A 57523-nucleotide genomic window follows, 5' to 3' on the forward strand; every position below is an offset into this window, starting at 1 on the left:
GCGATCTCCACCTCTGGCCAGTAGGCGATGACCAGACGCGCGGGCTCCGAAAGGATGCTCCACACCACGCTGTCCCAGACGGCGTGCTCGGCGGTTTTCGCCGATTCGTGTATGCGCCCCTTGCGGATCGTGTCCGAGATCAGGATCACTATGGATCGTGGGCGATCGAGCAAGTGCCACTGCTCGTCTCGCCAGACGTACGAGAGTCGCGCGGTATGCGCCCGATCGTGCGGGACAAAAGCGCCCACATTGGCCACCTTCGTATGCGCTAAGTAATTAACGTATACGACAATGGCCAAGGAGTATGGTGCATGTCAACCAGAACCGAAAAACGATCACACAGAGTGAGGGAGCCCCTGTGGTGGGCCACGCCTACGAGCACATCGCTGAAGAGCTGCGTGGCGCGATTCTCACCGGCACGTACCGGCCCGGTGACCGGCTGCCCCGGCATGAAGATCTCGCCGCGCGGTTCGAGGTCTCCGCCATAGTGATCCGTCAGGCGATCGGCCGGCTCAAGGCCCAAGGGCTCGTGGAGACGGCAGGGCGTGGCGGGACCGTCGTACGCGACCGGCCGACGGTACGGCGGATCACGATGGGACGCTACCTCGCCGATGCCGGGCGGCAACATCCCGACCGGCCCCGGACGAGCTTCACGCACGATGCCCGGATCACCTGGAGCCAGTACCGGCTGGACAAGGCGTTCAGGTGGATCAGCGCCGATGAACGGCTGGCCGGGCTCTTCGGTGTCAGGGTCGGTGAACGCGCGCTTGAGCGCCGGTTCGTGTTCTATGCCGATGGGGTGCCGGGGCAGATGTCACGTTCGTGCCTGCTGGCGGCCGACGTGGAGGGTACGCCGGTCGCGGACCCGCACAATGAGCCATGGCCGGGCGGGAACATCGGCCAGCTCCGTACTCTCGGCATCCACATCGACCGGATCACCGAGGAGACCGGCACTCGCATGCCGACACCGGAGGAGGCGAGCACGCTCGGCATCGGCACGGGTGTGCCCGTTTTCGTGATCACCAGGTTGATGTACTCGGGTGATCGGGTCGTTGAGGTCGCCGACCCGATCGTCATTCCAGGGGATCGAGCGGTCCGGTTCGATGAGCTTCGGCTGGATCGCTGACCTGTCAGCGGTTCTCCAGGGCCGGGCGGGGCTTTCGGCGGAGGTCGATGCAAGGCGGATCGGCGGATCAGGGGCATGGTCTCCTGGACCGCCATTTCGGTTGCCAACCTGTCTGACCGGGCTTGCGGGAAGTGTGTTCGGTGGCGCCGGCGTCGGGCGGAGCCCGACGTGAGGAAGAACGGTCCGAGCGTCAGCGAGGGCCATTGTGCGCCGCCGGAGGCGGGGGCGGTGTTCTGGGGCTGGCCGAGCGCCGCCGGCCGCTGAGGCGCTATTGCTCTGGCTCGTCCTCATTTTCGGGGAGCGGGCGGACGGTGGCCGTGTACTCGATATAGCCCTTGCTGTCGCAGTAGGTGCAGCTTTCCACCACGACAGCGGTCTGGATCGTGCCCTTCAACGCCACCGCCCGTGGTACCTCGCGTGTGCCTGAACCGCCGCACATGCCGCAGAAGTGGCGTTGCGTGATCTCCCTCACGGCGTTACCCCCGCTCCCTCGCCCCTTCGTCCCGATCGATTATCGCTCGTCGATTTCGATCAGGGCACGGGGCGGGACGAGCTGTGCAGGGGTTCGTCTGCGGGTATGGGCATCGGCGACCTCCGCCTGACACGGTACCGCTCCCAGGGTGCGGGCGAGGGGTGAACCCTGATGAGGCTGGCCCTACCCCCGAGGGGAAAACGGCAGGTCACAGGCGCTTTGCGGCATGTGCCCCGGTATGGCTGTCCCTATCTTCCCCGGAATGCCTTAAGGGGGCGGTCAGGGCCGGTTCTGGGGCGATCTCCGATACCCCGGTACGTTCCTTCCCGCCAGCCTTGTGAGTCATGGGGATTGAAGTACAAATCCGGACGAAGGGACTGGTCGTCGCCGGGTTCGCGGCGGTGGTCACGGGGGCCGTCGCGATGCTCGGGCTGCATGTGACCGCCGGGCTGGACCCGATGCACGGGTTGATCAGTGAGTACGCCTTCGCGCCCGCCGGCTGGTTGCTGGGCGTGTCGCTCACCTGCTTCGCGGCGGGGGCCGCGTTGTTCGCGATGGCGATGGTCCGGGCCGCCGGGTCCAGGCGGGTGGCGTTGCTGGTCGCGGCATGGGGGGCCTGCATGATGCTGGTGGGAGCCTTCCCCACCGACCGGCCGGGGGTGCCGCTGTCGATGTCGGGGGGCATCCACAGGTACGCCGCGCTGGTGGCGTTCGTGGCCATGCCGCTGGCGGGGCTGATTCTGGCCCGGCTGGTGACCAGGGACCGCTGGGCGACGGCCATGCGGGTGCTCTGCGGGGTCGCGCTGGTCTGCCTGGTCGCCGTGGTCGTGCCGTACGCGCTGCGGTTCGTGGGCATTCCGGTGAGCAACGATGACATTCCGGCGGGCCTGACGCAGCGGCTGGTCGTGGTGACCGAGCTGGGCGTGCTGGTACTGCTCGGCCGTAGCCTGCTGCTGCGCTGCCGGGACAAGGCCGCCGCGGTACGGCGGGGCGCGATGGGGGAGCGGGCCGCCGACAAGGCTCCGGCCCTCGCCGCTTGAGACCGACGCATGGCTAATGGGACAGGTGTCCCAGTGTCCGGGCGCTCAGCTCTTCGCAGAGGGCCCAGACCCGGTCGCGTACCCGCTCGTCGAGCACGCTGGACGGCCACGGCCTGCGCCGGCCGTCCTGCCCGAAGTACGCGCCGGTGACTCCCTCAAGGGCCGGGTCCGTGGCCATCCGGATGCCGGAGCGTGCGGGCTTGGTGAGGTCCGCCATGAAGATCGGGGCGAGCAGCTTCACCAGCGGGGCGATCGGGCGGTAGACGTACGGGAAGCTCCGTACCGTCATCGCCCGGTTCATCGGCGTGGACCCGTGCCCGGGGTAGACCACGTTGACCGTCACCCCGGTGCCGCCCACCAGCTCCGCGAACCGATGGCTCATCGCCATCTGGATGGTCTTGGTGTGGTTGTAGTGGCTGAACGTCCAGCCCAGCAGCCGCCGTTCCGCTTGCAGGTTGGCCAGGTCGATCGGCCCGCCGGGGATGCCGCCGGTGACGTTGACCACCCGGGCGGGCGCGCCCGCGCGCAGCAGTGGCAGCAGCAGGTGGGTGAGCGTGAAGGGGGCGAGTACGTGGGCGGCGAACATCGTCTCGACGCCGTCAGGCGTGAGTTCGCGCCGCGCGCCCGCCGTACCGGCGTTGTTGATCAGTACGTGCAGGGCGTCGTGCCGCTCGCCGACCCGCTCGGCGAGGTCGCGCAGGTCGGCGAGCCGGGTCACGTCGGCGGTGAACGCCTCCACCCGGTCGTTGCCGGTGTCGCGGGTGATCCGGGCGGCTGCGTCCAGGGCGCGGCCCTGGTCGCGGCCGACCAGCAGCACCCGCGCGCCCAGCCGGGCGAGGCCCCGGGCCGTCTCGCCGCCGATCCCGCCGGTGCTGCCGGTGATGAGTACGGTCTTCTCGCTGAGATCCATGCTCTGAATGTGACATCGAGTGCCACACATGTCAACCGGTGTAGGGTGACGGACGTGACAGGACTACGCGAGCGGACCAAGGCGGCGGTGCGGGCCGAGGTGACCGAGGCGGCGATGCGGCTGTTCGCCGAACGCGGGTACGACGAGACCACGGTCGACGACATCGCCCGCGCGGCCGGCATGTCCAAACGCAGCTTCTTCCGCTACTTCCCGGTCAAAGAGGACGTCGTCCTCGGCCGCGTGGATCTCATGGGGGAGCGGATCGCGGCCGAGATCGCCGCCCGGCCCGAGGGCGAGGACGTGTGGGACACCCTGCACGCCGTGCTGCGCGGCTGGGAGCGGCGGATCGACGCCGAACGGCAGGCGCTCGACGGCCTGCGGCTGATCGAGGCCACCCCGGCGCTGCGCGCCCGGTTCATGCAGAAACGCGAGGAGACCCGCGCGCTGATCACGCGTGCGCTGCTGGCCCGGCCGGGCCACGGTCTCGACACGTTCACCGTGGACCTGGTCACGGCGGCGGCGGGCGCGGCCCTCGACGGCGTGTCCCGCGCCTGGGCCGACGCGGACGGCCAGGCCGACCGCCTGGCCCTGGTCGACCGCGCGTTCGCCCTCCTCCGGCCCGCCTGCCTGCCCCCGCCCGACTGACCTGCATACCGCCGCCCGGTGTTCACCCGGCGTTCAACGGGGGAAGGCAGGCTTGCGGTTCTCGACAGGGATGGAGGGCGGGTGAACGGAGAACTCGCGCGGCGGCTCGGCACCGGTGACGCCGTCGTCGTGGGGCTCGCGGCGATGATCGGCGCGGGTGTGTTCAGCGCCTTCGCGCCCGCCGCCGGCGCGGCCGGTTCGTGGCTCCCGCTGTCGCTCGCCATCGCCGCCCTGGCCGCCTACTGCAACGCGGTCTCCTCCGCCCGGCTCGCCGCGCGCTACCCCGAGTCCGGCGGCACCTACGTCTACGGGCGGCGGCGGCTCGGCGACCTGTGGGGCTACCTGGCCGGATGGGGGTTCATCACCGGCAAGACGGCCTCGTGCGCCGCCATGGCGCTGACGTTCGGCATCTACCTCGCGCCCGAGTACGGCCGGTGGGCGGCGGTCGCCGCCGTGGTGGGGCTCACCGCGCTCAACCTGTTCGGTGTGCACAAGTCCGCCCTGGCCGCCCGGATCATCGTGGCCGCCGTGCTGCTGGTGCTCGCCTCCGTCGTGGTGGTGGGCGCGAGCGGGGCGGTCGCGCTGCCGGTCTTCCAGGACACGCCCTCCTGGGGCGTCCTCCAGGGGGCCGGGCTGCTGTTCTTCGCCTTCGCCGGGTATGCCCGGATCGCCACGCTCGGCGAGGAGGTACGCGACCCGGCGACCACCATCCCCCGGGCCATCCCGATCGCCCTCGGCGTCACGCTCGTCGTCTACGCGGCCGTGGCGGGGACCGCGCTCGCCGTACTCGGACCCGCGGGGCTCGCGGCCTCGCCCGCGCCGCTCGCCGACGCCGCCACGGCGGCCGGGGCCGGGTGGCTCGCGCCGGTCGTCCGCGTGGGCGCGGCGGTGTCGGCGCTGGGGGCACTGCTCGCGCTGATCCTCGGCGTGTCACGGACCGTGCTCGCGATGGCCCGCGACCGGCACCTGCCGGTGGGCCTGGCGGCGGTCGAACCGGTCAGGCAGGTGCCGCGCCGGGCCGAACTCGCGGTCGGCGTGGCCGTGATCGCCCTGGTGCTGGTGGCCGACCTGCGCGAGGCGATCGGGTTCTCGTCGTTCGGGGTGCTGGTCTACTACGCCATCGCCAACGCCTCGGCCCTCACGCTGTCGCGCGAGGAGGGCGCGCCGCCCAAGGTCGTCCCGGCGGCGGGGGTGGTGCTGTGCCTGGTACTGGCGTTCACGCTCCCGCTCACATCGGTGGTCGCGGGAGTCGCGCTCTTCTGCGTGGGCGCCGCGCTCTGGGCGGTACGGCGACACCGCCCCGGCCGGTAGCCGAGGCTTGCCAGGCCCGCCCCGGGGCAGGCGTTCGCCATGGTGAACTTCCTGAAACTCCTGCTCGCCCGCCGTATGATCCGCACTCCGCTCGGCCTGGCCGTCCTCGCGGCAGGCTGCTCGGCCGTCGCCGCAGGCAGCGCCGCCGGCAGCAGGCCGATCCTTCCCGTAGGCCGCAGAACACCCCGGAACACCCCACCGTCCTCTGGTAGGCAGGCCCGCGCCGACACACGTCCTTATGCGCCCTTAACCTCCATACCTCTAAAGTACTAGGTACCTAGATAAATGGAGGTAGGGTGATCGAGTTCCATCTGGACGCCCGGTCCGGGGTCTCGCCGTACCTGCAACTGGTCCATCAGGTACGGCACGCGCTGCGGCTCGGCCTGCTGCGTGAGGGGGACCGGCTCCCCACCGTCAAGGACGTGGTGGCGCGGCTGGCGATCAATCCCAACACCGTGCTCAAGGCCTACCGCGAACTCGAACACGAGGGACTGGTGGCCGCCCGGCCCGGGGTCGGGACGTTCGTGACGCGCACGCTGGCCAACGCCTCGCTGGCCGCGCACGAGCCGCTGCGCCGCGAGCTGCGCCGCTGGCTGGCCAAGGCGCGGCTGGCGGGCCTCGACGACGAGAGCATCGAGGCGCTGTTCTCGACCACCTTCCGGAGCGCGGCGGAGGAGGACATAGCGTGACGCCGATATTGCAGAGCCAGGAACTCGGCAAGAAGTACGGCAGGCGATGGGCGCTGCGCGACTGCACCCTTGAGATCCCCGCCGGGCGGGTGGTCGGGCTGGTGGGCCCCAACGGGGCGGGCAAGAGCACGTTCCTCAAGCTGGCGGCGGGTCAGCTCGCGCCGACCTCGGGCGGCATCACCGTGCTCGGCGGCCGTCCGGCGGACGGCCCGGCGCAACTGGCCAAGATCGGGTTCGTCGCCCAGGACACCCCGGTCTACCCGAGGCTGACCGTCGCCGACCACCTGCGACTCGGGGCCGGGCTCAACCCGGGCTGGGACGCCGGCCTCGCCAGGCAGCGGATCGAACGGCTCGGACTGGACCCCGCGCAGCGCGCGGGCGGCCTGTCCGGCGGGCAGCGCGCCCAGCTCGCCCTCACCATGGGCCTGGCCAAACGCCCCCGGCTGCTGCTCCTGGACGAGCCGGTCGCCTCCCTCGACCCGCTCGCCCGCCGCGAGTTCCTCCAGGGCCTGATGGAGGCCGTCGTGGAGTACGAACTCAGCGTCGTGCTCTCCTCCCACCTGCTGTCGGACCTGGAACGCGCCTGCGACCACCTGATCCTGCTGACCGGCTCGCGCGTGCGGGTGGCGGGCGAGGTCGAGCGGCTGCTCGCGACCCACCACCGGCTCAGCGGCCCGCGCCGCGACCCCGGCCGCCTGCCCGCCGACCAGCACGTCATCACCGCCCGCCACGCCGACCGGCAGAGCACCGTCATCGTCCGGGCCGACGGCCCGATCCTCGATCCGAACTGGTCGGTCAGCCGCCTCACCTTGGAGGATCTCGTCCTGGCCTACATGGACCGGCAGACAGATCAGCACACGGACGAGCCCGCCCGCGCGATCACCCTGGAGGGCCGGCGATGATCTGGCTCACCTGGCGGCAGTTGCGCGGCGGAGCCGCGATGGTGTCCGGGGCGCTCGTCGTACTGGCCGCCGCCCTGGCGCTGACCGGCCCGGGGCTGGCCGCAGCCTACGCCGAAGGCATCACCGGCTGCCTGCGCGACGGCGACTGCACGCGCTTCTTCGACCGGTTCTTCGACGAGTACCAGACCCCGTTCCTGGGCGTCACGGTGATCGTGCTGGTCCTGCCCGCGGTGGTGGGGCTCTTCTGGGGAGCGCCGCTGATCACCCACGAGCTGGAGGCCGGCACCCACCTGCTGGTGTGGAACCAGACCATCACCCGCACCCGCTGGCTGGCCGTCAAACTGGGGATCACCGGCCTGGCCGCGATGGCCGCCGCCGGGATCGCCAGCCTGGCGGTGACATGGTGGTCCGGCCCGCTGGACAGGTCCGCCGAGCCGGGGTTCACGATGATGGACCCGCTGGTGTTCGGCGCGCGCGGGATCGCGCCCGTGGGGTACGCGGCGTTCGCCTTCATCCTGGGCGTGACCGTGGGCATCCTGGTCCGCCGCACACTGCCCGCGATGGCCCTCACGCTGCTCGTCTTCGCGGCGGTCCAGGTCGCCATGCCGTCCCTGGTCCGGCCGCACCTGATGCCTCCGGTCCGCTCGGTCGTCGAACTCGGCCCGGTCAACATCGACCAGTTCCTCGTCCCCGACGACGGCTCGCCCAGGCTGCTCCTGGAATCGGCCGTTCCCGGGCAGACCGGGGCCTGGGTCCTGTCCAGCCGCCTGCTCGACCCCGCCGGGCGGCCGATCGACGACGGCACCGGTGAGGCCACCCTGCCGATCTCGGTGGCGTCGGGGGCGTGCGCCCGCCAGGAGGGGGCCGGGAACCCGAAGGGGCACATGGAGGCGTGCGTCGGCGAGATCAACCGGCTGGGTTACCGGCAGGCGGCGACCTACCACCCGTTCGAGCGGTTCTGGGCCTTCCAGTGGATCGAGACCGGCGTGTACGCGCTGCTCACGCTCGCCCTGACGGGTCTTTGCCTCCGCTGGGTCCGCAGGCGGCTGTCATGAGCGGCAAAGGCGTCGCGGCCGGGCTCGCGCTGCTGTTCCTGCTGACCGCCTGCACCGGGCAGACGCCGCCGCGCGCCGAGGCCGTCCGGGCGACCGAGGCGGGCACGTCCGCCTGCGCGCACCCGCCGCGGGGCACCGATCCGGGGCCGCAGACGCCGGTCACGATCGACGTCGTCGAACAGGCGTACTTCTGCATCCTCGCCTACCACTACAGCGGGGCCACCCTGGACGCCCGGTCGCTGCTGCTCGCCGGATTCGCCGCCTTCACCCAGGAACTCAACCGCGCCGGGCACGACCTGCCCGAGGCCACCATGCCCGCGCTGGGCGGTGACCGATCGGCCGACTGGGCGGCGTTCGAGGCGGCCTACCGGCGGGTCACCGAGCGGCTGCCGGACGACGGCGAACTGCGCGAGAAGCTGGCCGCCGCCACCCTGCGGGCGGTCGTGGCGGCCCTCGGCGACAACCATGCCCGGTGGGCGCCGGGCCGCCGTCCTCCGCCCGGCTACTACGACGGCGACCAGTACGGCCTGGGCCTTCGGGCCAGCCTCCGTGCCCAGGTCGGCGAGAACCCGGGTGTCGCGCTGCCCCCGCTGTTCGTGACCGCCGTGCTGGGCGGGGCGGCCGAGAAAGCGGGGCTACGGCCGGGCGACGTCATCGAGTCGATCGACGGGTCGGCCCCCTTCATCGGCGGCCAGGTCACCTCCGCCGCCATCGCCGCGCTCTATCCGCAGTACCCGCAGGCCGACCCGGTCCGCCTCCAGGTGCGGCGCGGAGGTTCCAGCCGGACGGTGACGCTGAAGCCCGGCCTGTTCCAGCCCGACCCCGACGCCGTGCGGCCGGTGACCGCCAAGATCCTGCACGACGACGTCGCCTACGTGCGGCTGGGCGGTTTCGGGCCCGACGCCGCCGACCGGGTGCTCAAGGAGATCGCCCGGCTGCGCGCCGGACGTACGCTGACCGGCCTCGTGCTGGACCTGCGCGGCAACGGCGGCGGCAGCCCCGATGAGGTCAACCGGCTGCTGGGCGGGTTCGCGCACGGCAAGGTCACCGCCTACCTGTGCCGGGTGGACGGCAGGTGCGACACCATGCGGACCGATGACACCGTCCCGCTGGTCGGCCTGCCGCTGGTCGTGCTCATCGACCGCGCCTGCGCCTCGGCGTGCGAGCACTTCGGCTCCGTCGTGAAGGACCTGCGCCTCGGCACACTGGTCGGCACCCGTACGGCGGGCGCGATGCCCGGCCCCGCCCAGCCGTACCTGCTCGGCAACAACACCGTCCTGACCCTCCCGAGCCGGCGCCACCTGGCGCCCGGCCGCGAGGTGATCGACCGGATCGGCGTCGCGCCGCACCACCATGTGCCGCCGGCCGCGAAGGACGCCGCCGCCGGCCGCGACGCCGCGCTGGCCAAGGCGCTGACCCTGTTGCGCGGCTGACCACCCTGAAGCATCACCGAAAGGCGGACCGTTCGATGAGTCATGCCGTCAGATCGAGGCGGATGCCGCGCGGCGTGCTAGCCGTGGGAGTCATGGTGCTCGCGGCGGCCTGTGCCGCGCCCGCCCCGCCCCGGACCGTCGCCGCGACCTCCAGCCCGTCGCCCACCGGCCCTCCCGTGCTGCCCGCACCGGCGGGCCCGCACCGGGTGGGCAGCACAACACTCCACCTGAAGGACGCCTCCCGCCCCGACCCCTGGGTGCCCGAGGTCAAGGTGAGGGAGCTGATGGTCACCCTGTGGTACCCGACCCAGGCGCGCACGGGGAAACGGGCCCCCTACATGAGCGCGCGGGAGTCGGAGCTGACGCTGAAGGGCAAGCGGATCACCGGCGTGCCGTACGACCTGCTGAGCGGGACCCGCACCAACGCGTTCGCCGGGGCGGAGCCGGCCGGGCGGGCGCTGCCGCTGGTCGTGCTCTCCCCGGGGTTCACCATGCCGCGCGGCACGCTCACCGCCCTGGCCGAGGGGCTGGCCGCCGCCGGGTACGTCGTGGCGGGCATCGACCACACCCACGAGAACTACGCGACGACCTTCCCGGACGGGCGGGTCGCCGAGTGCGTCGCGTGCGACAGCGACACCGACCCCGGGTTCGGTACGAAGGTGGTCGGGGTCCGGGCGGCCGACGTCTCCTTCGTGCTGGACCGGCTGACCGGGCCGGGCGCGCGGTGGCAGGGTCTGATCGACCGGACGAAGATCGCGATGGTCGGCCAGTCGATCGGCGGGGCGAGCGCGGTGGCGGCCATGCTGGCGGACCGCCGGGTACGCGCGGGCGTGGACATGGACGGCACGACGTACGCGCGGATCCCGAAGAAGGACGGCCTGGCCCGGCCGCTGCTGTTCCTGGGGTCGGCGGGGCACCGGCCCGGCGGCCGGGACGGCTCCTGGGAGCGGGACTGGAAGCTGCTGACCGGCTGGAAGCGCTGGCTGGTGCTGCCCGGCGCGGATCACCAGTCGTTCACCGACGTGCCGCTGTTCGGGGACGCCCTCGGCGTCGGCGCTCCCGGCGGAACGCCCGCCGCCCGCTCGGTGGAGATCACCCGCACGTACGTCCGGGCCTTCCTCGACCGGCACCTGCGCGGCGAGCCGCAGCCGCTGCTGGACGAACCGTCGCCACGGTACCCCGAGGTCGAGCACTGCGCCCTGAAGGGGTGCGCCTAGCCGTTGTCCTCCCGCCCGGCGGGCACGAGGTCATGATCTCCAAGAAAGGCGGTCACCGAGGTCTAGGCCGGCTGGGCGGTGACGCGTTGCTGGATGCGGTCCAGGACGTGGTGCGTGGCGCGGACGGAGCCCTCCTGCCAGCCGTTGATGTGGCTCATGTGCTCGCCCGCGAACCAGTAGGGGCCGTCCGGCGGCAACAGCACCGGGTAGACCTCCTGGCGGGTGCCGGGGTGTTCGTCCCATTCGGCCCACGCCCCGCCCTGGAAGGGCATGTTCGCCCACGCCACCGACACCGGACGCCCGACCAGGCCGCCGTAGCCGGGGAACAGGTGCTCGCCGTCGGCCACCGCCGCGGCGGCGCGCCGGGCGGGCGTCATCGCGGTGAAGGACCGCCCGATGTCGGTGGTCCAGATGTAGGCCCCGACCACGATGCCGGTGCGCCCGTGGAGACCGGTGCTCGGGTACCACACCTGCGTGATGTCGCGGTCGGTGAAGGAGATGCCGCCGTAGATCCGGTGGTCCTCCTCCCACCAGCGCCGCGCAGCCTGGAACGCGATCTTGACGCCGGGCAGGTAGACCCGCGCGCCCTCCCGCACGGCCTGCTTGACCTTGGCGGAGAAGTCGTTGTCGATGGCCTCGACGACCGGCAGGGCGGCCGTCACGATCACGTGGTCGGCCTCCCAGGTCCGCACCTGCCGGGTGGTGCGGTCGCGCCAGGTGACCCGCGCGCCCGAGGCGGTCCGCCGCAGCTTGGTGACCTGCGCGCCGAGCGTGATGAACCGCCGGGTCCGCCGGTAGAAGGCGCGGGTGACGGCGTCCATGCCGCCGGTCGGCTCCATGACGGTGGCCTGCTGGTCGTAGTCCTCGGCGAACAGGCCGTACCAGGACGTGATGGTGCCCTTGGCGATCTCGGCGAGGGTGAGCGGTTCGAGGATGCGGCCGGGGGTGGGGCCGCCCGGCGGTTCGGCGAAGCCGGCGTCCCGTGAGCCGCGGTAGCGGTAGTTCTCGTCGAGCGTGCCGAAGGACCGCAGGAACTCGCGGACCCGCGCGAGGTCGTCCTCGGAAAGGCCGTGGTCGAGGTCGCGGGACAGGGCGTGCGCGGCCAGCTCGGCGACCGCGCCGCGGGCGTCGGTGACCACCCGGCGGCCGGGCACGGGCCGCCCGCCGAAGGCCGCGGTGTCGTGCAGGTAGGCGGCGCGGTTGTCGTTGACGATCACCTGGAGCGGTACGCCCAGGTCGCGGCAGTAGCCGAGGATCGCGGCGTGGTGGTGCGGGATGCGGGCGGCGCCGGCGTTGAAGTACAGCGTGGGGTCGTCGTCCCAGGTGACGCGCTGGGTGGAGTCGTTCTCCACGACGGTGTCGCCGCCGCGATAGGTCCTGATCCGGCCGCCGGGCCGGTCTTGCGCCTCGAAGACCCGCACCTCGTACTCCGCGGCCGACAGCTCCAGCGCGGCGACCATTCCGGAGACGCCCGCGCCGATCACCGCGACCTTCGTGCCCCGCCCGCCGCCGCGCCGGGCGAGTGGGGGCGGTCCGGAGTACGGCTCGGGCACGGGTAACAGCCCCATGGCCGACAACGTGCCATAGGCGGCCCCGACGCCGCCCGCGCGGCCGACCAGGTTGACGAACGTACGGCGGGACGGCCGGCCCGATGGGTGGCGGTTCACCTGACCTCCAGGTGGAAAAGTCGGCATTTCATGACAATTCCTGATTTCATGCGCGGCGGCATACGACAAGGCCGGACGGTGTCATCGTTACGCACAGGAGATCGGGTAATGGCGCGTTCTGCTCAATGGCCGAGTAAATCGGTTGCCGTCGCGGGCCCCGGGTCGTTAGTAGTCGGTGCATGGCAGATGTGCGGGTGTCCGACGGGGTGGTCACGCTGTCGCCGTTGTGTCTCGATGACCTGGAGGCGCACCTGGCGGGGGAGGACGAGGAACTGGTGCGGTGGCTCAACGGGGGGCCGGGCACGCGGGAGGGCACCGAGGCGTACATCCGCGAGTGCACGCGCAACTGGGCGGCCGGCGGGCCGTTGCTCGCCTTCGGCGTTCGCCTGGAGGCCGAAGGCGCGCTGGCGGGCACGATCGACCTGCGGTTCGAGGTGAAGGCGCGCGGCCGGGTGAGCCTCGCCTACGGGCTCTACCCGGCCTTCCGGGGGCGCGGCATCGCGACCCGTTCGGTTCACCTGGCCTGTGGCTACGCCGCCGCACGCGGCGCCGGACTGGCGGAGATCAAGGTCGAGCCGGCCAACACCGCGTCCGTCGCGGTCGCCAGGCGGTCCGGCTTCACCTTCACCGGGCGCACCAAGGACGAGGACGGCACCGAACTCGACCGGTACGCCCGCGACCTGTGAGCCCCGGATCGGTCAGGCGACCCGCACGTCCGAGGCCGGAGCCGTACGCCCGGCGACCGTCGCCATCGCGGCCATCCCCAGCACCGCCACCGCCGCGAAGAACCAGAACCCCCACGGGTAGGCGACACCCGCCGTCACCAGCATGCCGGTGACGAACGGCCCGAGGATGGAACCGAGCCGCCCCACCGCCGAGGTGAGCCCGAGCGCGGTGCCCCTGGCCGCCGCGGGGAAGTAGTGCGCCACATAGCCGAAGATGAGCACCTGGGCGGAGAACACGAACACCCCGGTCAGCAGCACCAGCACGTTGAGCAGCAGTTCGCTGTCCACGCGCAGGCTCAGCGCGGCCAGCAGCAGCGCGGCGGCGGCGAACCAGATCACCGCGACGCGCTTGATGCCGAACCGGTCGGCGACCGCCCCGGCGACCAGCAGCCCGGCGATGGCCCCCACGTTGAGCACCAGCAGCAGCGCGATCGAGGTGGCCAGCGGGTAACCGGCGGTGGCCATGAGCTGCGGCAGCCAGGTGTTGAGCCCGTAGACCAGCAGCAGCCCCATGAACGAGCCCGCCCACACGGTGAGGATGGTCCGCCGGAACCGCGGGCCGAGCAGGTCGCGCGGCCGTACCCGGTCCCGCTCCGGGGCCTGCCGGGCGGCCAGGAAGGCGGCCGACTCCGGCAGCCGCAGCCACATGACCGGCACCGCCAGCAGGCCGACGATCCCGCCGCCGTAGAAGAGCACCCGCCAGTCGCCGGCCACCGCCAGCGCCAGCAGCGAGGTGAGCACCGCGCCGACGTGGTAGCCGGTCATGGTGACGGTGTTGGCGCTGGCCCGGCGCCGCTCCGGCAGGCTCTCCGACATCATGGTCAGCGCGACCGGCATGCACGCGCCCAGGCCCAGCCCGGCGGCGAACCGCAGCACGCCGAAGACGGCGACGTTCGGCGACAGCGGGATGGCCAGGGTGAACAGCGAGAACAGCAGCACCGACCAGATCAGCATGCCGCGCCGGCCGAACCGGTCGGTGAGCGGGCCGATGCAGGCCGCGCCGATGCCCACGCCGACCAGCGACACGGTGGCCACCGCGGTCGCCCCGGCCGGGGTGAAGCCCAGCTCGTGAGTGCGCAGCAGCGTGGGGATCGCCGCGCCGAGCGCGACCAGGTCATAGCCTTCGATCAGGACGGTCAGCCAGCACAGGGCCGCGGTCCAGGCCGGGCGTTGGGGGGATGTGGTCAAGGCCGTACTCCTTCGGGCTCGCGGGGCCGTGGGGGGTGCTCGGGCGACCTACGGCCCTGTGGTCGCCCGGGGCTCGTCACTCCGGTGTGGTGAGGTGGGTGTCGACCTGGATCAGCCGGGGGCCGTCGGCCGGCCGCTTGAGCCGGGCGCGCAGGTCGGGGAGGTCGGCGGCGGTGGTGGCCGGCACGCCGTACCCCTCGGCGATGCGGGTGAAGTCCAGGCCGGGGATGTCGGTGCCCGGCACGTCGGGGGTGCCCAGCAGGTCACCGAACCACCGCAGCGCGCCGTAGCTGCCGTTGCGCAGGATCACGAACGTGACCGGCACCCCGTAGTGGGCGGCGGTCCACAGCGCGGTGATGCCGTAGTTCGCCGAGCCGTCGCCGATCACGGCGACCACCGGCCGTTGCGGGCGGCCCATCGCCATGCCCACCGCGGCGGGCAGGCCGAAACCGAGCCCGCCGGCCGCGGGGAAGAAGTAGGAACTCTCCTCGCGCAGGTCCGCCTGCCGCCACCAGGCGGCGTTGGTGGAGGTGGACTCCACCACGTACGTGGTGCCGGGGGCCTGCGTCTCGCGCAGCGCGGCGAACACCTGCTCGGGGTGCAGGTTCTCGGGCGCGGTCGCGGGCTCCTCGTTGGGCACGAACCGCGGTCCCTGCCCGGCAGGCCGCCCGGCGACCCGGCCGAGCAGCGCCTCGATCACCGTGCCGGGGTCGGCGACCAGCGAGCGTCCCATCGGGGCGCGGGCGGCGGCCTCGGCGTCGTCGGTGACCTGCACGAGGGTCGCGCCCTCCGGCAGGTACGGCCCCGGGACGTTCTGGTGGTAGCGGAAGACCGGGGCGCCCAGCACCAGGACCAGGTCGTGCCCGGCGAGCCGGTCCGACAGCGCGCCGATCCCGGCCGGGAGCACGCCGCGGAACAGCCGGTGCCGGTTGGGGAACGGCAGGCGGAACGGCGAGGGCGCCACCCACACCGGCAGCTCCAGGTGCTCGGCCAGGGCGACGGCGCGGGTGAACAGACCGGCGGTGTCGATGTCGCCGCCGAGCACCAGGACCGGGTTCGCGGCCTCGGCGACCTCGGCGGCGAGGGCGGCCAGGTCGGCTTCGGCGGGGGTGAGCGCCCGCCGTACGTCGCGGTCGAGGGTGACCAGCGCGTTGCCGCCGAGTTCGGCGTCCCAGTCGTCGTAGGGGACCGACAGGTAGGTGGGTCGGCGGCGCAGCTCGGCCTCGAACACCGCCTGCGCCAGCGACCTCGGCACGTCGGCGGCGCAGGCGGGCTCGCCCGCCCAGCCCACCAGCGGGCGCATGAGCTGGGTGGCCTCGACGTTGGCGAGTATCGCCTCCGGGCCGATCGCCTGCCGTACCTGCTGGCCGGCGGTCAGCACCAGCGGCGAGCGGGAGTACACGGCGTTGGTGAGCGCGCCCATCGCGTTGCCCGACCCGGCGGCGGCGTGCAGGTTGACCAGTACCGGGCGGCCGGTGGCCTGGGCGTATCCGTCGGCCATGCCCACCACCGCGCCCTCGTGCAGCCCAAGTATGTATCTGAACGAACCGGGCAGCTCGGCCAGGAACGGAAGCTCGTTGGAGCCGGGGTTGCCGAAGATCGTGGTCATCCCACGGCGTTCCAGGAACTCGTGGACGATCCGGCGGGCGGTTGGCATCGGACGAAACCCTCCTCGGAGCTGTGACACAGGGCACCTTGTGACACAGACACTAGGAAAGCGGTGGGGTCGTGTTCCAATAGATGTTCCGGCGAGGTGTTATAGACAGGATCGATAATGCGTGATTTCGACCTCAACCTCGTTCGCACGTTCGTGCTGCTGTACGAGACCCGCAGCGTCACCGCGACCGCCGAGTCGATGCACGTCACCCAGCCGACGATCAGCTACGGCCTGCAGAAGCTGCGCAGGAGGTTCGGCGACGAGCTGTTCCGCAGGAGCAGCGGCGGGCTCGTGCCGACCACCACCGCAAGGCAGCTCTATGAGCCGCTGCACGCCGCGCTTTCCGGCATCGAGGCGGCGGTCAGCGGGGCCCGCACGTTCGACCCGGCCGCGCACACCACGTTCACGCTGTGCCTGTCCGACCTGGGGGAGGTCTCCCTGCTGCCCAGGCTCATGGCGGCGCTGCCGCGCCGGGCGCCGGGGGTCACCCTGCGGGTCCGGCCGCTCGACGTGGTGAACGCGCCCGACCAGGTCGGCCGGGGCGAGATCGACGCGTTCATCGCCTCGCCGCTGATCGGCTCCCGGCGGGTGACCCGCATTCCGCTGTTCACCGAGGACTACGTGGGCATGGTCTGCGCCGGCCATCCGCGGCTGCGCGGCGATCGGGTCTCGGCGGCCGAGCTGGCGGCCGAACGGCACGTCACGGTCTTCGGGCCGACCGGGCACGAGGGGCCGCGCCGGGCCCTGACCGAGCAGGGGCTGCTGCACCGGGTGGCGCTGGAGGTGACCAGGTTCGCCGCCCTGCCGTACCTGGTACGGCAGAGCGACCTGGTGGCGATGGTCCCGCGCAACGTGGCCGGGGTGTTCGCGGCCGAACATCGGGTGCGGCTGCTGGAGCTGCCCCTGGAGATCGAGCCGGTGCACGTGTCGGTGTACGCCCGCCACTCCCACGCGCGCAGCCCCGCCCAGCACTGGCTGGTCGCCTTCATGCGCGACGTCCTGGGCGACGGGTCCGCCGTCACGGACAGGTGAGGTCGCGGCCCGGCAGCGGCCAGCCCGCCAGGGTCGGCGTAGTCCAGCGGCACCCGGACCTTCCCGCACCGCGCCCCGGCCTCCCGCAACTCCTTGTGCGCGGGCGGGCACGCTCCCCACCGCACGCTCTGCCGCCCATGGCTCGACAGCAGATCCTGGCCAGAGGCCGCGACCGCCGGCGTACCCCCCGCCAGCAGCACGAGCCCCACCCCGATCGCCGAGACGATTCGCATCTTCTCCCCCTGCTTCGACGACGACCCAGCCGAGGCTAGAAGCGAAGGACCCCCCCGATCATCGGCCGGACGGCCGGTATCCCCCGGCCATCCGGCCGAGTCAGCGGGGGATCTCGGAACCGTCGCGACGACGCTTGACCGTGACACGCATGCGAACGTGCGGCCGCTCGCGAACGGTGAGGGCGGGGCGGGACGCCAGGACGGCCGCGCCCGCGGCCAGTGCCAGGCAGGTCGCGGCCACGCCGGCGATCAGGCCCCACGGCACGACCAGCGGGACGTGCCTGCTGATCAGCTCGCCGTAGCCGGAGCGGAGGCCGAGCAGCGCCGGGATGGCGACCACCAGGCCGAGGCCGGTGCCCAAGATCACCGCCAGTGCCGACTCGGCGGCCACCGTGCCGAGCACCTGCCGGCCCGTGGCCCCCGAAAGGCGCAGCACCCGCAGGTCCCGCAGCCGGCCGCCCGCCGCCATCATCAGCGTGTTGGCCACGGCCACCGCCGCGTACGCCGTGGACACCACCACCAGCAGCAGCGTGAACGTCCACACCAGCCGGTCCTCGTCGGCGTCCGCCTGCGCGGCGTACGCGTCGAGGTCCGCCGGTCGCGCGCCCATGCCGGGCGGCACGGGCGTCGCCCGCGCGACGTACGCCACGTCCGCCAGCGCGGCCTTGTCGTGCGCCCTGACCGTGTCACGCGCCAGCAGCACGTCGGCCCCGACGCCCTCGGCCACCCCCTCGACCCGCAGCGTGCCCGGCGTGCCGTCCTCGAACGCCACCCGCAGCGCCGCACCGGCCCGCAGGCCGCGCTCCTTCGCCAGCCACGGCGAGACGAACACCCGATCGCCGCCCAGCGCCGCCAGCGAACCCGACACCGCCCGCACCTCACCGGCCCGCTCCAGCAGCGCGGGCGTCGCCCCGATCGCGCTCAGCGCCTCGCCGTTCGCCTCGTACAGCGCGCTGAACAGCGAGGACTCCCCGCCAGAGGCCGCCGCCGCCGCGTCCGACAGGCCGGGCACGCCGTCCGGCATGATCACCGTTTCGGTCCTGATCGTGGTGGTCCGCGCCGCGGCGAACGACGCCGCCGTGGTCTGCACCATGCCGGTGATCAGCACCGTGAATCCGACCGTGACCAGCACCGGCGTGGCCGTGGACGCGGTACGCCGGATCGCGGTCAACGCGCTCTCGCGCACCAGCATCCCCAGTGCGCCGCGCCCCCGGTTCATCGGCCAGGTCAGCGCCCTGGCCACGAACGGCACCACGGCCGGGGCGAGCAGCGCCACACCGACGATCATCGCCATCGCCGCGTACAGGCCGCTGGTCACCAGCCCCTCCGGCCCCGCCACCGCCGCGCCGAACGCCGCCGCGACGCCCAGGGCGCAGAACCCGGCACCGGCGATCCACCGGCCGCGCGGCATCGGGCGGTCGTCCACCGCGGCCTCGCGCAGCGCTTCCAGCGGGCGCACCCGCGCCGCCCGCCGCGCCGCCGACCACACCCCGAGCAGCGCCACCAGCACACCGACCGCGAACGCCCCCGCCAGCGGCGGCGCGGACACGCGCACCTCGAACCCGACCGGCTCGAACCCGGCGGTGACCAGCAGCTCGCCCAACACCGGCGCGAGTACCGCGCCGAGCGCCACCCCGCACGCCGCCGCCACGCCGCCGACCACCAGCGCCTCGCCGTACACCATCAGGCGCACCTGCCGGGGCGTCGCGCCCACCGCGCGCAGCAGCCCGAACTCACGCCGCCGCTGCGCCACCCCGAACGCGAACGTCGAGGCCACCACGAAGACCGACACGAACGCCGACAGCGCGGCCATCCCGGTGAGCACCTGCATGCCGATCCAGCGGGTCCGCTCGTCGTCGCGGGATTCGAGCGCGCCGCGCGCCTCGCCCGTGTACGCCCGCCCCTGCCCGCCCGCCGCCGCCCGCACGGCCGAGGCGACCGCCCCGACGTCCGCGCCGGGCTCGGTGACCACCCCGATCACCCGCACGCCCTCGGCCAGCGCCGCCGCGTCGGCGTCGTTCAGGTACACGCCCGGCCCGTCCACCGTGCCCGACACCCGGAAGTTCTCCGGCCCGCGCACGGTGAGCACGGTGGCCTCGGTACCGGCCGCCACGCCGAGCGCGCGGCTCACCGCGACCTCCCCGCGCCCCGGCGCCGCGCCGGACACCAGCCGGTAGGCGCCCAGCGCCGCCGTGGACCAGGCGTGCCCGTCCCGCGCCGAAGCCGGCCGGCCGCCGATCACCGGCTGCGCGTAGAACGACCGGTCCGGTACGGCCCGCGCCACCCCCGGCAGCGCCCCCAGCCGCTCGCGCAGCTCCTCCACCGCCGCGGGCGACCACGGACGGTCCGGAGTGAAGTTCCCGTCCGGCCGGTCGATCATCGGGACGGACACCAGCACCTGCGCCGCCGCCAGCCGGCCCGGCACCTCCGGGCCCGCGGACAACAGCGCCAGCCCCGTCATCGACACCATCGCCACCCCGAGAAAGAGCGCGACGAACCCGCCCGTGAAAGCCGTCCACCCTTCCCGCACGGACGCCACGCTCAGCGTCTTCAGCACGAGGCCACCGCCTCAAGGTTCGCCATCCGCGCCGCCACCGTCTCGGCCGTGACACCGGTGGTGAACTCGTCCACCACCCGCCCGTCGGCCAGGAAGAGCACCCGGTCGGCGTAGGAGGCGGTCACCGGGTCGTGCGTCACCATGATCACCGTCTGCGCCTGGTTGTCCACCAGGTCGCGCAGCATGCCCAGCACCTGCCTGGAGGTCTTGGTGTCCAACTGCCCGGTCGGCTCGTCGGCGAACAGCACCGCCGGCCTGGTGATCAACGCCCGGGCGATCGCCACCCGCTGCTGCTCCCCGCCGGAAAGCCCGCTCGGCCGGTGCCCGGCCCGTTCGGCCAGCCCGACCTCGGCCAGCGCGGCCCGCGCCTCCGCCGGGGCGATCGGCCGCCCGGCCAGCTTCAGCGGCAGCGCCACGTTCTGCTCGGCGGTCAGCGCCGACACCAGGTTGAACGCCTGGAACACGAACCCCACCCGCTCACGCCGCAGCAGCGTCAGCCCGGTCTCGTCGAGTTCCCCCAGATCGGTCCCGTCGATGACGACCTTCCCCTCGGTGGGGCGGTCCAGGCCCGCCGCGCAGTGCAGCAACGTGGACTTGCCCGACCCCGACGGCCCCATAACCGCCGTCAGCGTGCCCGGGTGGAAGGACGCGGTCACGCCGTCGAGCGCTCGCACGGTCCGGCCGGCGGTGCCGTACAGCCTGCGTACCGACCACAGCCGGACGGTCTCTTTGACGACCTCTTTGACATCCATGCGGCCAAGCCAACCGGCCACGGCGCGGCGGCACATTGGCGCTGGAACGAGGATCGGGGCTATACCCAGCACTACTGCCGCACCCGGCACGGTCGGCTACCGTCGAGTGCGTGCCACCCCGTACCGCCCTTTCCGCGCTGACCGGCAGGCCGTCGGCCTTCCTGCGGTCGTCGTGGCCGTGGCGGTCGCTGGCCTACCTGCTGGTCAGCGGGGTCTTCGCGGTCGTGGTGATCGGCGTGATCATGATCGCGTACCGGTTCGGCGTCCCGCTCGCCTGCGGCGCGGCGGTGCTGGCCGTGGCCCTGCTCGGCCTCCCGGCGGCCCGGCTGGAACGGCGGCGGCTGCGGCTGGTCGATCTCGCCCCCGCCGCCGACCCGCGCCGGGAGCCGCCCCGGCGCGGCCCGCGCGCCTGGTTCGCCACCCGGCTGCGCGACCCGGCGACCTGGCGCGATCTCGGCTTCACCCTGCTGGCGCTGCTCGCGCTGTGGTGGATCGACCTCGGCTTCGTCGGGCTCGCCACGTGGGTGCCGCTGCTGCTGATGTCCGCGCCGCTCCAGCCGAGCGGCGAGGCCCCCACGAGTTACCTGGTGGCCCTCGGCGGGCTGCTGATGATCCCGCTGTCGGCGTACCCGATCGCCGCGTGGGCGGGCGCGCGGGCGCTGATGACCCGCGCGGTCCTCGCCCCCGGCGACGCCGAGGTCATCCGCTCCCGCGCCCGGCTCGTGGACGCCTTCGAGGCCGAACGCCGCAGGATCGAACGCGACCTGCACGACGGCGCCCAGCAACGACTGGTCGCGCTCAGCATGCGGCTCGGCCTGGCCCGGCTGGACCTGCCGCCGGGCTCACCGGCCGAGGCCCAGGTCGCCGAGGCCCACGAGGAGGCCAAACGCGCCCTCGCCGAGCTGCGCGAACTGATCCGCGGCGTCCACCCCAAGGTCCTCACCGACCGCGGGCTGCGCGCCGCCGTACTCGACGTGGCCGGACGCTCGCCCGTACCCGTGGACGTCGATGTGGACCTTCCCGGCCGGCTGCCGCCCCTGGCGGAGGTCACCGCCTACTACGTCGTCTCCGAGGCCATGGCCAACCTCGCCAAGCACAGCGGGGCCCGGCGCGGCCTGATCCACGGCCGGCTGCACGACGGCACCCTGACCATGGAGATCTGCGACGACGGCGTGGGCGGGGCCGACCCCGAGGCCGGGTCCGGCCTCGCCGGGCTGGCCGACCGCGTCGCGGTGGCCGACGGCGTCATGACCCTGTCCAGCCCGCGCGGCGGGCCGACCTCACTGCGGGTGGAGATTCCGTGCCCGGGCTGCGAATAGTTCTCGCCGAAGACGCCGTACTGCTGCGCGAGGGCCTGGTCGGGCTGCTCGACCGGTTCGGCCACCGGGTCGTCGCCTCGGTCGGCGACGCCGAAGCGCTGATCACCGCCGTACGCGAACACGAACCCGACATCGTGGTGGCCGACGTCCGCATGCCGCCCGGCTACTCCGACGAGGGCCTGCGCGCCGCCCTCGCGCTGCGCGCCGAACGGCCCGGCCTCGCCGTGCTCGTGCTCAGCCAGTACGTCGAGCAGACCTACGCCGCCGAACTCCTCGACGGCGGCGGCAGCGGCGGCATCGGCTACCTGCTGAAAGACCGCATCGGCGACGTCTCGGAGTTCGCCGGGGCGGTCGAACGGGTCGCCGCCGGCCACACCGTCGTCGACCCCGAGGTGGTCAGGCAACTGCTCGGCCGCCGCCGCGACCCGCTGGCCCGGCTCACCCCCCGCGAACGCGAAGTGCTCGGCCTGGTCGCCGAAGGACGCTCCAACGCCGCCATCGCCCGCACCCTCGTGGTCACCGAGGCGGCCGTCTCCAAGCACATCGCGGGCATCCTGGCCAAACTCGACCTGCCCCCGGCCGCGGACGACCACCGCCGGGTGCTCGCCGTGCTCGCGTACCTGCGCGGTTAGTCGGCGAACCCGCGGTAGACCGGGCGCAGGATGTCCAGCAGCGGGATGTGCCGTACCCGCACCTGCGGCGGCTCCAGCGCGCGCAGCAGGATGTCGGGCGCCGCCGTCGCGGCCGGGCGGGGGCGCAGCCGGCCCAGCGGCACCGCCGGGGAGTAGAAGTCGCCCAATCGCTCGGCCAGCGGCTCGTCCGGCACGTGCAGCGGATCGGCGGCCTCCTCCTCGGCTTGCCCGCGCAGCGCGCCCAGCAGGTCATCGCGCGCCCGGCCGCGCCAGGCCAGCACCAGGAACGGATCGTCGTCGAACGCCTCGGCCAGCAGGTACAGCACCGCCGACAGGTGCTTGCACGGAATCCCCCAGTCCGGGCAGGAACACTCCATCTCCAGCTCGTTCGGGAACAGCGGCAGGTCGAGGGAGTCGAAGACCTCCTCGATCTCCACCGGCATCTCCCCGGCCAGCAGCTTGGCCCGGTACAGCGCCTGCCCGGCGAGGGCCCGCTCGACGTCGGCCCACATCGCCTCGTCGTACGCCTCGATCTCCACCACCACGTCGTACGGCTCCGGCCGCGACCCCTGCACGCTCGCCCGCACCTCGCCCGGCAGCAGGTCCAGCGAGATCACCTGGCCCTTGCGGGCATAGGACCGGCCACGGGTCAGCCGCCCCGGATCGCAGATGTCCTCCAGAATGTCGATGAACCGGCGCGACCACCACTGCGCGCCGATCGACCCGCGCTTGCTGCGCGCCCGGATGCCGCCGTCCACCCGGATCGGCGCGGTCGCCTCGTACCACCCGTCGGTCCCCATCGGCACCTCAGCTCACCGCCTCGGGACCCAGCGCGAACAGCTCGCGCAACTGATCGGTGGACAGCTCCGAGATCCACTCCTCGCCGGTGCCCACCACCCGCTCGGCCAGCGCCTTCTTCCGCTCGATCATCTCGTCGATCCGCTCCTCCAGGGTGCCCGCGCACACGAACTTGCGCACCTGGACGTTCTTCGTCTGCCCGATCCGGAAGGCCCGGTCGGTGGCCTGGTCCTCCACCGCCGGATTCCACCAGCGGTCCACATGGATCACATGACTGGCCGCCGTGAGGTTCAGGCCGGTGCCCGCCGCCTTCAGCGACAGCAGGAACAGCATCGGCTCCTCGTCGGTCTGGAACCGCTCCACCAGCTCGTCGCGCTTCTTCTTGGGCAGCCCGCCGTGCAGCCACAGCACCGGGCGGTCCAGGTGCGCCGCGAGGTACGGCTGGAGCAGCGACCCCCACTCGGCGTACTGGGTGAACACCAGCGCCTTGTCACCCTCCTCGACGATCTCCGCCGCCAGCTCCTCCAGCCGGGCCAGCTTCCCCGACCGCCCGGCCAGCCGCGAGCCGTCCTTCAGCAGGTGCGCCGGATGGTTGCAGACCTGCTTGAGCCGGGTCATCGTGGCCAGCACGTTGCCGCGCCGCTCGATGCCCTCGCTCTGGTCGATCTTCGCGATCATGTCGCCGAGCACCGCCTGGTACAGGCTGGCCTGCTCGGGCGTCAGCGTGCACCACACCTTCATCTCCTGCTTGTCCGGCAGGTCGGTGATGATCGTCCGGTCGGTCTTCAGCCGCCTGAGCACGAACGGGGACGTCGCCCGCTTCAGCGCCCTGGCCGCGTCCTCGTCGTTGCGCGCCTCGATCGGCTCCTGATAGCGCTGCTTGAACCGCCGCGCCGGGCCGAGCAGCCCGGGGTTGCAGAACTCCATGATCGACCACAACTCCGCCAGGTGGTTCTCCACCGGCGTGCCGGTCAGCGCCAGCCGCGTCCTGGCCGGCAGCGAACGCACGGCCTGCGCCTGCCGCGCCGCGCTGTTCTTGATCGCCTGCGCCTCGTCACAGACCACCCGCCCCCACGCGAAGGCCCGCAACGCCTCAAGGTCCCGCCACGCCGTCCCGTACGTCGTGATCACCAAATCCGCCCCCGCCACCGCCTCATCCAGCTCCTCCGCCCGCTTCCTGCTCCCCCCGTGATGCACGTACACCCGCAACGACGGCGCGAACCGCCCCGCCTCCTTGTGCCAGTTCGTCACCACCGACATCGGACAAACCAACAACGTCGGCGCCACCGGCTCTGCTGGATGTCCGTTTCGCTCGTTAAGCAACAAAGACAACGTTTGGGCAGTTTTACCCAGGCCCATGTCGTCCGCGAGGATGCCGCCGAGGCCGAGGGTGGAGAGGAAGGAGAGCCAGGACAGGCCGCGTTCCTGGTAGGGGCGGAGGGTGCCGTGGAAGGTGGGTGGGGTGGGGACGGGGGTGAGGCGGCGGTCGGGTTCGCCGGACAGGAGGTCGCCGAGCATGCCGTCGGCGTCGACCTCAAGGAGGGGGAGTCCTTCGTCTTCGCCCTCGACCACCTCGTTGAGCACGTCGGAGACGGTCATCTCGCCGCTGCGGCGGCGTTCGACGACCTTGAGGGCGGCCTTGAGCTGCTGGTCGTCCAGCTCCACCCATTGGCCGCGGATGCGGACGAGAGGGACCTTCAGCCGGGCCAGCTCGGTCAGTTCCTCCTCGCTGATGGTGTGGTCGCCGACGGCGAGGTCGATCTTGAAGTCGACCAGTTCCTTGAGGCCGAAGCCCTGGGCGGCGGCGGCCTTGGGGCCGGTGCGGGAGCGGGTGGTGAGCTTCAGGCCCAGGCCCTTGCGGCCGGCCCAGGCGGGCAGTTGCACGCCGTAGCCGGCGGCCTGGAGGAGCGGGGCGGCGTGGCGCAGGAAGGTGAAGGCCCAGGCGGTGTCGACGATCATGCCGGTCGGGCGGGGGGAGCGCAGCGCGGAGTACAGCTCCGGGCACAGGCGTACGGCGCGGCCGAGACCGGCGAGCAGTGTCTCGTCGGGGCGTCTGGGCAGGCCGGGGAGGCGTTCGCCGTCCCAGACCCGCTCGGCGGGGATGTACAGGCTCGGGTCGTCGGTGGACTGCAGGGCGAACTCGATCTCCCAGGACTCCTCCTCGCCCACCGGCTCCATGAGCCGGAAGCAGACCCGGACCGGGCCCTCCAGCTCGCGGGCGGCCTCGAACCAGGCGCGCAGCTCGCCGTCCAGCTCTGCGGCGGCGGCCGGAGCCGCGCCGGGGAGGGCCGCGTCGTCGCCGGTCAGGGCGTGCAGCCAGCGGTCGGGCAGGGCGCTCCTGCGGCCCGGCCGCGTCCCGGCGAGCAGCCGGTCGGGCAGCAGGGTGCGGGTCGCCGCGTCGGCGAGCCCGCCGAGCGCCTCGCGCAGCACCCGCGCCGCCGTGCCGTCGCCCTCCGCGGTGGCGGCGCGGCAGACGGGGGGCATGGCGCGGGCCAGATCGCGGAAGGCGGTGGCGTCGCGGCCGGTGAGGACCGGACGCCAGCGGCCCGCGCGCTCGCCGTCCTCGGTCACGAGCTGGGGCAGCACCCGGCCTCGGCGTACCAGGTCGCGGGCGGTCTCGGCGAGTACGGCCAGGTAGCGCAGGGACGGGCCGGGGCCCCAGTCGGGGGAGTCGTCGGCCGGGGCGTCGGCGGCGTCGGCCAGGTGGCCGAGCAGTGGCAGCGCGGTGGCGGGGGTGAGCAGCAGCGCGGGGACCCGCCAGGCGGTCAGCCGGGGCCGGCGGGCGGCGCTGGTCAGGCCGGACTCCGGTGAGGGGATCGGGCCTTTGGCGGTACCGGGCAGGGCGATCTCCAGCTCGGCCTGCTCCGCGCCCGTCGCGTGGCCGCCGAGCGCCGCGAAGAGGGCGCCGGCGTCGGCGGCGAACGGATGCCACCGCACCCGCCCCCGCCCGCTTCCTCTGGGACCCGCGGCGGTGGCACCGGCGGTGCTCGCGGTGGGGGTGGGCTGGGGGGCGGTGTCTTCTGCCCAGAGGGCGACCCGGCCGCCGGACCAGACTCCGTGCACCACCAGCAACGCGACCACTCCCACTCGCCCCACGACCCTGGGCCGGAACGGCCCGCAGGGGTCAGGGGCCGGCGGGCTCCGGCCTTTGCACCTTATCTTCAGGCGCGGCGCCGCAGGCACAGCTCACGGTGTCCCAAATCTGGGCGAACGCCTCTCCGGAGATCTCCGTCATGCCGAACTCCCACAGCTCCAGCGCCTGGTCGGTGAGGAACCCGTGGGCGTCGTCGAGGTGCCGCCACCAGTATTTGTGGACCCGGCGGTGCGGGTCGATCTCGATCTGCTTGACCGCCCACTGCTCGCCCGCCTCCTCCACGGTCTCGAACAGCCAGATGCCGCCCTCCTCGTCGTGGCCGTGCCAGTAGCGGCGCGGCTCGGCCGAGGTGTCCAGCCCTTTGATCATCGGGCCACGTTGGTCTCCAAGCACGCGCCAAGCGTGTCATGTGCCTCCGACGGTTTCCGCCGGAACCGGCCCGGGACGGCCGAAGCGGATGGCGTGCACCCGGTCGGCGTCCGGGCGGGAGAGGACGGTGACCCCGTCGGCGTGCGCGACCCTGCCGGTGCGGGCCTGGCGTACCAGGACCCGCCAGCGGCGGCAGTGCCGCACGAAGGTGGCCGCCGTGACGACCCGCCCCCGGGTGTGCTGGCCGGCCCAGGCCACGCGCGGCTCGACGTCCAGCATGACCAGGTGCATCTGGGCGCCGTAGCGGTGGGCGAACCAGGCGAAGCCGTACAGGATGTGCGGCCAGGTGCCGCGGCTGTGCGCGACCACGGACCGCCCGCCGCTGACGGCCTTGGCGATGCGCCACACGTGCGTGGCGTGGACGAAGGGGGTCTGCACGCGCGCCGGCAGTGGGCTCAGGTAGCGGGACCACCAGTTGCGGGCCTGGTAGGTGTCGATGACCAGGACGCCGTCGCCCGCGACGGGCCGGGTCTCGTCGCCGCGGATGCCGTACAGGCGGCGCAGCAGTGTGCTCTTGCCCGCGCCGGGCAGGCCCGTGAGCATGACCAGCGAGCCGGCTGGATAGCGAAGCTCACCGGTGGAGGCGTGGGCGGCCGGTTCGGCGGCCATGCGGCACCTCACTGGGTCGGGGCGGCTGTTGGGGGCGTTGTGCCGCCGGGATGGACATGAGGCGTGCGACCCAGGGTAGGCGACTCCGGCATGAGCCATGAGAAAAAGCCCTCCTCGGCGGATCGGGGACGGGATGACGACCGCATACCGGACAACGAGCGGGAGCCGGCGAACGTGCCGCTGGCCGACCGCCGCCGCGACCCGGAACTGCACGACGTACCCGACTTCGGCGAGGAGATGACGCCGTCCGCCACGGACCCGGCCGGCCAGCCGCGGCGCGACCCGCACAAGAAGCGGGTCCATGGGGAGAGCGAGGGGTACGAGCCGCCCACCCGTGGGTGATGCCCGCCAACACCGAACGGGTCGGGATGATCAGCGTTCGGGTGTCCATATCAGCACGTCGGGTGGCTTGTGGGGATTGGTCGTGCCTGGGTGAGGGCCGACCTCTTTACGCGTCTTGATAGGTTGCCTACGGTGTGCCGGGAAGTCTGGTCGGCGTTCTCCCGTCACGACTCCGACCGAAGACGAAGGTGACACGGTGCGACCGAGTGAACTCGACTCATGACGCTGATCGCCTGGCTGGCGGTCGCGGTGTTCCTGGGGGCTTACGCGTTCATCGCGACGGAGAAGATCCACCGGGTCGCCGCCGCCCTGGGCGGGGCGGGGATCATGCTCCTGGTCCACGCCACCGACGCGCACGCGGCCTTCTTCGACGAGCGCACGGCGATCGACTGGAACGTCATCTTCCTGCTGCTGGGCATGATGGTGATCGTCGGCGTGCTGAAGCAGACCGGCGTGTTCGAGTATCTGGCGATCTGGGCGGCCAAGCGGGCCAGGGGCCGGCCGTTCCGGCTGATGGCCCTGTTGGTGATCATCACCGCGGTGGCCTCGGGGTTGCTGGACAACGTCACCACGGTGCTGCTGGTCGCCCCGGTGACGTTCCTGGTTTGCGAGCGGCTGGCGCTGCCCTCCACGCCGTACCTGATCGCCGAGGCGATGGCCTCCAACATCGGCGGGACGGCCACGCTGGTCGGCGACCCGCCGAACATCATCATCGCCAGCCGGGGCGGGCTGAGCTTCAACGACTTCGTCGTCCATCTGGCGCCGCTGATCGTCGTGCTGCTCGTGGTGTTCGTCGGGCTGTGCCGGGTGCTGTTCCGGCGGGCGTTCCGGTACGACCCGGAGCGGGCCGCGCAGATCATGGCGCTGAACGAACGCGAGGCGATCGCCGACCGGCGGCTGTTGTGGCAGAGCCTGGTGGTGCTGGCCGTGGTCCTGCTGGCCTTCGTGCTGCACCCGGTGCTGCACTACGAGCCCTCCGTGGTGGCGATCCTGGGGGCCGGGATCCTGGTGGCGGCCACGAAGGTGACCACCGAGCAGGCCCTCGCCGACGTGGAGTGGCCCACGCTGGTGTTCTTCGCCGGGCTGTTCGTGATGGTGGGCGCACTGGTCCACACCGGGGTGATCGGCCTGGTCTCGCGGGCCGCGGCGGACGCGACCCAGGGGCATCTGGGGCCGGCCACGATGGTGCTGCTGTGGGCGTCGGCGGGGCTGTCGGCCTTCGTGGACAACATCCCGTACGTGGCGACCATGAGCCCGATCGTGGCCGACCTGGCCCAGGCCGCCGGTCCGGACGGCCAGGTGCTGTGGTGGGCGCTCGCCCTGGGTGCGGACCTCGGCGGCAACGCCACGGCGGTCGGGGCAGCCGCCAACGTGGTGATCCTCGGTATCGCGGCCCGCAACCGGGTGCCGATCAGTTTCTGGGAGTTCACCCGCTACGGGATCGTCGTGACGTTCGTGATGATCGCCCTCAGTACGCCGTATCTGTGGCTCCGCTACTTGATGTGAGGAAGACGTGAAACGGGAAGGCAGATGCCCAGAGCGGTGAAGCGGACGTGGGGTACCGCTCTCCTCGACCGGTTCCAGCGCCCCGCGCAGGTGGTGGTGACCGGATTCGGCGTGGTGATCCTGATCGGCACGGCGCTGCTCGCCAGCCCGGCGGCCACCACGTCCGGCGCCCCCGCCGGACTGCTGACGGCGCTGTTCACCGCCACCTCGGCGGTGTGCGTGACCGGGCTGGTCGCGGTGGACACCGAGACGCACTGGTCGATGTTCGGCGAGGTGGTGATCGCCGGGCTGATCCAGGTGGGCGGGCTCGGGATCATGACGCTCGCGACGCTGTTCACCGTGCTGGTGTCCGGCAGGCTCGGCCTGCGCGCCCGGCTGTCGGCGCAGGTGGAGACCAAGACGCCGAGCATGGCCGACCTGCGCGCGCTGGTGCGCAGGGTCGTGCTGTTCAGCCTGATGTGCGAGATCGTGATCGCGGCCGTGCTCACCACGCGGTTCATGGCCGGGTACGGCCAGCCGTTCGGCCGGGCCCTGTACCTCGGCTGGTTCCACGCGATCTCGGCGTTCAACAACGCCGGTTTCGCGCTGTGGCCGGACAACCTGATGCGGTTCGTGAGCGATCCGTGGATCACGCTCACCATCGCCGCCGCCGTGGTCGCCGGCGGGCTGGGCTTCCCGGTGATGTTCGAGCTGTACCGCTCGTGGCGGCGGCCCTCCCGGTGGAGCGTGCTCACCAAGATCACTATCGTGGTGACGGCCGGGCTGCTGCTGATCGGCACGCTGATCTTCCTGGTGACCGAGTGGCGCAACCCGCGTACGTTCGGCCCGCTCGACGACGCCGACAAGCTGCTGGCCGCCTTCTTCGCCGCCGTGATGCCGCGCTCGGGCGGGTTCAACACGGTGGACATCTCCCAGATGAACCCGTCGAGCTGGCTGGCCACCGACGTGCTGATGTTCATCGGCGGCGGCAGCGGCGGCACCGCGGGCGGCATCAAGGTCACCACGCTCGGCGTGCTCGCCCTGGTGGTGTGGGCCGAATTGCGCGGCGAGAGCCGGGTCAACGTCGGGCACCGGCGGCTGCCGGAGTCGCTGCAACGGCAGGCCGTGGCGATCACGCTGATGGGCGTCTCCCTCGTGGCGGTCTCCACCTACATCCTGCTCGTGCTGACCCCGCACTCCCTGGACGAGGTGCTCTTCGAGGTGATCTCGGCCTTCGCCACGAACGGGCTGTCCACCGGCATCACGGCCCACGCCACGCCGGCCGGCCACATCCTGCTGGTCCTGCTGATGTTCATCGGCAGGGTCGGCCCCCTGACCCTGGGTTCCGCCCTCGCCCTGCGGGAGCGCACCCGCCGTTATGAGCTACCCGAGGAGCGGATCATCGTTGGCTGACACGAGGAACGACCCGGTCGTGGTGATCGGGCTCGGCCGGTTCGGCAGCTCGCTCGCCCTTGAACTGACCAGGCGCGGCACGGAGGTGCTCGCCGTGGACAGCCGCCAGAAGATCGTGCAGAGCCTGTCCGGCCAGATCACCCAGCTCGCCGTGGCCGACTCCACCGACCCGGAGGCGCTGCGCCAGCTCGGCGTCCCCGACTTCTACCGGGCGGTGGTCGGCATCGGCGGCGACATCGAGGCCAGCATTCTCACCGCGTCGCTGCTGGTGGAGATGGAGATCGACGACATCTGGGCCAAGGCGGTCAACCGCCAGCACGGCCGCATCCTGGACCGGATCGGGGTCCACCACGTCGTGCTGCCCGAGCACGACATGGGGGAGCGGGTCGCGCACCTGGTCTCCGGGCGGATGCTGGACTACCTGGCGGTGGACGAGAACTTCGCGCTGATCAAGACCCGGCCGCCGGGCGACTACGTGGGGGTGCCGCTGGGCGAGTCGGGGCTGCGCCGGAAGCACGGGGTGACGGTGGTGGCGGTCAAGCGGCGCGGCGAGGAGTTCACCTACGCCACGGCGAGCACGGTGCTGTCGTTCGGCGACATCATCGTGGTGTCCGGCCGTACCGAGGAGGTCGAGCGCTTCTCCGAGCTGCCCTGACCCTGCCCGCGCCGGGCCGTCATCCGTGCCGCTCGCCGGCTGGGGCGCCGGCCTCGTCGAGCGCCGCCCGCAGCGCGGCGGGTTCGGCCGGACCGGCGGCCAGGCGGGCGATCACCGCGTCCACCTCGCGCAGGCCCGCGCGGTCGAGCAGGGTCTTGTCGTTGGTGATCCACTCGCCGCGCGCCGCCAGTACGGCGTGCCCGGCCCGGCACGCCGCGACCGCGATGGCCCCCGCGACCTCGGTGCGCTGCCCGCGCGGCGCGTTGTTGGCCGCCGCATAGGTCAGGCCCAGCCTGGCGGTCTCCCACCAGCGCTCCCGCGCGGTACGGCGCAAGGCGTCGGGGTAGCCGTCCGGCCGGGGCGGCGTGCCGGAAAGGACGCGGTTGATCGCCAGCTCGGCCACCACCAGGTAACTCGGGATGCCCGCGAGGTGGAACATCAGCGGCTCGATGTGGAACCGCCCCGCCCTGGCCTCGGCGAGCTGGTCCTCGACCACGGCGAGGTCACGGTAGTGGACGTCCACCCTGTGGCCGTCGATCTCCAGCCAGGCGCCGCCGTTGAAGACGCCGCCGCCCCAGTCGCCGATCTGCGACACCTCGCCGGGCCAGCCGATCGCGCGCAGCGCGTCCGGGTGGAACCCGTCGCGGTAGTAGAGGCCGAGGTCCCAGTCGCTGTCGGGCCGCGCGGTGCCGAGGGCCCGCGATCCGCCGAGGGTGACGGCCCGGACGCCGGGCAGTGCGGCGAGGCGCCGGGTCACGTCGTGCAGGAAGTCCTGATCGGCCATGGTCTCAGCCTAGGGGGGCGAGCGGTCAGGATGGTGGGGTGCGGGTACGACCGATCACTCCTGGGGCGCTCGTGGCGGAGCTGGCCGAGCGGATCGCCGCGGTGCGGCCGGGGTCCTGGGCGCGCGTCGCGCTGGACGGCGCGCCCCCGGCCAGGCCGGGCGCGCTGGGCGATGCCCTGGTCGATCCGCTGCGGGTGCGCGGCAGGAGCGTGGTCCGGGTGTCGGCGAGGGCCTTCCTGCGGCAGGCGTCGCTGCGGCTGGAGCACGGCAGGACCGACCCGGACGCGTTCCTGGACGAGTGGCTGGACACCGGGACGCTGATGCGCGAGGTGCTGGGGCCGCTCGCGCCGGGGGCCTCGGGGCGGGTGCTGACGGCGCTGCGCGACGCGGCGGCCGACCGGGCGGTGCGCGTGCCGCATGAGACGGTTCCGGCGGGCGGGGTGCTGCTGCTCGACGGGGCGGTACTCCTCGGCCGGGGGTTGCCGCTGGACCTGTCGGTGCACCTGTGGCTGTCGCCGGGGGCGCTGGAGCGGACGCTCGCCGCCGGCGAACGCTGGACACTGCCCGCCTACGCGAGGTACGAGCACGAGGTACGGCCTGCGGACGTGGCGGACGTCGTGGTGAAGATGGACAACCCCGAGCGTCCCGCGCTGGTGGAGGCGGTCTGAGCCGCCGTCCCGCGCGGGGGCCGGGTGTTACGCGGGACGGCGGGCGCGGCCGGGGTTACTTGAGCCGGCTCCTGGGCTTGCGTTCGCCCTTGGCCTGCGAGGGCCCGGAGCCGGGCCGCCCCAGCTCGGCGGAGAGGTCCGCGTCCAGCTCGGCGTCGAGTTCCGCGTCGAGTTCGGCGTCCAGCACGGGATCGAGTTCGGAGTCCAGGCCGAGGGCGTCGTCCCACCGCGGGATGTGGATCAGCCCGCCCCGGTGGTCGCGCCCGTTGATGTCGGGGTCGTCGAACCAGTGGCCGTTGTGGGCCAGGTACCGGAAGCACACGGTGATCCCGGCCGGGAACCTGATGACCGCCACGTGAGCGCCGTCCGTCTGCTCGGCCATCGGGTGCGCGTACGGGTCCCAGTCGTTGAAGTCGCCCACCACGGAGACCGGCCCCTCGGTGACGTGCGCAGGGACCGTGAAGGTCACGTCAACCATGGCCCGTCCGGCCCCGTCCTCGATCAGTTCGCTTCGTCTGATCATGCCCTGCCCCCTCGCAGTGAGTGTGTACCTGTTCGCAAAGATGCACAGTGGGGGGCTGCGCGGTCATCTCGCCACACCGCGCCGCAACGCGGCGAGACCGAGACAAAGCGCCATGTTGGCTGAAAGGAGGGGCACGAACGGAAAATGTCTTCCCGGGCTTTGCCCCGCTGCGCGGCGGGGCGAGAACCGCAACCGGCAGCCGGATCTCTGGCAGATGTCCACATCTGGACGCAAGTTCAGTGCAAATGATGTTGGATTACGCAAGCGACTTGCGCTGGTGAACGTTATGATTGCGCTGTGACACGACGGCTTGCGGAAGTAGCGAAGAAGGTCGGCGTCAGCGAGGCCACGGTGAGTCGCGTTCTCAACGGCAAGCCGGGAGTGTCGGAGGCGACGCGCGTCGCCGTGCTGACCGCGCTCGACGTGCTCGGATACGAGCGCCCCACGCAGTTGCGCGGCGAGCGGGCGCGGCTGGTCGGGCTGGTGCTGCCCGAGTTGCAAAACCCGATCTTCCCCGCGTTCGCCGAGGTGGTCGGCGGGGCCCTCGCCCAGCAGGGCTTCACCTCGGTGCTCTGCACGCGCACGGTCGGCGGGTTCTCCGAGGCCGACTACATCGACCTGCTGCTCCAGCAGCAGGTCTCCGGCGTGGTCTTCGCCGGCGGCCTGTACGCCCAGGCCGACGCCTCGCACGCGCACTACGAGCGGCTGCTCGAACGCCGCCTGCCCACCGTGCTGGTCAACGCCGCGGTCGAGCACCTGGGGTTCCCGCAGGTGTCGTGCGACGACGGGGTGGCGGCGGCGATGGCGTTCGGCCACCTCGACTCGCTGGGCCACCGCAAACTCGGCCTGCTGATCGGCCCGGCCGACCACATCCCCTCGCGGCGCAAGGAGGCGGCCTTCACCGCCGCCGTGGGCAAGGCCGGCCACGAGGTCGTGACCGAGCGCACGATGTTCACCCTGGAGGGCGGGCATGCCGCCGCGTCCAGGCTGGTCAGGGCGGGCGTGACCGGCATCGTGTGCGCGAGCGACGTGCTGGCGCTGGGCGCGATCCGCGCGGTACGGCGGGCCGGCCTCACCGTGCCCGGCGACGTGTCGGTCATCGGCTACGACGACTCCGCGCTGATGAACTGCATCGACCCGCCGCTCACCACGGTCCGCCAGCCCATCGAGGCCCTCGGCAGGGCCGCGGTGGACCTGCTCGTCGCGCAGATCGGCAAGGCCGCGGTGCCCACCGACGAACTGCTCTTCGAGCCCGAATTGGTCGTCCGCTCCTCTACGGGCCCCGCGCGCAGGAAAGAGAAGTGATTCAGTCGATCTTTTTCATGTAGCTATCAGGATATTGCAGCTCTCTGCCTCTGATGCCTGTCGTGTGGCTACCGATCGCGTCAGAAGGGTCAGTGCCATGAAGGGTTCCGGCCGCCGCAGGGCCGTCGCAGGGCCGTCGTACCGCTGCTCGTGCCCGGCCTCCCCCTGATGACCGCGGCCTGCGGTCAAGGCGGCGATCTCGATCAACTGAGGGCCGGCTCGGTTACGCGCGCTCCAAGCCCAGGCGCTGCCGGTGGACCCGGCGCAGATGCCGCGGAACGTGCTGATCGCCTCGCTGGTGATCGCCGGTCTGCCGACCATCGTCGGCCTCTTCGTTCACTACTGCAGGAGTTGTGGTCCGCATGGCGGGAACATGGTGGCGGGGAGCCGCGATCTACCAGGTTTACCTGCGTAGTTTCGCCGATGGCAACGGCGACGGGATCGGCGATCTGGCCGGGCTGCGGGCGCGCCTGGACTACTTGGGTGGTCTCGGCGTGGACGCGATCTGGCTGAACCCGTGGTACCCATCGCCGATGGCGGACGGGGGCTACGACGTTGCCGACTACCGGGACATCCACCCGGCGTTCGGCACCCTGGCCGAGGCGGAGCGGTTCATCGCCGAGGCTCACGGACTCGGCATCCGGGTGATCATCGATGTGGTGCCCAACCACGGGTCCACCGCTCAGGCGTGGTTTCGCGAGGCGCAGGCCGCCGACCCCGGCTCGATGCTCTCTCTGTACCGGGCGGCGCTGCGCATCCGCCGCGAACGCCTCGGCGACGGCACCCTGACCTGGCTCCCGGCACCGGAGGGGGTACTGGCCTTCGCCCGCGACAGCGGCCTGACCTCCCTGACCAACCTGGCCCCCGAGCCCATGCCACTACCCACCGGCACCCGGCCCCTCCTGTCCAGCGGCCCCCTACCGGACGGCACCCTGCCCCAGGACACCACCGCCTGGCTGGACCGGCGGCCCGCATAGGCCCGGTCATGGCGGCGGCCCGTATAGGGCCCGCCTCCCGGCGGGAACGGCGGTGCTGCCGAGCCGCCGCCGTCCCATTGGCGCGCGCCCCCCTGTCCCCGGACGCCACCGTCTGGCTGGACCGGCGGCCCGTATGGGTGCCGTGCCGTGTGGTCGTGGGGGTGGGGGTTGTGCAGGGGGGCGGATAGGGTGCCGGGCATGGGTGATGTCGCCGCTCTTCCCAAGGCCCACCTGCACGTTCATCTGGAGAGCACGGTCAGGTGGGACACCCTCGCGCAGATCGCCGCCGCGAACGGCATGCCCGTGCCCGAGCGCGGCGACGGGCCGCCGGTCTTCGCCGGGTTCCGGCCGTTCGCCGACCGCAACGCGCTGGTCCGTGAGTGCCTGCGCACGCCCGCCGACTTCCGCAGGGTCGCCCGCGAGTTCTGCGCGGACGAGGCGGCCTCCGGCACCCGGTACGCCGAGGTCACCTTCACCGCCGCCTCGCACGGCGAACGCCTCGGCGACCTGCGGATGCCGCTGCTCGCCGTGCTCGAAGGGCTGGCCGAGGGGCGGGAGGAGCACGGCGTGGAGTGCCGGGTGATCCTGGACCACTCGCGGCGGCGTTCGGTGGAACGCGCCTGGCGCACCCTCGAACTGGCCGTCGCCCACGCCGCGGACGGGGTCGTCGGCATCGGCATGGCGGGGGACGAGTCCTACCCGCTCACGCCGTTCGCGGACGTCTTCGCCGCGGCCAAGGACGCGGGCCTGCGGATCAGCCACCACGCCGGGGAGATGAACGGGGCGGGCAGCGTACGCGAGGCGATCGAGGCCGGCCGGGCCGACCGGCTCGGGCACGGCATCCGGGTGCTCGACGACCCCGACCTGGTGGCGGAGGTACGCGAGCGGGGCATCGCGCTGGAGGTCTGCCCATCGTCCAACGTCGCGCTGGGCCTGGTGCCGTCGTGGCCCGCCCATCCGCTGCCGCGGCTGCGGGACGCCGGGCTGACGGTGACCATCAACACTGACATTCCAGTCATCATCGGCGTCACCTTGGCACAGGAGTACGCCAGGGTGCGCGACGGGTTCGGCTACGGCGACGACGCACTGGCCGGCCTGGCCCGGGCGTCGGTCACGGCGTCGTTCGCGGACGCGGCCACCAGGCAACGGCTGCACAAGGAGATCGACGCCTGGGCGGCCACCGGCTGAGATCCGGAAAGCCGTAAACACCCACAGAATCGTTAAGAAATTCCGGCCACCTGGATATATCACACGTTGGTCCCGAATTCCGGTACGGCTGGCACTGAATGCCCTTTGACTTCACATTTACTCACATGTCCCGTGACACACGGAGGTATGTGTGAGACGCAGCATTCTGGTCGGCGCGACCGCCGCTCTCGCCCTGGCCGCGGCGCTGGTACCGGCTCAGGCCGCCCAGCAGCAGGCCCAGGAGTCGGAGTACGTGGTCCTTTACAAGGACGGCGCCGACGCCAGGACGGCCCACCAGGCCATCCAGGCGGCCGGTGGCACGCTGGTGGCGGAGAACACCGCGATCGGCCTGGCCACGGTGACCACCACGAACGCCGATTTCCGGCAGGCCGTACAGGCCGGTGGCGTGATCGAAGGCGTCGCCCACAACCGTTCGATCGGAACGGCGCCCACCCGCGCGGCGCCCAGTGGCGCGGTGCGCAGGGCCATCGAGCGCAGGGCGGTGGAGAGGGCGGGCGACGGCGCGCCCGCGGCGACCGGCCACGGCGGGCCGTCCCGCCGCGGTGAGCCGCTGTCGCACCTGCAGTGGGATCTGAAGCAGATGCACGCCACCCCCGAAGGGTCCTACAAGTACGAGCAGGGCGACCGCGGCGTGCTCGTCGGCGTCCTGGACACCGGCGTGGACGGCTCGCACCCCGACATCGCGCCCAACTTCGACCGCGCGCTCAGCCGCAACTTCACCACCGACATCCCGGTGGACGCCGACGGCGCCGAGGTGGACGGGCCGTGTGCGGAGGAACCCGACCGCTCCTGCGAGGACGCGGCCGACGTGGACGACAACGACCACGGCACGCACGTGGCCTCCTCCATCGCCGCCCCGATCAACCGGCTCGGCATCTCCGGCGTGGCCCCCAAGGTCAGGCTGGTCAACCTGCGCGCCGGCCAGGACTCCGGCTACTTCTTCCTGCAGCCCACCGTGGACGCGCTGACGTACGCGGGCGACCACGGCATCGACGTGGTCAACATGAGCTACTACGTGGACCCGTGGCTGTTCAACTGCACCGACAACCCCGCGGACTCCCCGGCCGACCGCGCCGAGCAGCGCACCATCATCACGGCGGTGCAGCGGTCGCTCGCATACGCGCACGACCGGGGCGTCACGCTGGTCTCGGCGGCGGGCAACGAGGCCAGCGACTACACCAAGACCCTGCTGGACGCCTCCAGCCCCGACTTCGCCAGCGAGCCCGGCGAGGTGCCCCGCCAGCGGACGATCCCGCCGAGCTGCCTGTCCCTGCCCGGCGAGGACCCGCGCGTGCTGGCCGTGTCCGCGACCGGGATCAGCGGGCGCAAGGCGTACTACTCCGACTACGGCAACGGCTATGTGGCCATCGCCGCCCCCGGCGGCGACGTGTACGACACGCCGGGCGGTACGCGGGACGTGTCCCTGGCCACGCTGGCGGCCTATCCCAAGGCGCTGGCCGAGGAGCGCAACCAGCTCAACCCGGACGGCACGCCCAACGTGCCGCACATCCTGCGCGACTGCCGGGGCGGCACCTGCGCCTACTACATCTACGCGCAGGGCACGTCGATGGCCTCGCCGCGGGCCGCGGGCGTGGCGGCGCTGATCGTGAGCAAGTACGGCAAACGGGACCGCAGGCACGGCGGCAAGACGCTGAGCCCCGCCGTGGTGGAACGGGTGCTGAAGGCGACGGCCACCAGGGCCGCCTGCCCGAACCCGCCCGCCCACACTTACACCCGGCACCTGCCGGACGGCAGCACGGAGGTCGACACACACGTGTGCGAGGGCGGCAAGGGCCGCAATGGCTTCTATGGCGCGGGCATCGCGGACGCGCTGCGCGCCGTGCGGTGACCTGACCGATATTCACCAAGTGCCCGGCCCTTTCAAAGGGCCGGGCACTTTTTCGTGCGGGGGCCCTCGCGGCGGCGGGCCGGAGGGTTAGCATGACGATGTGACCCTATGACCAGAAGGACTCATCTGGTCATGCAGTCGGAAAGGATCTCGATCGTGGCACCTGAGCCGTCGGAGCGTTCGGTATCGGAACGTTCGGTATCAGAGCGTTCGACGTCAGAGCGGGAACGGCGAGCCGAGCGCATCATCGACGCCGCGGGCGAGCTACTGGTCGCCTGGGGCTACAGGCGCGTCACGGTGGACGATGTCGCCCGCCGGGCGGGAGTCGGTAAAGGCACCATCTACCTGCACTTCTCCACGAAGGAAGGGTTGTTCCTCTCGGTGCTGATGCGCGCGCAGAGCCGGCTGATGGCCAATCTGGTGGACCTGCTGCGCCTGGAGCCGGTCACCGTCATGCCCAGCGAGCTGATCGCGCACATCTACCGATGGGCCCACGAGGAGCCGGTGGTGCGCGCCGCGCTGATCGGCGACCCGGAGACCCTGGGCGTGCTGGTGCGCAGCAGCACCGAGCTGGTCGGCGACCTGCTCGCCGAGCGGCTGCGCGTCATGGAGACCTACCTCGTGCTGCTGCGCGAGCACGGCCTCGTGCGCACGGACCAGCCTCCGGAGCTGGTGCGGTACACCATGGTCTCGATCTTCGTCGGCTTCCTCAGCATGGAGCCGATGATGCCCGCCGAGGCCAGGCCCGACCCCGCCGCCTGCGCCGGTGCGCTCGCCGACGCCATCCGTTCCTCGATCGAGACCGCCCGCTCCCCCGAGGCGATGCGGGCCGCGGCCGACCTGGCCGCCGAACTGTTCGACCGCCTGCTCGACCGGCTCAACCAGGAGATTCGCAGGCGGCAGTCCATCTGACCCAGCGGAGGGCAGACATGAGCACTTCCGGTATCACGGAACCCATCGACCTGATGGATCCCGATCTGCTCCACGACCCCTTCCACGGCTTCGCCCGCATCCGCGAGGAGGCGCCGGTCGCCCGCGCCGTCTTCCCCGGCAAGGTCGACCCGATCTTGCTGGTGACCCGGTACGACGACGTCAAGACGGTGCTGAGCGACCAGCGCTTCGTCAACAACCCGGCGAACGTCCCCGGCGGCGACGTCGGCAACGTCCGCGAGCAGCTCATCAAGATGCGCGGCATTCCGCCGGAGTACGCGAAGTACATACTGGAGAGCATCCTCGACGTGGACGGCGCCGACCACATCCGGCTGCGCCGCCTGGTCTCGCGCGCCTTCACCGCGCGCCGCGTCCTCGAACTTCGGCCCCGGGTCGAGGAGATCGCCGGCGCGCTGCTCGACGAGCTGCCCGGCAAGGCCGGCCCCGACGGCGCCGTGGACCTCATCGAGGGCTTCGCCTACCCGCTGCCGATCGCCGTGATCTGCGAGCTGGTGGGCATCCCCGAGGAGGACCGCCCGGCCTGGCGGGACTGGGGCCGGTCACTGGTCTCCCTGCAGCCGAACGCGATGAACGAGCCGCTGATCGGCATGGTCCACTCCATCGAGAACCTGATCCTGCGGCGGCGCGCCGAGCCCACCGGCGACCTGTTGAGCAGCCTGATCCGGGTGCACGACGAGGACGGCGACCGGCTCAGCGACCAGGAGATGGTCACCATGGTGCTCACGTTGGTCCTGGCCGGGCACGAGACCACCGCCCACCTGATCGGCAACGGCACCGCGGCGCTGCTGACCCACCCGGACCAGCTCGAAAGGCTCCGGGCCGAGCCGGAGCTGATGCCGCTCGCCGTACACGAGCTGATGCGCTGGTGCGGTCCGGTGCACGGCACGCGTATCCGCTACGCCGCCGAGGACGTCGAACTGGGCGGAGTGAAGATCGCCCAGGGGCAGCCGGTGATGGCCATCCTGGTCGGGGCCAACTACGACCCGCGCAGGTTCGCCGACCCCGACCGGCTCGACATCACCCGTGAGTCCGAGGGCCACCGCGAGACCCACGTCGGCTTCGGCTCCGGCCTGCACTACTGCCTGGGCGCGGCCCTGGCCAGGCAGGAGGGCGAGGTGGCGTTCGCGGGGCTGCTGCGCCGCTTCCCCCGCCTCGCGCTGGCCTGCGATCCGGGCGAACTGCAGCGGCACTACCTCCCCGGCTCCTGGCGGCTGGCGGGCCTGCCCCTCCGGCTGAACGGCTGAACGGGCGAACGGGCGAACGGGCGAACCGTTGAACGGCTGAACCGTTGAACGGCTGAAGTTCGCGTGCCGCGCCGCCCCGTCTCCTTCCTTTCCCGGATGGAGTCCGGGGCGGCATCACGTCCGTCGTTCAGTCGTCACCGACATGGGCCAGCGGCCCCGACGCGCTCGACAACGCCGACAGCGTCTCGTCATGGCAGTTGCAGCTTCCGCAGCCAGGAATCATGCCCTCGCCTCCGATCGGGGGTCATCGTCTCACTACCGAGCGTGAGGGCCGCCGTAAGCTGCCGTCAAGGGGCGATTGCCCTATCTATCCCCGAGGGACATGGCGACGGCGGATTCAGTCGCGACGGTCGCCGGGGGACAGGCGGGCGTGCTCGGCACGGGCCCGCTCTCCGGCGGACCGCTCCGCCGTACGGGCCCGCTGCCTGGCCATCTCCGCCGACTTCCAGCCGACGATGCGCATCAGGTTGAGCGGATCGCCCCCGGCCCGCAGGTAGTCGTCGGCCATCGTCTCCCTGAACCGGTGCGGGTGCAGCCGCCCGCGTACCCCGGCCTCCCGCCCCCGCCGCTCCAGCATCTGCTGGATCCCCGTGGAGGTCAGCCGGCGCTCGCCGGCCGCCATGCCCCCGCGGATCGGCAGCCACAGCCACGGCGACCCGGCGTGCGGATGCCGCGCCCTGGCCCGCACGTAGCGGTCCACCGCCGCCGCGGCCTTGTGGCCGATCGGCGCGAGCAGCACGTCGTCGTCCTTGAGCGGGACCCGCAGCCGGTGCTCGGCCGGCCACACGTCGTTGGCCTCGGCGTCGTCTCTGCTGTAGCGCAGCCCGGCCAGCCAGGACAGCCGCATCCCGTTGTCTATCAGGATGCGCACGATCGCGGTGTCGCGGCGGCACTCGAAGGTGTCACCCGAGCACACCGCCAGCAACGCGGCCAGCTCGTCATCGTCCAGCGCCCGCGTGCGGGCCCGCGCCCGCGCGACCACCGGCCCGGTGAGCTGCGCCATCGGCGACCCGGCCGCCCGCTCGCCGTCCGCCACCAGCCAGCCGAAGAACACCCGCAGGTTGCGGAAGTGCTTGTGCGCGTTGCCCGCGCTGGTCGCCGCCGCGCTCGCCGCCAGGAACGCCCCGACGTGCCGGGCCTGCACGCCTTCGACGTCCACCGGCATGTCATGTTCGGCGAGATAATGGGAAAGGACGCGTACCGAGTCGACATAGCTCCGCACGGTGCCGTCCGCCTTGCCGTCCGCCCGCAACCGAAGCTCCCACGAAGCGGCCACGTCGAGCAGAAGCGGCGCCTGCGCCGCCCGTCCGCCTGCCTTGGCCACGGTACGCCTCCGCAAAATCCGATGCTGTACGCCCGGTGTGCGGATATGCTACCGTCTCAGGTGGTCACCGGAACCTCCGGTCAGCGGCTAAATCCCAGCGCCCTTAGCTCAGCCGGATAGAGCATCGGACTTCTAATCCGACGGTCGGGGGTTCGAATCCCTCAGGGCGCGCCCTTCCGGATCAGTGGAAAACTTTGGGCCGATAGCCTGCCTCGGTGACCGGCGAACTGCTGCGAGAACAACAGGCGCTCCAGGCGGGCGGCGGATGCCGTATATGACGATCTGGGGCTGGCCACGGCCTTGGCCGAGATCGGCGCGCCGACGCGGGTGGGCAGCGTGGCGCTGGATGATCGGGCCTTCGCCGGCATCACGCGTCTCGGGGCGGGCCTCGTCAGGCATCCCCGGGTGCGGCAGGTGCAGATCCGCGACGACACGGGGGCGTGGAACGTCGATCCGCTGTATCCCGACGGTGTCTATCTCGGCGTGCGATATCGATGCCCGGACGGGAACGACTGGAATCTGGACATCTGGTTCATTGACGAACCGGGCCGCCAGCCGAGTACGGTCCACCTGCGCACGATCCGGCCCCGCCTGACCGACGAGACCCGGGTCGCGATCCTGCGGATCAAGCGCGCCCTGGCCGCGCGTGGCGGGCCGCGTGTGAGCGGTTATGAGATCTATGTGGCGGTGCTGGACGAAGGGGTCCGCACGCCCGAAGAGTTCGACCGGCGCAACAGCGGCGCCTGAGGGCGGGCGGCGGTTCCGGTACGGCGGGGCGTCCCACTCGCCGTCCGCCGCCGCCGGTGGTGGAGTCCCGGTGGCCGGGTTTCGCGGGTGTCGTGGTGGCCCGCCGTTCCAGCGCCGGGACCTATCGCTGACCCGGCGTGGGCGCGGGCTTCGTCCGGTGGAGTGAACCTTTTTCAACCTCAAGCTCCCTGGTCAGAGGCGGTAAACGAGACGCCGTAGCCGCATGACCAGGCGCCCTGCCGGGGCACCGGCCTCAGCCTGAGCCCGATGGAGACGCCTTTGACCTGGTCCAAGCGACCGGTTGAAAAAGGCTTAGTGTGTACAAATCCGGATAAATGTGCGGCAAGTGACTGATGCCGCTTTAATGGGATGGCGCATGATCGAATAGGCGGTCATTCCGAATGATCATTTCCCTAGTTGCCGCACGATAAGTCTCTAATGCGTTGTTGCTGGTGAGATGTCCGGTGCGCCAGAGATTGCGATTCGCAAATTGCGCGTGAGGGGTCCCGGGGCTGACTGGGATAGTTGCGTAGATGTAAGGGACTTCGGCGCTCAAAGCGACTTTGCCGCCCCTAGGATCTCTTTACACGGGGGGACGTCCCGTCAAGGGCATGTCCGGTGGGTTTCAAGAGACGGCCGTACGGATGAGGAAAATTTCAAAGGCCACTTGTGAGTTTTGCGAATAGCAACGCTACACCTGCGAGGAAAAGTGCATGTTAGGGCCCTTTGTGCGCTGTTAGTGATGTTCGTTCTTACCCTGCTCCCCATCGCCATTATGCCCGGTTCCGCCGTCGCCGACCCGGACTCCGAGGTCAGACCGGTGCGGGCCGTCGTCCTGGTCGATGAATCGGGCAGCCTCACCGACAAGGACGTCCTCCGGGAGCGTGACGCGGCGCGGACCATCGTGCTGAGTGAGCTGTCGCCGCTGTCCCAGGTGGCGGTCGTCGGGTTCGGAAGCTCCAACGGGCCCGGTCAGGCGCCCGTGACCCTCGTCTGCCCGCTCGCGGAGGTGACGACCGCGCAGGACCGTGAGTCCCTGGGCAAGTGCGTGGACAAGCTGCACCGCCGTACCGAGCGGGAGGGCAACGACACCGACCACGCCGCGGCGCTCGACCAGGCGATGGCGATCATGAACGAGCCCGACGACCGGGAACGGGCCAAGATCGTGTTCCTGCTCACCGACGGCAGGCTCGACGTGGCGGAGAGCGTGCGGCACGGGCCGGACCCGCAGGCGCGCAACAGCAACGCGCAGCGCGAGATCGAGGCCACCCTGAAGGAGGCCCAGACCGCACGGGTGCAGGTCTGGCCGCTGGGGTTCGGTCAGGCGGACAGGGCCGCGCTGGACGCCTTCGCGGCCGGCGGGTGGCGGCAGCCGTGCGGGGAGCAGGAGTCGGCCCGGCCGAAGGCCAGGGTGGTCAGGACTTCCGCCGATGTGGAACGGTCCCTGCTGGAGGCGTTCGCCTACGCCCGCTGCGCGGAGCTCTCCTATGCCGACACCGGTTCGCTGGAGGAGGGCGGCACCACCGACCTGCACGTGAACATCCCGATCGTGGCCACCGACGGCTCGATCGTGGTGTTCAAGCGCGACAAACGAGTGCAGGTGGCCTATCTGGACCCGAATGGCGAGCCGGTTCCCAAGCAGGGCGAACGCCACGAGTCCGTCTTCCAGGCGGCCGGGGAGTCCGATCCCGTGGAGTCGCTGCGGATACGCAACCCGCTGCCCGGCCGGTGGACGGTACGGCTCACCTCCCCGGCCGGGGTCCAGCGCCAGGAGGTCAGCACGACAGTGATGTGGCAGGGCGCGCTGCGCGCCTCGATCGGGCTGAGCAACCCGAGCCCGCGCCCGGGCGAGCGGGTCACCGTGCGGCTCCGCCTCCAGACCAGGTCCGCCGTGATCACCGACCCGGCGGCGCTCAAGCCGCTGCGGTTCTCCGCCCAGATGTCCGGCGATGGCTTCAGCACGATTCCGGTTGAGCTGTCCGACGGCGGCACCAAGCCGGACCGGGCCGCCCAGGACGGCGAGTACTCCGGCGACGTCATCGTCCCCACCACGGCCACCGGCAGGCTCTCCTTCCTCGGCCGGGTCTCCGGCCCCGGAGTGACCAGCGACGAGCGTCCCTACGACGTGCTCATTCCCGGCCCGGCGGACACCCTGCGCGCCAAGCTGGTCCTGCGGGAGGCGACGGTGGAGCCCGGGGGAGAGGTCTCCGGAGCGGTCCAGGTGACCAACGACGGCGCGCCCGCCCGGCTCACGCTGCGCCTGCTCGACGCGCCGGAGGCCACGATCGGCCGGGCCACGCTCACCGTGCCGGCGGGGGAGTCCGAGCACACCTTCACGTTGCGCGCGGGGCGTCCCGGCGTGTCCGCCGACGGCCCGATAGGCGGCCTGGTGCAGGTCCTGGATCCGGCGGGGCGGCCCGTCGCGGAGGATTTCCTGCGCGTCACCCTCCGGCGGCCGATGTCGCTCTGGCAGTGGCTGCTGATCGCCGCGGCGGTCGTGCTGGTCTTCGCCGCCGCGATCGGCGCGTGGCTCTGGGGCAGGCGGCGCGCCGCGCGCCGCGCGGCCGACCCCAGCGACCTGACCCTCCACCTCTACGGCCCGGACGGCGTCAGGCGCTCCCAACTGCGCGCCCCGGTCGATGAGGGCCCCGAGTTCACCTTCGTCATCAGCGGTGACCATATGACCCGCACCCACGACGGCCGTGGCTACGCCGTGCGCCGCGGGGGCGGCCAGTCCGTGGTGGTGACCGACCCGGGCGGCCGGCCGCTGGAGCCGGCGCTGCGTCCCGGCCGCCGGCTGGAGCTGCCGGGCGGGCTGCTGCTCGGCGTGGACGACGCCAGGGGCGGCGGCGCGGTCGGCGGCGCGCCGGAGCACCCCGCGTACGGCATGACCCAGCCCACCGAGACCACAAGCCGGCGACGACCGATGCCAGGAGATGATCTGTTGTGAGGATCTTCGATCCGATTATGTTCGTGGGGCTCGGCGGCACCGGCTGCCGGGTGGGAGTCGAGCTGGAGCGCCGGCTGCGCGACGAGCTGTGCGGCCCGGACGGCATGGATCTGATCAAAAACCTGAGGTGGCAGAACTACCAGCCCTATGAGCTGCCCTCCTGCCTCCAGTTCGCCTACGTTGATCTCAACGAGGACGAACTGGGCCGCACCCGGCGCAGGGTGGTGCCGTCGGAGAAGGACTTCGCCGCGGCCGGGCGTACCGCCCATCTGATCCACGACGTGGTGCCGAGGTTCGACTCATACCCGGAGGTCGCGCGCAGCCTGCGGGCGACGCTCGGCGACTACGTCAAGGAGTGGCTGCCGCCGCACGAGGGCGAGCCGCAGCTCGCGCCGCTGATGCGCGGGGCCGGGCAGTTGCCGACGGTCGCGCGGGCGGCGCTGTTCGAGCGGATGCGGCAGGGCGTGCAGCCGGTGGTGCAGGGCATCGACGACGCGATCGGGGCGATCGCCAACTCCGCCAGCGAGCTGGCCGCGCTGGGCGGGCGGCTGCGCCGCGCCTGCGACGTGTTCGTGGCCTTCTCCGTCGCGGGGGGCACAGGAACCGGCCTGTTCTACGACTACCTGCACCTCATCGGCGACGCCTTCGCCCGCAGCGGCTTCCAGGCCAGGATCTATCCGCTGGTCGTGATGCCGTCGGCCTTCACCGAGGGCAAGGGCGGCGGCAGGCGGGCCAGGCTGAACGCCGGCGCGGCGCTGCTCGACCTGTTCCGCCTGGTGGACGACCAGAACGCGCCGCACGCCGGCACCCACGTCGACGAAATGGGCATCGCCGGCGAACTCGGCGTCCGCTACCCGGTGCGCGGCGACACGCGGCTGCGTACCGGCACCGTCCAGACCGCCTTCCTGTTCACCCTGCCGCCCGGCGTCGAACGCGAAGACCTGCACCGCTCGATCGCGTCCCTGGTCGTGTCCCTCGCGGGCACCCAGCCCCGGCTGCCCGGCGACGGCACCGAAGACCGCGGCGACTCCTCCTTCGCCGACGACTTCATCAACCGGGCGGTCGAGCGCGAGGTCCAGGCCGCCTCCGGCATCGGCAACCGGGGCGTGTCCACCTCCTACGTCTCCTCGATGACGGTCCCCGTGGAGGAGCTGGCCGACCTGGTCGCCTCGCGCCTGCTGGCCCGCGCGGTGACGCAGTTGGAGTCGGTGCCCTCGGAGAGCAACATCGAGCACATCCGGCGGCTGTTCACCACGACCAACCTGGAGGAGCTGTACACGCGCGAGCCGCTGCCCACGCCCGAGCCGCGCCCGGCGAGCGGCGTCACGGAGATCCAGAAGGCGCTCGGCAACCGGCTCCGCGCGATGGAGGACAACCTGGCGTCGCTGGAGCGGCGGCTGGCACGGACCGTTCCGGAGATGGCCGACCAGATGGACGTGCGGCGCGGGATGCTCGAAGCGCTGGGCGAGGTGGACCCACTGCGGTTGCGCCGGGTGGTGATGGGCCGGGGCGGCGGTGACGTTCACGAGGCGGAGCGGATCGGCTTCGCCGGGCTGATCGACCAGCGCAGGGCCCAGCCCGTCAGGCCGTACGAGAACATGACCGAGGCCCCGCCGCACCCCAGGCCCATGCGGGACAGGCTGCTGCGCAAGGTGCAGTGGTCCGACCCGGCCGTGCGGGCGTCGATCAACGACCAGGACGAGTGGTACCGCTGGCGCAGCCGGGTGCTGTGGCACAAGGCGTGGTCGGACCAGGTGGCGCGCTGGGAGACGCAGCGCCAGCGCCTCATCCGCGAGGTGCGGGAGTTCGCCGAGGTCTTCGTGGAGCACGCGGCCACCGACGCCGACCGCTTCCCGCAGCGCGCGGCCGAGCTGTACGAGACCCGGGTGGGCGTCTACCACCTGCTGCCCCCCGCGGGCGCGGACGCCTTCTACGACGCGGTGCTGCGGCGGCTGATCGACATCTTCGTCGCGCGCCAGGTGCTGCGCCCGACCGATGGGGAGGCCGCGGTGGTCAGGGTGCTGCTCGGCCCCGAGGGCTGGCAGGACGCCTGCACGGTGGCCCGGCGGGCCGGCAAGCCCGCCGGAGCCCTCTCCTGGGTGCGCGACCGGCTCAAGCTGGAGGTCAAGAAGTACTTCAAGGACCAGGACGAGGCGGCGGCCCTCGGCGAGGGGCCGCTGCTGCCGCCGCTGGCCGACCTGCTGGCCCGGGCGGCCGCGGGCGAGGCCGACGACCCGCACGTGCGGCAGTTCCAGCTCAAGCTGGCCGACCTGGTGCCCGGCGGCTTCACCCCCGACGGCACCGGCGACCTGAAGGTCCTGGTCTCCTACCCGGCCGCGGCCAAGGATCCGGAGCTGGAGCGCTACCTCAAGGAGCGCATCTACCTGCCCGGCGTGGCCGACTTCCGCAACATCGACGCCGACTCGGTGACCGTCGTGCAGGTGCGCACCTCGATGAGCGTCACCCAGGTGCGCGAGCTGCGCGAAGTACTGCACAGCTGGGCCGACGCGCTGCGCGACGAGCAGCCCCAGGACAACCTCAAGTGGCGGCAGCGGCTCGGCTACGACTTCGGCTACCTGGCCACCACCGAACGCCACCGGGTCCGCATCCTGCACCGGCTGCTGGCCCTGCTGTGGAACGGGCAGGTCGACGTGGCCGAGGGCGAGCCCGAATCGCCGTCGCGCATCCGGATCACCGTGGACGGCGGCTCGATGACGTTGCCGCTGACCGGGTACGCCAGGGCGTCGTCCTGGGCGAGCATGCTGCGCGCCTACGAGCAGTGGGTGATCGGCGGCGACGAGGAGTTCCGGGCGCTGCTCAGCGAGCGGATCATGAACTCCACACCGAACGGCCTGGCCGCCACGCCCACCCGCCCCGACCCGCTCTACACCCTGGTCAGCGGCATGGCGGCGGATCAGCTCGGGCTGCTGGAGATCATGATGCCGAAGCTGCCGTCCGGGGCCCGCAGCCGCGCCGAGCAACTGACCGCGTTCTGGGCGCACACCCTTCCGGCGGCGCTCGACCTCCCCTTCGAGCGGGTGTCCGACGCGGTCGCCTACAACCTGCGCGAGCTGACCACGATGGTGGAGGGCTGACCATGGTCGAGGTTCTCGACCTGCGCAAGGGCGCACCCGAACGGCTGGCCGCGCGCATGCTCGTGGTCGCCGACACCGATCGGCTGGCCACCGCGCAGCCGGAGCTCCAGCAGGTGCTGGGCTCCCGCATGGTCCGCTCGGTCCTGGTGGTCGCGATGGGACCCGACCTGCGCCTGCCCCCGGCGCTCTACGGCGAGACCCGCAGGGTGCTGTGGGTGGGCGACCCGCGCGGCATCGTCTGGGGCGCCGAGACCGGCGAGGCCGCGAGCGGCCCGGGCGCCAGCGCCGAGCCGGTGCTGCTCGATCTGCTCACCCAGCCGGAGCTGTTCGACGCGGTGGCCGGGGCGCTGCGCGAGATCCCGTACGGCACCGCCTCGCCCGGGTGGCGCATCGTGGCCGGCCGCGTCGATCCCGCGACGCTCGCCCAGGTGTTCCGCGAGGTGGCCGAGGTCTTCGCCGCTCCCCAGCAGGCCGGTCCGATCGGCTCGGGCCCGCCGGGGGCCATCGCGCTGCCGGTGCTGACCGGCGCGGCCGAGCTTCCGGCCGCGCCGGGCGACGCGCTGGTCGCGGGCGGCCGGATGGAGGGCCTCTACCAGCGGGCCGCCGCCCGGATCGACGCGGCGGAGCGGGCGCTGGGCGCGCTGAGATACTTCAGTCCCGCCCCGGCCCGTGCCGCCGTCCTGGACAGGGTGATGGCGGCCGGGCAGGCGCTGGCGGAGTTCCGCGACGCCATCGTGCGGCTGTTCCAGGAGATCGACCCCGCCGAGGAGGACACCGCCGACAAGCTCGCCGAGCACGGGATCAAGTACACCGTCCCGGCGGGAATGGACGACCGTGAGATCGTCGCCGAGCTGCGCGCCGAGGTGGAGACGGCGCTCGCCGAGCGCAGGAGTCCGGGCAGGCTGATCGCGCGGCTGCTCGCGCTGGCCGACCAGAGCGCGCCCATCGGCAGCGCCGCCTTCATCCTGGATCCCGGCCAGATCTGCCCCGACGTGCTGCTCGACGTGCTGCACGAGCCCGAGCGGTTCCCCGAACGCCCGCTGGAGCGATGGATCTTCTGGCGGCGCTCGATGCTGCGGTGGCGTACGGCGCTCGCGCTCGGCCCGGCCCGTGTCGCGCTGGAGGGCCTGCGCGCCAAGCTGGGCGCGGTGGCGGTCAGCGAATGGCGGCTCGGCCGGGCGCGGGCGCACGCCTCCGACTCCGCGCGCACCCTGGCCGACGCGCTGGGCGAGCTGGCCGAGCGGGTGGCGGGCACGCTGCGGCGGTGGAACACGCAGGAGACCGCCCTCCGGGGCGCGGCCCCGGTGCTCGCGGAAGAGGTCGTGGTACGACTACGCGACCGCGCCGGGCGGCTGCGCGAGATCATCACCGGCGACCTGCACGACGCGGTCGGCCGCTGGCTCGAACCCGCGTGGATCTCGCTGGAACAGGGCGTCTACCGGGAGGTGCGCGACGGCCTCGCGGACCGCGTGGAGGAGACGCTGCGGCAGTACCGTCACCACCTGGCGCACCGGGGCGTGCAGGAGCGCCCCGACTTCGCCACCGGCGACACCGGCCGCCAGGACCTCATCGACGCGGTGTGGCGGCAGTCCCAGCAGGTCGACCGCGCGCTGCGGGCCCCATCCGGCGGGCCCATGCTGCAACTGTGCGGTGACCGGGACCTGGCGCTGCTGCTGCACCAGGCCCATGCCGTGCGGTTCGCGCCCAGGGCGGTGCGCGGCGGCAACGCGCCGCCGGGGGTGGTCTGGACGGAGTCGGGCCAGTACGCGGGCACCCTGCGCTTGGTGCCGTTGCGCCCGGGGGCGGTGGACGATGGGGTCTGAGCCGTTGCGCTTCTTCAGCCCAGAAGGTCACGAGGTGACCTGGGAGGTCGAGGCCGAGCCGTACACCGACCCGTTCGAGCGGCGGATCACCACCGTCGTGGACGGCACGAGGCTCATCGAGCGCCGGGTGCCGAGCTCTGAGGGCCACGACCACCTCTACGACCTGCTGGAGAACGAGGCCCGGATGGGCGCGCGGCTGCTGGCCCTGCTGCGGCGCGGCTACCCGGCCGAGCTGCCCCGGCTGATCGGTTACAACCTGGACGTCGCCGAGCCGATCGTGCTGTGGTCCGACCACCGGGGCGAGCCGGTCGGCCGATACGCCGGCCGGCTCCTCCTCGCCGAGCAACGGGAGCTCGCGGCCGGGCTGTTCCGCGCGGTGCGCATCCTGTCGGCCTGCGGCATCGTGCACCGGCGGATCGAACCGGGCACCGTGCGCTGGGACGGCACCGCCGTGCAGCTCACCGGGTTCGGTCAGGCCGCACTGGTCGGCGATCGGCGCACCCGGCTCGGCGAGGCCCCCTACGCCGCGCCCGCCCAGCGCGAGGGCCATGGCCGGGTCGCCGCGGCCGACGACCTGTGGAGCGCGGCCATGGTGGTCTACCGCACGGTCACCGGGCGGGAGGTCTCCGACCGGCCCGACCTCGGGCCGGTGCCCGCGCTCCAGCCGATCCAGGACGTCTTCTCCGGCGATCCGCCGAGCGCGGCGGAGGTGCTGGCCAGGCTGCGGATGCCGGACCCGCTCCAGGGCGCGCCGGTCGAGCCCGATCCGGGGTTGGCGGAGGCGCGTGCCGCGTTCGACCGGGCGCGCCGGCTCAAGACCGGCGGCGAGCCCGCACCCCGGCCGGTGTCCCAGCCTGCGTCCCAGCCTGTGGACCGACCGGAACCCGCCGCCCCGCCGTCCCCCGAACCGCCGGCCGCGCCGCGGGCGCGGCGGGCGCGGCCCGCGCGCTGGTGGGAACGCCGGTTGCCGCTGCTCGCGGCGATCGTGCTGGTCGTGTTGGTCGCCTTGGTCGTGGCCCTGTTGATCCGGGTGGTGAGCTGATGATCCTTTGCCCGATCTGCCTGCACGAGTTCTCCTGGCAGGAGGACGACCTTTTCGAGCGGACGCCCTCGGGCGCGTACCGGCCGCTCGATCTACGTGAGACCTCCGCGGTCCGGCGTACCGACCTGCTGCGTGCCGCCCACATACGCTGCCCCGCGCCGGTGGACGACCCCAGCCTGGAGCACCACCTGCCCTACTCCTACGTGCGGCACGGCAGGCCGCTGGTGATCGGGCTGGTCGGCGGGCCCGAGACGGGCAAGTCCCACCTGCTGGCGGCCATGATCGGGGCCATCGAGCAGGGCGGGCTGCGTCCCTACGGCCTGACCGCCGACGCCGTGGACATCGAGCGCCACGCCGAATACGTCGAATCCTTCGTACGCCCGCTGCTGGCCGGGCACCAGGCGCTCCCGCGCACCCCCGAGAACGAGAGCGCCGAGCTGTCCGACGCACTGCTGATCAACGACGGGGAGCACACCACCGCCGTCGCGTTCTTCGACATCGCCGGCGAACTTCTGCGCGGCATCGCGCACGAGGCGACCAGGTTCGTCCCCGCGGTCGGCGCGCTGCTGTTCGTGGTGGACGCGGAGGCCGGGCAGGGCCGGATGGGGGATGAGTCCTTCCGCGCGGTGCTCGACCGGCTGCCCAAGACCGGCGGGCGGCTGGACATCCCGGCGGCCGTCGCCGTCACCAAGAGCGACGCCGTGCGGTTTCACTCGCCGGTGGACACCTGGCTGTACGGCGAGGTCGAGGGCCTCGATCCGCAGGCCGTGCTCGCGGAGAGCCGCGACGCGTACGCCTTCCTGTGGCGCAGGGGCGCGCAGGCGTGGCTGTCGCCCTACGACAAGTGCCGTCAGTGCACCCTGCACTTCGTCTCGGCGACCGGTGGCGCGGCGACCGAGGGACGTTTCCCCAGAGGCGTCCGGCCGCGACGAGTTCTCCAGCCTCTGGTCTCGCTGTTCGCGATGACCGGCGTGCTGCGTGGCCATCCGGAGGTGGGACGCTGATGAATTCCTGGTCGCCCGTGGACTGGATCCAGTACGAATGGGACGAACACCGGGGCCTGGTCGGCCCGGTGCGGACATCGTTGAGCGATACGCGTGGCTGGGATCACAAGCTGGTGCCCTGGCTGGACCCGGGCAGCAGGCCGGGCGTGAGCGTGTGCCGGTTGGTGATCGACGGGCGGGTGGTGGTGCTGGCCCGGTCCCGCGCGGGTGCCGACAGCAGGCGCGGCCTGCGGGTCGTGGCCTACCTGGGCGGCGATGCCGTGCGCATGCCCTGGCCCTCCATGCGGGAGGCGCTGGCGCTGGCACCGCTGTGGGTGGGCGAGCCGCCGCCGATGGATCACGAACCGGTCGATCTGGCCGAGCTGACCGGCCACTTCGCCGAATACAGTGAGGCGCTGGAGGTGCGGGCCCGCGAAGGGGCCGGTACGCTCGCGCCGATCGTCTTCACCGCGCTGCGCCACCCCGGCATGCGGCTCGCGGTCGTCTCCCAGGGCGATCCGGCGGCCCAGATGTGGGCGCTGGCCGACATCCTGCGAAGCGTGCTGGGCGTGGCCCCGGAGACCTTCTCCACCTATGAGAGCGAAGATTTCAGGCCGGGCCCGGAGATCGTCTTTCTGCCGGCGTGGCCGGGCCCGTCCTCGCGCGCGCCCCGCCGGTTGCGGGTGGACCTGCGGGAACCGGTCGGCGACGACGCCGACGGCGAGCTGGCCGAGTGCCTGGTGGCGGCGTACTCGGCGGGGACCCTTGAGGGGCTGGCCGTGCGGGCCGGCCTGACCGAGGACATGCCGTGGAGCGAACGGCTCGCCCTGCTCCGGGCGGCGCTGACCACCCCCGTCCCGGTTCTCGCCGGTCCGGCGCACCCGTCGGATCATCCCGAGCCGCCGCAGGCCGAGCCGCGCGCGTCGCCGGAGCCCGCCGAAGCAGCAGATCCCGATGACCGGGCGGAGGAGCCCGGCGAGGCACCGGAGCACGTGCCGCAGCACGCCGAGGCCCAGAGGCCGCCCGCGAACGCGGCCGTGCACGACATGGTGGCCGAGTACGAGGCGTGGATGGGCGATGCCACCACGCGGGAGCAGGAGCGCCTGATCCTGATCGAGTTCCGGGAGTGGATGCTCGACCGCGCCCCCGAGCTGCGCCGCCCGCTGTCCACCTACGCGGGCTACCACGCGCTTCGCTCGCTGCTGCGCTCCGGCGAGCCGCCGCCGCCGGTGCGGCGCGAGCCGGAGCGATCGCCGTGGCTGGACCCGCGCTGGCTGGCCCTGGCGGGCCTTCTGGCGCTCATCCTGCTGTTCCAGCTCGCCGTGCTCCTACGCTGAGCGGGCGCCAGGGCCGCGGCCCTAGGAGCGCTGCCCGGCGAGCCACTGCTCGAAGGTGGTCGGCGCGATCCGGACGCGCTCGCCGGGCAGCAGCACCTCGCCCGCCATCGACGGGCCGAACGGCCCCGACCACGTCGGCACGAGCTTCACCTCCTGGCCGCGGGCCTGGTAGGTGCGCCGGGCCATGTCCACCAGGTCGTGCCGGTCGGGCCCGGCGACGTCGGCGTAGCGGCCCCGCGGCTCGCCCGTGCCGATCTCGGCCAGCACCTCGGCCACGTCGGCGGGGGCGATCGGCTGGATGAGCAGCGGCGGGACGGTGGCCACGCCGTCCTGCTCGAACCAGGACGCCACCATCGCGGCGAAGTCGTGGAACTGGGCGACCGGGACGATCGTCCACGGCACCGGCCCCTCGGCCACCAGCCGTTCCTGCTCGCGCTTGCCGTGGTAGTGCGCGTTGCCCTCGACCCGGTCGATGCCGATGATCGAGAGCAGCACGTGGTGCCGGACACCGGCCCGCTGCTCGGCGGCGAGCAGGTTGGCGGTGGTGGCGCCGAAGAAGGCCACCGTCTCATCCGTGCTGACCGGCGGGGAGCTGATGGCGTCGATGACGGCGTCCACGCCGGTGAGGGCGTCGTCGAGCCCGTCGCCGGTCAGCAGGTCCACGCCCAGCGAACGGCTGATGCCCACGACCTCGTGCCCGTCCCGCCGCAGGATGCCCGCGGTCAGAGAGCCGATGTTGCCGGTCGCTCCGGCCACTGCGATACGCATGATGATCTCTCCTTCTCCTCGCTGCGCCCTGACACTATCTCGGACTTAATAGATCCTCAATATCTGCGATAGACTGGGACGCGTGAAGCTGCCCGTTAGCACCGAATGGCTGTTGCACTGCGCCGCGTCGCTGGCGCAGTTGGAGCCCGGGGCCACCGCCTCGGCGGCGCAGCTCGCCGACTACTACGACCTGCCCGCTCCCTACCTCGCCAAGCAGCTTCAGTCGCTGGTCAAAGCGGGGGTGCTGGCCGCCACCACCGGGCCGCGGGGCGGCTTCCGGCTCGCCAGGGCGGCCACGGAGGTCACGCTGCTGCAGATCGTGGAGGCGGTCGACGGGGCGTCGGCCCCGTACGAGTGCCGGGAGATCCGCCGGCAGGGGCGCGGCGCGCTGCCCCCCGAGCAGTGCCAGGAGACCTGCGTCATCGCCGCCAAGATGGCCGAGGCGCACGAGGCATGGCGGGGGAGCCTGGCCGGTGTCACCCTGGCCGACATCATCGCCTCGATCCCCGAGTGGGTCCCGGCGCGGACGCGTTCGCTCCTCACGGCCCAGCCCCGCTGAACGCGCGATGGCCCGGCAGGCGCGCGCCTGCCGGGCCGTCGCCGATCCCTCGCCGGGGGGCGCGGCGGAGGGGGTCCGGGATCAGGCGTGTACGGGGCGGTCCTCCGAGGGTGCCGAGGCCGATCGCGGGGCCGGGTCGAGCCTGGCCGGCCACCAGATGCGCCCCTTCAGCAGCAGCGCGAGCCCGGGTACGAGCACGGACCGGACCAGCAGCGTGTCGAGCAGCACGCCGAAGGCCACCAGGAGCCCCAGCTCGATCATGAAGACCAGCGGCAGCGTGGCCATGGCCCCGAAGGTCGCGGCGAGCACCACGCCCGCGGACGTGATCACGCCGCCGGTCGTCACCAGCGCCTTGACGACGCCGCTCGCCGTACCGGCCTGCGCGCTCTCCTCACGGGCCCGGCTCATCAAGAAGATGTTGTAGTCGACTCCGAGCGCCACCAGGAACAGGAAGCCCAGCACGACCAGCGTGGGGTCCAGTCCGGGCAGCCCGAGCACCTGGGTGAACAGGAACATCATCACGCCCAGCGCGGCGGCGAACGACACCACCACCGTCAAGATCAGCAGCAGCGGTGCCACGATCGAACGCAGCAGCACGCCGAGCACCAGGGTGACCACCAGCAGGATCAGCGGGATGAGCCTGCGCTCGTCGGCCGCCGCGGCGTCGATGGTGTCCAGGTTCTGCGCGCTCGGGCCGCCCAGCCGGGCGGTGGGATCGACCGCGCCGAGCTTGGACCGCAGCTCCTTGATGGCGGCGTACTCGGCCGGCGTGTCCGGCTTCTGGCGCAGCAGCACGGTGAACTCGACCAGGCCGTTGCCGACCTGCCCCTTGGTGAGTTGGGTGACCCCCTGCACGGTCTGCGCGGCGGCCCGGAGCGGGTCGGTCTTGGCGGCGTCGCCGATCACGATGATGGGCTGGCCGCCGATGTCCGGGAAGTGGTCGGGGATGACCTTCAGCCCGCTGATCGACTCGGGCGTGTTGCGGAACTGGTCCATCTGGCGCAGCGGGCTCGTGGGAGTCAGCAGGCCGAGGGCCATCACGCCGAGTACCAGCAGCGAACCGGCCACCGCCGGGACCCGGCGGCGCTCCACCAGCCCGGCGATGCGGGACCAGAGGCTGGAGGCGCCGGGCCCGGGGTCGCCGTAGTGGGGGATCCGGGGCCAGAACGCGGGCCGGCCCAGCAGGACCAGGATGGCCGGGAACAGGGTCAGCATCGCCAGGAGCGCGGCGAGGACGGCCACCGTGGCGACCGGGCCGAGGCCCTTGAGGCTGTTCATGTCGGCGGCCAGCAGGCAGATCAGGCCCGCGATCACGGTGCCGGCGGAGGCCACGATGGCGGGCGCGCTGCGCCGCCAGGCGACGGCCATCGCCGTCCGAGGCTGGTGGTCGCGGCGCAACTCCTCGCGGTATCTCGCGACGAGCAGCAGGGCGTAGTCGGTCGCCACCCCGAAGACCAGGATGATCAGGATCGCCGAGTTCTGGTCGCTCACCGTCAGGCCGAACGCCTTGACCAGCAGGTACGCCCCGGCCTGCGACAGCACGACGGCCGCGCCCGCGCACAGCAGCGGGATCAGCCACAGCAGCGGGCTGCGGTAGGTGAGCATCAGGATCACGGCCACCACGAGCGCGGCCGCGATCAGCAGGGTCTCGTCGATGCCGTCGAAGACGGTGTCGATGTCGGCCTCGATCCCGCCGGGACCGGTCACCCAGACGTCGAGCCCGGCCGGGCGGTCGGTCACCACGGCGCGGAAGTCCTCGACGTACGTCGCGGGCACGCCGCGCTCGACCGGAACCGAGGCGACCGTGTAGGCCGCCTTCCCGTCGGGGGCGAGATCGACCTTGCCCTCGTTCGGCGGGGCGACCCCGGGCTTGCCGAACTTCGCGACGAGCGTGGCGAGGTGCCGCGTCGCGGTGTCCTTGTCGGCCTGGGTCAGCCCGCTCTGCCGGACGTAGACGACCACGAACTCGTAGTCGTGCCCGCGCGGGAGCTTGCTCTC

48 protein-coding genes, 1 tRNA gene and 1 pseudogene (1 of these 50 running past the window's edge) are annotated in these 57523 nt (G+C 72.3%); 34 read left to right on the forward strand and 16 right to left on the reverse strand.

The window, feature by feature from the left end; genetic code table 11:
- The first annotated feature begins 361 nt into the window (after positions 1-361).
- On the forward strand, positions 362-1126 hold the full coding sequence (locus ACH34R_RS24760) for a GntR family transcriptional regulator (protein WP_397563896.1): 765 nt from the start codon (positions 362-364) through the stop codon (positions 1124-1126).
- A gap of 268 nt (positions 1127-1394) precedes the next feature.
- On the opposite strand, the gene ACH34R_RS24765 is transcribed toward ACH34R_RS24760, so the two are convergent.
- Positions 1395-1598 carry a hypothetical protein gene (locus ACH34R_RS24765; protein WP_146607294.1) on the reverse strand — a complete coding sequence of 68 codons (204 nt, stop codon included), beginning with the start codon at positions 1596-1598 and terminating at the stop codon, positions 1395-1397.
- A 344-nt stretch (positions 1599-1942) separates the two neighbouring features.
- Between ACH34R_RS24765 and ACH34R_RS24770 the strand changes: the two genes are divergently transcribed.
- Positions 1943-2638, forward strand: a complete 696-nt coding sequence (locus ACH34R_RS24770; RefSeq protein WP_397563897.1) for a DUF998 domain-containing protein — start codon at positions 1943-1945, stop codon at positions 2636-2638.
- 13 nt (positions 2639-2651) lie between these two features.
- Here ACH34R_RS24770 and ACH34R_RS24775 read toward each other — a convergent pair whose 3' ends face one another.
- Positions 2652-3548: an SDR family NAD(P)-dependent oxidoreductase gene (locus tag ACH34R_RS24775; RefSeq protein ID WP_397563898.1), complete on the reverse strand. Its 897-nt coding sequence runs from the start codon at positions 3546-3548 to the stop codon at positions 2652-2654.
- A gap of 54 nt (positions 3549-3602) precedes the next feature.
- Between ACH34R_RS24775 and ACH34R_RS24780 the strand changes: the two genes are divergently transcribed.
- The 8 genes from ACH34R_RS24780 (at position 3603) to ACH34R_RS24815 (ending at position 10800) form a co-directional block, all read left to right on the forward strand.
- Positions 3603-4193: a TetR family transcriptional regulator gene (locus ACH34R_RS24780; protein WP_397563899.1), complete on the forward strand. Its 591-nt coding sequence runs from the start codon at positions 3603-3605 to the stop codon at positions 4191-4193.
- Positions 4194-4274: 81 nt separating this feature from the next.
- Positions 4275-5504: an APC family permease gene (locus ACH34R_RS24785; RefSeq protein WP_397563900.1), complete on the forward strand. Its 1230-nt coding sequence runs from the start codon at positions 4275-4277 to the stop codon at positions 5502-5504.
- Between the two features lie 39 nt (positions 5505-5543).
- Entirely contained in the window at positions 5544-5777 is a 234-nt protein-coding gene (locus ACH34R_RS24790; protein WP_397563901.1) for a DUF6203 family protein, read from the forward strand.
- A gap of 23 nt (positions 5778-5800) precedes the next feature.
- Positions 5801-6193, forward strand: coding sequence for a GntR family transcriptional regulator (locus tag ACH34R_RS24795; protein WP_111165940.1), 393 nt, complete (start codon positions 5801-5803; stop codon positions 6191-6193).
- The gene (locus ACH34R_RS24800; RefSeq protein ID WP_397563902.1) at positions 6190-7095 is read left to right on the forward strand and encodes an ABC transporter ATP-binding protein; all 906 of its coding nucleotides are present in this window, start codon (positions 6190-6192) and stop codon (positions 7093-7095) included. Before ACH34R_RS24795 ends, ACH34R_RS24800 begins: the two co-directional genes overlap by 4 nt.
- The gene (locus ACH34R_RS24805; protein WP_397563903.1) at positions 7092-8150 is read left to right on the forward strand and encodes an ABC transporter permease; all 1059 of its coding nucleotides are present in this window, start codon (positions 7092-7094) and stop codon (positions 8148-8150) included. Before ACH34R_RS24800 ends, ACH34R_RS24805 begins: the two co-directional genes overlap by 4 nt.
- Entirely contained in the window at positions 8147-9583 is a 1437-nt protein-coding gene (locus ACH34R_RS24810; RefSeq protein ID WP_397563904.1) for a S41 family peptidase, read from the forward strand. The genes ACH34R_RS24805 and ACH34R_RS24810 overlap by 4 nt, the downstream gene beginning before the upstream one ends.
- Before the next feature lie 74 nt (positions 9584-9657).
- The gene (locus tag ACH34R_RS24815; RefSeq protein ID WP_397563905.1) at positions 9658-10800 is read left to right on the forward strand and encodes an alpha/beta hydrolase family protein; all 1143 of its coding nucleotides are present in this window, start codon (positions 9658-9660) and stop codon (positions 10798-10800) included.
- A gap of 62 nt (positions 10801-10862) precedes the next feature.
- Here the strand turns inward: ACH34R_RS24815 and ACH34R_RS24820 are convergent, their stop codons facing one another.
- Entirely contained in the window at positions 10863-12467 is a 1605-nt protein-coding gene (locus tag ACH34R_RS24820) for a flavin monoamine oxidase family protein (protein WP_397563906.1), read from the reverse strand.
- 179 nt (positions 12468-12646) lie between these two features.
- Between ACH34R_RS24820 and ACH34R_RS24825 the strand changes: the two genes are divergently transcribed.
- A complete protein-coding gene (locus tag ACH34R_RS24825) occupies positions 12647-13153 on the forward strand; it encodes a GNAT family N-acetyltransferase (protein WP_397563907.1) in 507 nt (168 codons plus the stop codon).
- Positions 13154-13165: 12 nt separating this feature from the next.
- Here the strand turns inward: ACH34R_RS24825 and ACH34R_RS24830 are convergent, their stop codons facing one another.
- Positions 13166-14380 (reverse strand): MFS transporter, encoded by a 1215-nt coding sequence (locus ACH34R_RS24830; protein ID WP_397563908.1) that lies wholly within the window; start codon positions 14378-14380, stop codon positions 13166-13168.
- A 76-nt stretch (positions 14381-14456) separates the two neighbouring features.
- A complete protein-coding gene (mdlC, locus tag ACH34R_RS24835; protein ID WP_397563909.1) occupies positions 14457-16037 on the reverse strand; it encodes a benzoylformate decarboxylase in 1581 nt (526 codons plus the stop codon).
- A gap of 117 nt (positions 16038-16154) precedes the next feature.
- On the opposite strand from mdlC, the gene ACH34R_RS24840 reads away from it, so the two are divergent.
- Entirely contained in the window at positions 16155-17069 is a 915-nt protein-coding gene (locus ACH34R_RS24840) for a LysR family transcriptional regulator (protein WP_397563910.1), read from the forward strand.
- A gap of 333 nt (positions 17070-17402) precedes the next feature.
- Here ACH34R_RS24840 and ACH34R_RS24845 read toward each other — a convergent pair whose 3' ends face one another.
- Positions 17403-19859, reverse strand: a complete 2457-nt coding sequence (locus ACH34R_RS24845) for an FtsX-like permease family protein (protein WP_397563911.1) — start codon at positions 19857-19859, stop codon at positions 17403-17405.
- Positions 19853-20611 carry an ABC transporter ATP-binding protein gene (locus ACH34R_RS24850; RefSeq protein WP_397563912.1) on the reverse strand — a complete coding sequence of 253 codons (759 nt, stop codon included), beginning with the start codon at positions 20609-20611 and terminating at the stop codon, positions 19853-19855. Before ACH34R_RS24850 ends, ACH34R_RS24845 begins: the two co-directional genes overlap by 7 nt.
- A gap of 110 nt (positions 20612-20721) precedes the next feature.
- Here ACH34R_RS24850 and ACH34R_RS24855 point away from each other — a divergent pair, with 110 nt between their 5' ends.
- Positions 20722-21930, forward strand: coding sequence for a sensor domain-containing protein (locus tag ACH34R_RS24855; RefSeq protein WP_397563913.1), 1209 nt, complete (start codon positions 20722-20724; stop codon positions 21928-21930).
- Positions 21921-22562 (forward strand): response regulator, encoded by a 642-nt coding sequence (locus ACH34R_RS24860; protein WP_397564074.1) that lies wholly within the window; start codon positions 21921-21923, stop codon positions 22560-22562. The genes ACH34R_RS24855 and ACH34R_RS24860 overlap by 10 nt, the downstream gene beginning before the upstream one ends.
- Here the strand turns inward: ACH34R_RS24860 and ACH34R_RS24865 are convergent.
- Genes ACH34R_RS24865 through ACH34R_RS24880 form a run of 4 tightly spaced genes read right to left on the reverse strand, consistent with a single transcriptional unit; the run spans position 22559 to position 27492 of the window.
- Positions 22559-23362, reverse strand: a complete 804-nt coding sequence (locus ACH34R_RS24865; protein ID WP_397563914.1) for an SWIM zinc finger family protein — start codon at positions 23360-23362, stop codon at positions 22559-22561. The two genes, ACH34R_RS24860 and ACH34R_RS24865, sit on opposite strands and share 4 nt — an antisense overlap.
- 7 nt (positions 23363-23369) lie before the next feature.
- Positions 23370-26441 (reverse strand): DEAD/DEAH box helicase, encoded by a 3072-nt coding sequence (locus tag ACH34R_RS24870; protein WP_397563915.1) that lies wholly within the window; start codon positions 26439-26441, stop codon positions 23370-23372.
- 43 nt (positions 26442-26484) lie between these two features.
- Positions 26485-26823 (reverse strand): hypothetical protein, encoded by a 339-nt coding sequence (locus ACH34R_RS24875; RefSeq protein WP_397563916.1) that lies wholly within the window; start codon positions 26821-26823, stop codon positions 26485-26487.
- Positions 26824-26859: 36 nt separating this feature from the next.
- Entirely contained in the window at positions 26860-27492 is a 633-nt protein-coding gene (locus ACH34R_RS24880) for an AAA family ATPase (RefSeq protein ID WP_397563917.1), read from the reverse strand.
- A 90-nt stretch (positions 27493-27582) separates the two neighbouring features.
- Here ACH34R_RS24880 and ACH34R_RS24885 point away from each other — a divergent pair, with 90 nt between their 5' ends.
- The 4 genes from ACH34R_RS24885 (at position 27583) to ACH34R_RS24900 (ending at position 31387) form a co-directional block, all read left to right on the forward strand.
- Positions 27583-27834, forward strand: coding sequence for a hypothetical protein (locus tag ACH34R_RS24885; RefSeq protein ID WP_397563918.1), 252 nt, complete (start codon positions 27583-27585; stop codon positions 27832-27834).
- A 219-nt stretch (positions 27835-28053) separates the two neighbouring features.
- On the forward strand, positions 28054-29340 hold the full coding sequence (locus ACH34R_RS24890; RefSeq protein WP_397563919.1) for an ArsB/NhaD family transporter: 1287 nt from the start codon (positions 28054-28056) through the stop codon (positions 29338-29340).
- 24 nt (positions 29341-29364) lie between these two features.
- Positions 29365-30732, forward strand: coding sequence for a TrkH family potassium uptake protein (locus tag ACH34R_RS24895; protein ID WP_397563920.1), 1368 nt, complete (start codon positions 29365-29367; stop codon positions 30730-30732).
- On the forward strand, positions 30698-31387 hold the full coding sequence (locus tag ACH34R_RS24900) for a potassium channel family protein (protein WP_397563921.1): 690 nt from the start codon (positions 30698-30700) through the stop codon (positions 31385-31387). The genes ACH34R_RS24895 and ACH34R_RS24900 overlap by 35 nt, the downstream gene beginning before the upstream one ends.
- Before the next feature lie 19 nt (positions 31388-31406).
- Here ACH34R_RS24900 and ACH34R_RS24905 read toward each other — a convergent pair whose 3' ends face one another.
- Complete coding sequence (locus tag ACH34R_RS24905; protein WP_397563922.1) at positions 31407-32171, reverse strand: nucleotidyltransferase domain-containing protein; 765 nt, start codon at positions 32169-32171, stop codon at positions 31407-31409.
- A gap of 38 nt (positions 32172-32209) precedes the next feature.
- On the opposite strand from ACH34R_RS24905, the gene ACH34R_RS24910 reads away from it, so the two are divergent.
- Complete coding sequence (locus ACH34R_RS24910) at positions 32210-32839, forward strand: uridine kinase (protein WP_397563923.1); 630 nt, start codon at positions 32210-32212, stop codon at positions 32837-32839.
- A gap of 55 nt (positions 32840-32894) precedes the next feature.
- Here the strand turns inward: ACH34R_RS24910 and ACH34R_RS24915 are convergent, their stop codons facing one another.
- Positions 32895-33362 carry an isoamylase early set domain-containing protein gene (locus ACH34R_RS24915; protein ID WP_397563924.1) on the reverse strand — a complete coding sequence of 156 codons (468 nt, stop codon included), beginning with the start codon at positions 33360-33362 and terminating at the stop codon, positions 32895-32897.
- 297 nt (positions 33363-33659) lie between these two features.
- On the opposite strand from ACH34R_RS24915, the gene ACH34R_RS24920 reads away from it, so the two are divergent.
- The 6 genes and pseudogenes from ACH34R_RS24920 (at position 33660) to ACH34R_RS24945 (ending at position 40897) form a co-directional block, all read left to right on the forward strand.
- Complete coding sequence (locus ACH34R_RS24920; RefSeq protein ID WP_397563925.1) at positions 33660-34667, forward strand: LacI family DNA-binding transcriptional regulator; 1008 nt, start codon at positions 33660-33662, stop codon at positions 34665-34667.
- A 362-nt stretch (positions 34668-35029) separates the two neighbouring features.
- Positions 35030-35392, forward strand: a pseudogene (locus tag ACH34R_RS24925) (alpha-amylase family glycosyl hydrolase); the annotation flags it as partial.
- Positions 35393-35842: 450 nt separating this feature from the next.
- Entirely contained in the window at positions 35843-36832 is a 990-nt protein-coding gene (gene add, locus ACH34R_RS24930; RefSeq protein ID WP_397563926.1) for an adenosine deaminase, read from the forward strand.
- A gap of 151 nt (positions 36833-36983) precedes the next feature.
- The gene (locus tag ACH34R_RS24935; RefSeq protein WP_397563927.1) at positions 36984-38702 is read left to right on the forward strand and encodes a S8 family peptidase; all 1719 of its coding nucleotides are present in this window, start codon (positions 36984-36986) and stop codon (positions 38700-38702) included.
- Between the two features lie 156 nt (positions 38703-38858).
- Positions 38859-39614 (forward strand): TetR/AcrR family transcriptional regulator, encoded by a 756-nt coding sequence (locus tag ACH34R_RS24940; RefSeq protein WP_397563928.1) that lies wholly within the window; start codon positions 38859-38861, stop codon positions 39612-39614.
- 17 nt (positions 39615-39631) lie between these two features.
- Positions 39632-40897, forward strand: a complete 1266-nt coding sequence (locus ACH34R_RS24945; protein ID WP_397563929.1) for a cytochrome P450 — start codon at positions 39632-39634, stop codon at positions 40895-40897.
- 337 nt (positions 40898-41234) lie between these two features.
- On the opposite strand, the gene ACH34R_RS24950 is transcribed toward ACH34R_RS24945, so the two are convergent.
- A complete protein-coding gene (locus ACH34R_RS24950; protein WP_397563930.1) occupies positions 41235-42236 on the reverse strand; it encodes a tyrosine-type recombinase/integrase in 1002 nt (333 codons plus the stop codon).
- An 82-nt stretch (positions 42237-42318) separates the two neighbouring features.
- Between ACH34R_RS24950 and ACH34R_RS24955 the strand changes: the two genes are divergently transcribed.
- From ACH34R_RS24955 to ACH34R_RS24990, 8 genes are all read left to right on the forward strand, one after another.
- Positions 42319-42392, forward strand: a tRNA-Arg gene (locus tag ACH34R_RS24955).
- A gap of 129 nt (positions 42393-42521) precedes the next feature.
- Positions 42522-42968: a hypothetical protein gene (locus tag ACH34R_RS24960; RefSeq protein WP_397563931.1), complete on the forward strand. Its 447-nt coding sequence runs from the start codon at positions 42522-42524 to the stop codon at positions 42966-42968.
- Between the two features lie 742 nt (positions 42969-43710).
- Positions 43711-45918, forward strand: coding sequence for a vWA domain-containing protein (locus ACH34R_RS24965; RefSeq protein WP_397563932.1), 2208 nt, complete (start codon positions 43711-43713; stop codon positions 45916-45918).
- Positions 45915-49013 carry a tubulin-like doman-containing protein gene (locus ACH34R_RS24970; protein WP_397563933.1) on the forward strand — a complete coding sequence of 1033 codons (3099 nt, stop codon included), beginning with the start codon at positions 45915-45917 and terminating at the stop codon, positions 49011-49013. Before ACH34R_RS24965 ends, ACH34R_RS24970 begins: the two co-directional genes overlap by 4 nt.
- Before the next feature lie 2 nt (positions 49014-49015).
- Positions 49016-50836 (forward strand): hypothetical protein, encoded by a 1821-nt coding sequence (locus tag ACH34R_RS24975; protein ID WP_397563934.1) that lies wholly within the window; start codon positions 49016-49018, stop codon positions 50834-50836.
- Positions 50837-50870: 34 nt separating this feature from the next.
- Positions 50871-51878: a hypothetical protein gene (locus tag ACH34R_RS24980; RefSeq protein ID WP_397563935.1), complete on the forward strand. Its 1008-nt coding sequence runs from the start codon at positions 50871-50873 to the stop codon at positions 51876-51878.
- Positions 51878-52882 (forward strand): hypothetical protein, encoded by a 1005-nt coding sequence (locus ACH34R_RS24985; protein WP_397563936.1) that lies wholly within the window; start codon positions 51878-51880, stop codon positions 52880-52882. Before ACH34R_RS24980 ends, ACH34R_RS24985 begins: the two co-directional genes overlap by 1 nt.
- The gene (locus ACH34R_RS24990) at positions 52882-54198 is read left to right on the forward strand and encodes a hypothetical protein (RefSeq protein WP_397563937.1); all 1317 of its coding nucleotides are present in this window, start codon (positions 52882-52884) and stop codon (positions 54196-54198) included. Before ACH34R_RS24985 ends, ACH34R_RS24990 begins: the two co-directional genes overlap by 1 nt.
- Positions 54199-54219: 21 nt before the next feature.
- On the opposite strand, the gene ACH34R_RS24995 is transcribed toward ACH34R_RS24990, so the two are convergent.
- Complete coding sequence (locus ACH34R_RS24995) at positions 54220-54966, reverse strand: SDR family oxidoreductase (protein WP_397563938.1); 747 nt, start codon at positions 54964-54966, stop codon at positions 54220-54222.
- An 82-nt stretch (positions 54967-55048) separates the two neighbouring features.
- Here ACH34R_RS24995 and ACH34R_RS25000 point away from each other — a divergent pair, with 82 nt between their 5' ends.
- A complete protein-coding gene (locus tag ACH34R_RS25000) occupies positions 55049-55525 on the forward strand; it encodes an RrF2 family transcriptional regulator (RefSeq protein WP_397563939.1) in 477 nt (158 codons plus the stop codon).
- Positions 55526-55606: 81 nt separating this feature from the next.
- Here ACH34R_RS25000 and ACH34R_RS25005 read toward each other — a convergent pair whose 3' ends face one another.
- Positions 55607-57523, reverse strand: partial view of an MMPL family transporter gene (locus ACH34R_RS25005; RefSeq protein WP_397563940.1) — the 3' portion only. Its footprint extends 153 nt past the window's final position; only the last 1917 of its 2070 coding nucleotides appear in the window; the start codon falls outside the window, past its right edge — the gene reads right to left on this strand; the stop codon is at positions 55607-55609.

It is taken from the genome of Spongiactinospora sp. 9N601, from assembly GCF_044326295.1.
GTDB lineage: Bacteria > Actinomycetota > Actinomycetes > Streptosporangiales > Streptosporangiaceae > Spongiactinospora > Spongiactinospora gelatinilytica.

Excerpts from the sequence above, each read along its gene's own strand:
- ACH34R_RS24850 (WP_397563912.1), bottom strand. The coding sequence starts at position 20,611 with ATGGATGTCAAAGAGGTCGTCAAAGAGACCGTCCGGCTGTGGTCGGTA.
- ACH34R_RS24865 (WP_397563914.1), bottom strand. The coding sequence starts at position 23,362 with ATGGGGACCGACGGGTGGTACGAGGCGACCGCGCCGATCCGGGTGGAC.
- ACH34R_RS24770 (WP_397563897.1), top strand. The coding sequence starts at position 1,943 with ATGGGGATTGAAGTACAAATCCGGACGAAGGGACTGGTCGTCGCCGGG.
- ACH34R_RS24995 (WP_397563938.1), bottom strand. The coding sequence starts at position 54,966 with ATGCGTATCGCAGTGGCCGGAGCGACCGGCAACATCGGCTCTCTGACC.
- ACH34R_RS24900 (WP_397563921.1), top strand. The coding sequence starts at position 30,698 with ATGAGCTACCCGAGGAGCGGATCATCGTTGGCTGACACGAGGAACGAC.
- ACH34R_RS24875 (WP_397563916.1), bottom strand. The coding sequence starts at position 26,823 with ATGATCAAAGGGCTGGACACCTCGGCCGAGCCGCGCCGCTACTGGCAC.
- ACH34R_RS24985 (WP_397563936.1), top strand. The coding sequence starts at position 51,878 with ATGATCCTTTGCCCGATCTGCCTGCACGAGTTCTCCTGGCAGGAGGAC.
- ACH34R_RS24810 (WP_397563904.1), top strand. The coding sequence starts at position 8,147 with ATGAGCGGCAAAGGCGTCGCGGCCGGGCTCGCGCTGCTGTTCCTGCTG.
- ACH34R_RS24805 (WP_397563903.1), top strand. The coding sequence starts at position 7,092 with ATGATCTGGCTCACCTGGCGGCAGTTGCGCGGCGGAGCCGCGATGGTG.
- ACH34R_RS24775 (WP_397563898.1), bottom strand. The coding sequence starts at position 3,548 with ATGGATCTCAGCGAGAAGACCGTACTCATCACCGGCAGCACCGGCGGG.
- ACH34R_RS24790 (WP_397563901.1), top strand. The coding sequence starts at position 5,544 with ATGGTGAACTTCCTGAAACTCCTGCTCGCCCGCCGTATGATCCGCACT.
- ACH34R_RS24945 (WP_397563929.1), top strand. The coding sequence starts at position 39,632 with ATGAGCACTTCCGGTATCACGGAACCCATCGACCTGATGGATCCCGAT.
- add (WP_397563926.1), top strand. The coding sequence starts at position 35,843 with ATGGGTGATGTCGCCGCTCTTCCCAAGGCCCACCTGCACGTTCATCTG.
- ACH34R_RS24915 (WP_397563924.1), bottom strand. The coding sequence starts at position 33,362 with ATGATCAGACGAAGCGAACTGATCGAGGACGGGGCCGGACGGGCCATG.
- ACH34R_RS24880 (WP_397563917.1), bottom strand. The coding sequence starts at position 27,492 with ATGGCCGCCGAACCGGCCGCCCACGCCTCCACCGGTGAGCTTCGCTAT.
- ACH34R_RS24890 (WP_397563919.1), top strand. The coding sequence starts at position 28,054 with ATGACGCTGATCGCCTGGCTGGCGGTCGCGGTGTTCCTGGGGGCTTAC.
- mdlC (WP_397563909.1), bottom strand. The coding sequence starts at position 16,037 with ATGCCAACCGCCCGCCGGATCGTCCACGAGTTCCTGGAACGCCGTGGG.
- ACH34R_RS24885 (WP_397563918.1), top strand. The coding sequence starts at position 27,583 with ATGAGCCATGAGAAAAAGCCCTCCTCGGCGGATCGGGGACGGGATGAC.
- ACH34R_RS24825 (WP_397563907.1), top strand. The coding sequence starts at position 12,647 with ATGGCAGATGTGCGGGTGTCCGACGGGGTGGTCACGCTGTCGCCGTTG.
- ACH34R_RS24895 (WP_397563920.1), top strand. The coding sequence starts at position 29,365 with ATGCCCAGAGCGGTGAAGCGGACGTGGGGTACCGCTCTCCTCGACCGG.
- ACH34R_RS24975 (WP_397563934.1), top strand. The coding sequence starts at position 49,016 with ATGGTCGAGGTTCTCGACCTGCGCAAGGGCGCACCCGAACGGCTGGCC.
- ACH34R_RS24990 (WP_397563937.1), top strand. The coding sequence starts at position 52,882 with ATGAATTCCTGGTCGCCCGTGGACTGGATCCAGTACGAATGGGACGAA.
- ACH34R_RS24965 (WP_397563932.1), top strand. The coding sequence starts at position 43,711 with ATGTTCGTTCTTACCCTGCTCCCCATCGCCATTATGCCCGGTTCCGCC.
- ACH34R_RS24905 (WP_397563922.1), bottom strand. The coding sequence starts at position 32,171 with ATGGCCGATCAGGACTTCCTGCACGACGTGACCCGGCGCCTCGCCGCA.
- ACH34R_RS24840 (WP_397563910.1), top strand. The coding sequence starts at position 16,155 with ATGCGTGATTTCGACCTCAACCTCGTTCGCACGTTCGTGCTGCTGTAC.